Origin of the sequence: Streptomyces bikiniensis, assembly GCF_000716625.1 — a bacterium.
GTDB lineage: Bacteria > Actinomycetota > Actinomycetes > Streptomycetales > Streptomycetaceae > Streptomyces > Streptomyces bikiniensis.
The window spans coordinates 110,171-161,237 of sequence record NZ_JNXJ01000010.1 but is presented as its reverse complement, the minus strand read 5'-3'; the positions used below and the strand labels follow the sequence as shown (position 1 = coordinate 161,237).

General features: G+C 73.8%; 47 protein-coding genes (1 of these 47 only partly in view). 21 read left to right on the top strand and 26 right to left on the bottom strand.

Annotated elements, in window-relative coordinates:
* Positions 1–79 precede the first annotated feature (79 nt).
* Entirely contained in the window at positions 80–568 is a 489-nt protein-coding gene (locus tag OO47_RS10695; protein ID WP_078489571.1) for an NUDIX domain-containing protein, read from the bottom strand.
* 358 nt (positions 569–926) lie between these two features.
* On the opposite strand from OO47_RS10695, the gene OO47_RS10690 reads away from it, so the two are divergent.
* Positions 927–1,379 (top strand): GNAT family N-acetyltransferase, encoded by a 453-nt coding sequence (locus OO47_RS10690; RefSeq protein ID WP_030210888.1) that lies wholly within the window; start codon positions 927–929, stop codon positions 1,377–1,379.
* Positions 1,376–2,650: an MFS transporter gene (locus OO47_RS10685; protein WP_030210886.1), complete on the top strand. Its 1,275-nt coding sequence runs from the start codon at positions 1,376–1,378 to the stop codon at positions 2,648–2,650. Before OO47_RS10690 ends, OO47_RS10685 begins: the two co-directional genes overlap by 4 nt.
* A 750-nt stretch (positions 2,651–3,400) precedes the next feature.
* On the opposite strand, the gene OO47_RS33920 is transcribed toward OO47_RS10685, so the two are convergent.
* The 4 genes from OO47_RS33920 to mreB form a co-directional block, all read right to left on the bottom strand.
* The gene (locus OO47_RS33920) at positions 3,401–4,873 is read right to left on the bottom strand and encodes an acyl-CoA synthetase (protein WP_030210884.1); all 1,473 of its coding nucleotides are present in this window, start codon (positions 4,871–4,873) and stop codon (positions 3,401–3,403) included.
* Positions 4,874–5,147: 274 nt separating this feature from the next.
* Positions 5,148–6,332, bottom strand: a complete 1,185-nt coding sequence (locus OO47_RS10675; RefSeq protein ID WP_106969375.1) for a nitrate/nitrite transporter — start codon at positions 6,330–6,332, stop codon at positions 5,148–5,150.
* 111 nt (positions 6,333–6,443) lie between these two features.
* Positions 6,444–8,096 (bottom strand): GAF domain-containing sensor histidine kinase, encoded by a 1,653-nt coding sequence (locus tag OO47_RS10670; protein WP_234323124.1) that lies wholly within the window; start codon positions 8,094–8,096, stop codon positions 6,444–6,446.
* Positions 8,097–8,150: 54 nt separating this feature from the next.
* Positions 8,151–9,227, bottom strand: coding sequence for a rod shape-determining protein (gene mreB, locus OO47_RS10665; protein WP_030210876.1), 1,077 nt, complete (start codon positions 9,225–9,227; stop codon positions 8,151–8,153).
* A 408-nt stretch (positions 9,228–9,635) separates the two neighbouring features.
* Here mreB and OO47_RS10660 point away from each other — a divergent pair, with 408 nt between their 5' ends.
* The gene (locus OO47_RS10660) at positions 9,636–10,553 is read left to right on the top strand and encodes an SCO2400 family protein (protein WP_030210875.1); all 918 of its coding nucleotides are present in this window, start codon (positions 9,636–9,638) and stop codon (positions 10,551–10,553) included.
* Positions 10,554–10,577: 24 nt separating this feature from the next.
* Here OO47_RS10660 and OO47_RS10655 read toward each other — a convergent pair whose 3' ends face one another.
* A complete protein-coding gene (locus OO47_RS10655) occupies positions 10,578–11,012 on the bottom strand; it encodes a MarR family winged helix-turn-helix transcriptional regulator (RefSeq protein WP_030210873.1) in 435 nt (144 codons plus the stop codon).
* A gap of 105 nt (positions 11,013–11,117) precedes the next feature.
* Between OO47_RS10655 and OO47_RS10650 the strand changes: the two genes are divergently transcribed.
* From OO47_RS10650 to OO47_RS10635, 4 genes are all read left to right on the top strand, one after another.
* Positions 11,118–12,131 (top strand): NADP-dependent oxidoreductase, encoded by a 1,014-nt coding sequence (locus OO47_RS10650; protein ID WP_030210870.1) that lies wholly within the window; start codon positions 11,118–11,120, stop codon positions 12,129–12,131.
* Between the two features lie 72 nt (positions 12,132–12,203).
* Positions 12,204–12,626, top strand: a complete 423-nt coding sequence (locus OO47_RS10645) for an organic hydroperoxide resistance protein (protein WP_030210868.1) — start codon at positions 12,204–12,206, stop codon at positions 12,624–12,626.
* A gap of 212 nt (positions 12,627–12,838) precedes the next feature.
* Positions 12,839–13,726, top strand: coding sequence for an EI24 domain-containing protein (locus OO47_RS10640; RefSeq protein WP_030210865.1), 888 nt, complete (start codon positions 12,839–12,841; stop codon positions 13,724–13,726).
* 12 nt (positions 13,727–13,738) lie between these two features.
* Entirely contained in the window at positions 13,739–14,551 is an 813-nt protein-coding gene (locus OO47_RS10635; protein WP_030210864.1) for a pectate lyase, read from the top strand.
* A gap of 78 nt (positions 14,552–14,629) precedes the next feature.
* Here OO47_RS10635 and OO47_RS10630 read toward each other — a convergent pair whose 3' ends face one another.
* Entirely contained in the window at positions 14,630–15,613 is a 984-nt protein-coding gene (locus OO47_RS10630) for a LysR family transcriptional regulator (protein WP_033208701.1), read from the bottom strand.
* A 241-nt stretch (positions 15,614–15,854) separates the two neighbouring features.
* On the opposite strand from OO47_RS10630, the gene OO47_RS10625 reads away from it, so the two are divergent.
* Positions 15,855–18,056: a M4 family metallopeptidase gene (locus tag OO47_RS10625; protein WP_234323123.1), complete on the top strand. Its 2,202-nt coding sequence runs from the start codon at positions 15,855–15,857 to the stop codon at positions 18,054–18,056.
* 80 nt (positions 18,057–18,136) lie between these two features.
* Here OO47_RS10625 and OO47_RS10620 read toward each other — a convergent pair whose 3' ends face one another.
* Positions 18,137–18,856, bottom strand: a complete 720-nt coding sequence (locus OO47_RS10620) for a carbon-nitrogen hydrolase family protein (RefSeq protein ID WP_030210853.1) — start codon at positions 18,854–18,856, stop codon at positions 18,137–18,139.
* A gap of 33 nt (positions 18,857–18,889) precedes the next feature.
* Entirely contained in the window at positions 18,890–19,465 is a 576-nt protein-coding gene (locus tag OO47_RS10615) for a TetR/AcrR family transcriptional regulator (protein WP_030210851.1), read from the bottom strand.
* A 157-nt stretch (positions 19,466–19,622) separates the two neighbouring features.
* Between OO47_RS10615 and OO47_RS10610 the strand changes: the two genes are divergently transcribed.
* The gene (locus OO47_RS10610; protein WP_030210847.1) at positions 19,623–22,220 is read left to right on the top strand and encodes a beta-glucosidase; all 2,598 of its coding nucleotides are present in this window, start codon (positions 19,623–19,625) and stop codon (positions 22,218–22,220) included.
* A gap of 65 nt (positions 22,221–22,285) precedes the next feature.
* Here the strand turns inward: OO47_RS10610 and OO47_RS10605 are convergent, their stop codons facing one another.
* A complete protein-coding gene (locus OO47_RS10605; RefSeq protein ID WP_030210844.1) occupies positions 22,286–23,179 on the bottom strand; it encodes an SGNH/GDSL hydrolase family protein in 894 nt (297 codons plus the stop codon).
* Between the two features lie 259 nt (positions 23,180–23,438).
* Between OO47_RS10605 and OO47_RS10600 the strand changes: the two genes are divergently transcribed.
* Positions 23,439–23,933 carry a DUF3145 domain-containing protein gene (locus tag OO47_RS10600; RefSeq protein WP_030210841.1) on the top strand — a complete coding sequence of 165 codons (495 nt, stop codon included), beginning with the start codon at positions 23,439–23,441 and terminating at the stop codon, positions 23,931–23,933.
* A gap of 73 nt (positions 23,934–24,006) precedes the next feature.
* Here the strand turns inward: OO47_RS10600 and fabF are convergent, their stop codons facing one another.
* The 5 genes from fabF to fasR all read right to left on the bottom strand — a co-directional run bounded on the left by fabF (position 24,007) and on the right by fasR (position 28,930).
* Positions 24,007–25,269 carry a beta-ketoacyl-ACP synthase II gene (gene fabF, locus OO47_RS10595; protein WP_030210839.1) on the bottom strand — a complete coding sequence of 421 codons (1,263 nt, stop codon included), beginning with the start codon at positions 25,267–25,269 and terminating at the stop codon, positions 24,007–24,009.
* A gap of 79 nt (positions 25,270–25,348) precedes the next feature.
* Positions 25,349–25,597, bottom strand: coding sequence for an acyl carrier protein (locus OO47_RS10590; RefSeq protein WP_030210835.1), 249 nt, complete (start codon positions 25,595–25,597; stop codon positions 25,349–25,351).
* Between the two features lie 55 nt (positions 25,598–25,652).
* A complete protein-coding gene (locus tag OO47_RS10585) occupies positions 25,653–26,720 on the bottom strand; it encodes a ketoacyl-ACP synthase III (protein WP_030210833.1) in 1,068 nt (355 codons plus the stop codon).
* Between the two features lie 18 nt (positions 26,721–26,738).
* On the bottom strand, positions 26,739–27,659 hold the full coding sequence (locus tag OO47_RS10580) for an ACP S-malonyltransferase (RefSeq protein WP_030210831.1): 921 nt from the start codon (positions 27,657–27,659) through the stop codon (positions 26,739–26,741).
* An 89-nt stretch (positions 27,660–27,748) separates the two neighbouring features.
* A complete protein-coding gene (gene fasR, locus OO47_RS10575; protein ID WP_030210828.1) occupies positions 27,749–28,930 on the bottom strand; it encodes a fatty acid biosynthesis transcriptional regulator FasR in 1,182 nt (393 codons plus the stop codon).
* Between the two features lie 91 nt (positions 28,931–29,021).
* On the opposite strand from fasR, the gene OO47_RS10570 reads away from it, so the two are divergent.
* Both OO47_RS10570 and OO47_RS10565 read left to right on the top strand, forming a co-directional pair.
* Positions 29,022–29,678: a pirin family protein gene (locus OO47_RS10570; RefSeq protein ID WP_033208698.1), complete on the top strand. Its 657-nt coding sequence runs from the start codon at positions 29,022–29,024 to the stop codon at positions 29,676–29,678.
* Positions 29,679–29,820: 142 nt separating this feature from the next.
* Positions 29,821–30,471: a flavin reductase family protein gene (locus OO47_RS10565; protein ID WP_033208696.1), complete on the top strand. Its 651-nt coding sequence runs from the start codon at positions 29,821–29,823 to the stop codon at positions 30,469–30,471.
* 37 nt (positions 30,472–30,508) lie between these two features.
* Here the strand turns inward: OO47_RS10565 and OO47_RS10560 are convergent, their stop codons facing one another.
* From OO47_RS10560 to OO47_RS10550, 3 genes are all read right to left on the bottom strand, one after another.
* Positions 30,509–30,703 carry a DUF397 domain-containing protein gene (locus tag OO47_RS10560; protein WP_030210823.1) on the bottom strand — a complete coding sequence of 65 codons (195 nt, stop codon included), beginning with the start codon at positions 30,701–30,703 and terminating at the stop codon, positions 30,509–30,511.
* Positions 30,687–31,511 carry a DUF5753 domain-containing protein gene (locus OO47_RS10555; RefSeq protein WP_030210821.1) on the bottom strand — a complete coding sequence of 275 codons (825 nt, stop codon included), beginning with the start codon at positions 31,509–31,511 and terminating at the stop codon, positions 30,687–30,689. Before OO47_RS10555 ends, OO47_RS10560 begins: the two co-directional genes overlap by 17 nt.
* Positions 31,512–31,633: 122 nt before the next feature.
* Positions 31,634–32,794: a L,D-transpeptidase gene (locus OO47_RS10550; RefSeq protein ID WP_030210819.1), complete on the bottom strand. Its 1,161-nt coding sequence runs from the start codon at positions 32,792–32,794 to the stop codon at positions 31,634–31,636.
* Between the two features lie 204 nt (positions 32,795–32,998).
* On the opposite strand from OO47_RS10550, the gene OO47_RS10545 reads away from it, so the two are divergent.
* Genes OO47_RS10545 through OO47_RS10525 form a run of 5 tightly spaced genes read left to right on the top strand, consistent with a single transcriptional unit; the run spans position 32,999 to position 38,796 of the window.
* A complete protein-coding gene (locus OO47_RS10545) occupies positions 32,999–34,177 on the top strand; it encodes a lipid II:glycine glycyltransferase FemX (protein ID WP_030210818.1) in 1,179 nt (392 codons plus the stop codon).
* Positions 34,174–35,931, top strand: coding sequence for a murein biosynthesis integral membrane protein MurJ (gene murJ, locus OO47_RS10540; RefSeq protein ID WP_078489569.1), 1,758 nt, complete (start codon positions 34,174–34,176; stop codon positions 35,929–35,931). The genes OO47_RS10545 and murJ overlap by 4 nt, the downstream gene beginning before the upstream one ends.
* Positions 35,932–35,963: 32 nt before the next feature.
* Positions 35,964–36,647: a response regulator transcription factor gene (locus tag OO47_RS10535; RefSeq protein ID WP_030210812.1), complete on the top strand. Its 684-nt coding sequence runs from the start codon at positions 35,964–35,966 to the stop codon at positions 36,645–36,647.
* Positions 36,644–38,137 carry an ATP-binding protein gene (locus tag OO47_RS10530; protein ID WP_030210809.1) on the top strand — a complete coding sequence of 498 codons (1,494 nt, stop codon included), beginning with the start codon at positions 36,644–36,646 and terminating at the stop codon, positions 38,135–38,137. The genes OO47_RS10535 and OO47_RS10530 overlap by 4 nt, the downstream gene beginning before the upstream one ends.
* Positions 38,134–38,796, top strand: coding sequence for a hypothetical protein (locus OO47_RS10525; protein WP_030210807.1), 663 nt, complete (start codon positions 38,134–38,136; stop codon positions 38,794–38,796). Before OO47_RS10530 ends, OO47_RS10525 begins: the two co-directional genes overlap by 4 nt.
* A 64-nt stretch (positions 38,797–38,860) precedes the next feature.
* Here OO47_RS10525 and OO47_RS10520 read toward each other — a convergent pair whose 3' ends face one another.
* A complete protein-coding gene (locus OO47_RS10520; protein ID WP_106969374.1) occupies positions 38,861–39,679 on the bottom strand; it encodes a serine hydrolase domain-containing protein in 819 nt (272 codons plus the stop codon).
* Positions 39,680–39,785: 106 nt separating this feature from the next.
* Between OO47_RS10520 and OO47_RS10515 the strand changes: the two genes are divergently transcribed.
* Positions 39,786–40,283, top strand: a complete 498-nt coding sequence (locus OO47_RS10515; protein WP_078489568.1) for a MerR family transcriptional regulator — start codon at positions 39,786–39,788, stop codon at positions 40,281–40,283.
* Complete coding sequence (locus OO47_RS10510) at positions 40,280–41,305, top strand: aldo/keto reductase (RefSeq protein ID WP_030210799.1); 1,026 nt, start codon at positions 40,280–40,282, stop codon at positions 41,303–41,305. The genes OO47_RS10515 and OO47_RS10510 overlap by 4 nt, the downstream gene beginning before the upstream one ends.
* A gap of 17 nt (positions 41,306–41,322) precedes the next feature.
* Here OO47_RS10510 and OO47_RS10505 read toward each other — a convergent pair whose 3' ends face one another.
* The 7 genes from OO47_RS10505 to OO47_RS10475 all read right to left on the bottom strand — a co-directional run bounded on the left by OO47_RS10505 (position 41,323) and on the right by OO47_RS10475 (position 49,078).
* The gene (locus tag OO47_RS10505; protein ID WP_030210797.1) at positions 41,323–42,528 is read right to left on the bottom strand and encodes an acyltransferase family protein; all 1,206 of its coding nucleotides are present in this window, start codon (positions 42,526–42,528) and stop codon (positions 41,323–41,325) included.
* Positions 42,525–43,505 (bottom strand): alpha/beta hydrolase, encoded by a 981-nt coding sequence (locus tag OO47_RS10500; RefSeq protein ID WP_030210795.1) that lies wholly within the window; start codon positions 43,503–43,505, stop codon positions 42,525–42,527. The genes OO47_RS10505 and OO47_RS10500 overlap by 4 nt, the downstream gene beginning before the upstream one ends.
* A gap of 200 nt (positions 43,506–43,705) precedes the next feature.
* Complete coding sequence (locus OO47_RS10495) at positions 43,706–44,386, bottom strand: response regulator (protein WP_030210793.1); 681 nt, start codon at positions 44,384–44,386, stop codon at positions 43,706–43,708.
* Complete coding sequence (locus tag OO47_RS10490; RefSeq protein ID WP_051715721.1) at positions 44,383–45,747, bottom strand: sensor histidine kinase; 1,365 nt, start codon at positions 45,745–45,747, stop codon at positions 44,383–44,385. Before OO47_RS10490 ends, OO47_RS10495 begins: the two co-directional genes overlap by 4 nt.
* A 224-nt stretch (positions 45,748–45,971) precedes the next feature.
* Complete coding sequence (locus tag OO47_RS10485; protein WP_063831890.1) at positions 45,972–46,949, bottom strand: DUF4429 domain-containing protein; 978 nt, start codon at positions 46,947–46,949, stop codon at positions 45,972–45,974.
* A gap of 56 nt (positions 46,950–47,005) precedes the next feature.
* Entirely contained in the window at positions 47,006–48,226 is a 1,221-nt protein-coding gene (locus OO47_RS10480; RefSeq protein ID WP_030210785.1) for an alpha/beta hydrolase, read from the bottom strand.
* Positions 48,227–48,424: 198 nt separating this feature from the next.
* On the bottom strand, positions 48,425–49,078 hold the full coding sequence (locus tag OO47_RS10475; RefSeq protein ID WP_030210783.1) for a TetR/AcrR family transcriptional regulator: 654 nt from the start codon (positions 49,076–49,078) through the stop codon (positions 48,425–48,427).
* Positions 49,079–49,343: 265 nt separating this feature from the next.
* On the opposite strand from OO47_RS10475, the gene OO47_RS10470 reads away from it, so the two are divergent.
* Together OO47_RS10470 and OO47_RS10465 are read left to right on the top strand one after the other, a co-directional pair.
* Complete coding sequence (locus OO47_RS10470; RefSeq protein ID WP_407696294.1) at positions 49,344–50,837, top strand: MFS transporter; 1,494 nt, start codon at positions 49,344–49,346, stop codon at positions 50,835–50,837.
* A 157-nt stretch (positions 50,838–50,994) separates the two neighbouring features.
* Positions 50,995–51,067: the beginning of a peptidase inhibitor family I36 protein gene (locus OO47_RS10465; protein WP_030210778.1), read on the top strand. 314 nt of this gene lie beyond the right edge of the window; 73 of the gene's 387 nt are visible here — the first part of the coding sequence; its start codon is at positions 50,995–50,997; its stop codon lies beyond the right edge, outside the window.

The following is a 51,067-nucleotide window of genomic DNA, read 5'->3' as shown; positions in this document are numbered from 1 at the left end:
GAAGGAGGGCGGGGCCGTCAGGGGGAGAAGGGAAGCGGGAGTCGTCGGGGAGACCGGGGGAGAGGGGAGGGCGGGGCCGTCAGAGGGGAAAGAGGCGTCGCACGGCCTCCGCGCCGGCCGGGACCGGCGGCGCGCAGCCGCCCGTCACGACCGTCGGCGGTGCGACGAAGCCGCACCGGGCGATCTCGCGCGGACCGGGCCGGAGCGGCGGGTCCGCCGTCCAGCGGTGGACCGCCGGGAACGAGGCGCCGTGCGGACCGTCCACGCGGACCCGGTACGCCTCGGTGAGGCCGGCCGCCTCCGTCCCGCCCGGCTCCTCGCGGAGCTCTCGGAGCGCGGCCGCCCGGTACTCCTCACCGGTCCGGACCGCGCCGCCGATCAGGACGTCGTGGCGGTCCGGGCGGACCGCAGGTGAGGAGGCGCGCCGGTGGAGCAGGACCCGTTCGGGGCGGGAGGCGGAGGGACGTGTGAGGGAGGGTGCGGAGGGGCGGGCGGAGAGGGGCGCGGAGGGGCGTGAGGGGGAGGAACGCGCGCTGGGGGCGTACGGCTCGGGGGTCTGTGCGCTCATGCGCGCCCTTGACGGCGCGCGACCCTCGGCCCGGCGGACGGCGTTCCGTCATCGGGCAGGGGTGCCGCCCGGAAGGAGGGGCCGAGGAGGGGTGCTCCGGAGGCCTGCGCGGCGCCCTCGCGAGAGGCGACCGGGGGCACACCAAGGGTTACACGTCGTGCTTGCATGATGACGCATCGTAAACCCGATGGCGATCTTCACCCTCCCCGCGCACCCCCGCGGGGTCACCTCTCGAACTCCCTGCCGACCTGGCCGTTCGACCACTCCGGGCCCGGCCTTCCCACCCCCTGGACCCCTCCGTCTCCCCGTTCATCGGACTGTAAGGAGCCCATTCCATATCCGCCCCTATACTCGCCCCATGTCCGACATCACCATCCGGCGCGCCACCGCCGACGACTCCCGGCGGCTCACGCGGCTCGTGCGGGGTTCCCGGGCCTATCGGGGGGACTACGCCGGCATGGTCGAGGGGTACCAGGTCGGTGGTGCGTACATCGAGCACCACCCCGTCTTCGTCGCCGCCGAAGGGGGCGGGGACGGCAGGGTGCTCGGCTTCTACGCGCTGCTCGTCGACGAGGCCGAGCTCGACCTCGCGTTCGTCGCCGACGGGGCCCAGGGGCTCGGCATCGGGCGGCTGCTCATGGAGCACATGACCGGACAGGCCAGGGCCGCCGGACTCGGCTCCGTGAAGGTCGTCGCGCACCCGCCCGCCGAGGAGTTCTACCTGCGTACCGGCGCCGTCCGCACCGGGACCGTCCCGCCCTCCGGCCGCGTCCACTGGGAGCGCCCCGAGCTGCGGTACGACGTCGCGTGACCGCCACCGACGCACGCGAGCAGGAGCGCGGGCGGGGGAGGGAGCGCCGACGGCTCCTCGCCGACCTCACCCCGCTGCGCACCTCCGCGGACTACCGCCGCCTCTGGTTCGGGAACACCGTCTCCTGGGTCGGGCAGGGCATGACCGCCCTCGCGATCTCCCTCCAGGTGTACGACATCACCGGCTCGCCCTTCTCCGTCGGGCTCGTCGGCCTCTTCTCCCTCGTCCCGCTCGTCGCCTTCGGCCTGTACGGCGGCGCCGTCGCCGACACCGTCGACCGCCGCAAGCTCGGCCTCGCCAGCGCCGCCGGTTCCGCCGCGCTCTCCGTGGCCCTGGCGGGCGCCGCGTTCGCCGGCTTCCACCGCGTCTGGTTCCTGTACGCGATCGTCGCCCTCCAGGCCGTCTGCGCCGCGCTCAACGCGCCCGCCCGCAGCGCGATGATCCCCCGCCTCGTGCCGCCCGAGCAGCTGCGCGCCGCCAACGCGCTCAACTCGATGGTCATGACCTTCGGCACCCTCGTCGGACCCAGCCTCGGCGGTCTGATCGTCGGGCTCGCGGGCTACCAGGCCGCCTACCTCGTCGACGCCGTCGCCTTCACCGCGAGCCTGTACGCGATGTGGCGGCTGCCCTCGATGCTCCCCGACCGCAAGGGCGGCAAGCGGGCCTCGGTCCTCGACGGGCTGCGCTTCCTCGCCACCCGCCCCAACCTGCGCATGACGTTCTTCTCCGACTTCTGCGCCATGATCCTCGCCCACCCCCGCGCCCTGTTCCCGGCCGTCGCCGTGGTCTGGTACGGCGGGGACGCGAAGACCGCCGGACTCCTCGTCGCCGCGCCCGCGTTCGGGGCGCTCCTCGGCGGCGTCCTGTCCGGCTGGCAGGGCCGCATCCGCCACCACGGGCAGGCGATCCTGATCGCCGTCGCCTGCTGGGGCGCCGCCATCGCCGTCTTCGGACTGACCCGGAACCTCTGGCTCGGACTGCTGTTCCTCGCCGTCGCCGGCTACTCCGACACCGTCTCCATGATCTTCCGGAACACGATGATGCAGGTCGCGGCCCCGGACGAGATGCGCGGCCGGCTCCAGGGCGTCTTCATCGTGGTCGTCGCGGGCGGGCCCCGGCTCGGGGACTTCCTCGCGGGCTCCGTCGCCGACCTGACCTCCCCGGCCGTCGCGATCACCGGCGGCGGGATCGCCTGCGTCGTCGCCGTCGGACTGCTCGCCGTGTACGGGCGAGGGTTCCGCCGCTACGACGCCGCGGACCCGAAACCCTGAACCGAGGCGGCGTACCCGGGAGGCGGCGGGGGAGTGCCGCGTTCCCGCAGGTCATCGAGGGCGCGGCCGTCCGCCGCCCGTAGCCCCCGCCGCCTCCGGGCCCGGCCGCCGGATGCCCGTGGGGCGGGAAGGCCTCGCCGTCCGGACCGGCGACGAGCGAGTCTCACCGTCTGCCGCAGGGCACGAAACGGGCCAGTCCGCGCCGTATCCCGCACCCGGAAGGCATCTTCGTGCCCATCGATCGTAAGTATGCTCGATTTTAGCCACCCTCGCCGTGCGCGCTGTTCGCGGCCCGAGAGCGGGTTCTACGCTGCGCCGGCCCGGTCGGACGCGGCCGGTCGCGAGGAGTCCCGTTCCACCCGCACGCGCGCCTGCGCCGCCCCCGTCACCGCCGTGGCCGGCGTGCCCCAGGCCACCGGCGCCGCGCAGGAGGGCACCGCCCGCCGGATCACCGCCGAGCCCGCCACCGGCACCATCCGCACCGGCGCCCGGAAGGTCTCCTACGACGAGGGCAGGACCTGGCAGGGGGTCGCCCTCGAGAAGGAGCGTCACGGCGCCTCCTGGGCCGGTGAGCTGCGCGTCCCGCGCGGCGCGGACTCCGTCTCGCTGTGGGCCGGGGCGGGCGACGACCGGGGCGGCTCGGTCACGCGGGAGCCGATCCGCGCGGTGGGCGTCGGGCAACCGCCCGCACGGAACACGGGGCCGGGTTCCCTCCGGGGCCCGGCCTCCTCACGTGCCGGTCCGGCCTCCTCATGTCCGCCCCGCCGCCGGCAGCGCCTTCTTCAGGACCTTCCCCATGTCGTTGCGGGGGAGCGCGTCCAGGTAGCGCACCGCCCGGGGCCGCTTGTGCGGGGCGAGGAGCCCGGCCACGTGGTCCGCCAGCTCCGTCCCCGCCGGGGGTGCCGAGGCGTCCGCCGGCACCACCCAGGCCACGATCCGCTCGCCCAGGTCCGGATCGGGCTCGCCGGTGACGGCCGCCTCCCGCACCCCCGGGTGGTCCAGGAGCGCGTTCTCGATCTCGCCCGCCCCGATCTTGTAGCCACCGCTCTTGATCAGGTCGGTCGCCCGGCGGCCCACCAGCCGCACCGTCCCGTCCGCCTCCCGCACCGCCATGTCCCCGGTGCGGAACCAGTCCCCGTCGAAGGCCTCCGCCGTCGCCTCCGGACGGTTCAGATAGCCGGAGAACAGGTTCGGGCCGCGCACCTGCACCTCCCCGACCGTCTCCCCGTCGTACGCGCCGAGCACCGAGCCGTCCTCGTCCACGAGCCGCAGGTCCACGCCCGGCAGCGGGGTCCCGACCGTCCCCGGCCGGGGCTCCCCGCCCGGCCGCACGCTGGTGTTCATCAGGGTCTCGCTCATCCCGTACCGCTCCACGACCGTCCGGCCCGTCGCCGCCGCGATCCGCTCGTGGTCGCGGACCGGCAGCGCCGCCGAACCGGAGACGAGCAGCCGCGCCCCGGCCAGCGCCCGGACCAGCCCCTCGTCGTGGGAGAGGGCGTCCGCGAGCCGGTGGTACATGGTCGGCACCCCGAACAGCACCGTGCCGCCCCCGGCGCCCAGTTCCCGCGCCACGCCCTCCACCGAGAACGCGCCCAGGTGCCGGACCTCGCCGCCGCGCCGCAGCGGGCCCAGGATCCCGAGGACGAGCCCGTGCACGTGGAACAGCGGCAGCGCGTGCACGAGGACGTCGTCGGAGGTCCACGCCCAGGCCTCGGCGAGCGCGTCGAGCGAGGCGGCGACCGCCCGGCGGGAGAGCAGGACGCCCTTCGGCGGGCCCGTGGTGCCGGAGGTGTAGACGATCAGGGCGGGGGACTCGGGGTCGATGTCCTTCTCCCGGGTCCCGCCCCCGGTCCCGGGGGCGGGACCCGTCGCGTCGGGCTCCACGTCGATCCGGGGGAGCTTCGCGAGCCCCTCCGGCAGTGTGTCCTCCGCGCCCGCGAGCACCGCGCCGGGCGCGCTGTCCCCGAGGACGTGCGCCAGCTCCCGCCCGCCCGTGCGCGGATTGAGCGGCACGGCGGGGACGCCCGCGAGCAGGGCGGCGACCACCGCGACCGCCGTGCGCGCGGTCGGCGTCGCCCAGACGGCGACCCGCTCCACGCCGTCGAGCCGGGCGGCCAGGGCGCCGGCGGCCCGCGCCAGCTCCCCGTACGTCAGCGAGTCCGCGCCGCAGCGCAGCGCGGGCCGGTCGGAACGGGCAGCGACGGCGGGAAAGAGCACACTCACCGGTCGTCCTCCTCGGGTCGGGGCGAGTGGTCTCGCCGAGGTCACCGGGAGGATTCTGCCCGCACGGCGGAGGCACTCCTCGAACACGTCCCCGAGGTTCCCCCGAGGTCGGCCCCGAGGCCCTTTCAGGGCCCCGCGACGCCTCCTCGGACCGCCCGACGCCTTTTCAGGTGCGGCCTCCTCAAGGAACAAGGCCCTCAGGAACAAGGCCCTCAGGAACAAGGCCCTCAAGAACAGGGCGCCTCAGGAACAGGACCCTCAGGAGCAGGGCGTCTCAAGAACGGCCCGCCGCCGTCCGCGCCGGCTCGGGAGCCGGCTCCTCGCCGCCCGGCCGGAGCCCGCGCATCCGCCCGTACGCGTACACGCAGCCCGCGAGCGCCAGGTCGGAGAGGAGCATGAAGCCGATCGAGTACGAGTCCTTGGCGCTGTAGATCGCGCCCATCACCAGCGGCGGCAGGAAGCCGCCCAGGCCGCCCATCGCGCCGACGATGCCGGTCACGCTGCCGACCTTGGCCTGCGGGGTCACCTGGGAGACCAGGGCGAAGACCGAACCGCTCGACGTGCCGAGCCCGGCCGCCATCACCAGGAGGGCGATGGTGCCGCCCGGGTTCAGCGGCGGGTCGAAGGCCTGGACGATCGCGAACGCGGCGGCCGTGCCGAGCGCGGCGGCCGTCACGAGCGCCGGATGGAACCGGTCCGAGAGCCAGCCGCCGATCGGCCGGAAAACGACGGTGACCAGGGCGAACCCGGCGGCCTTGGTACCCGCGTCCGTCGCGTCCAGCTCGTACCAGGTCTTCAGGTACGTCGGCAGGTAGACGCCGAACGCGACGATGCCGCCGAAGCCGATCGCGTACAGCGCCGACAGCTCCCACGTCACCCGCAGCCGCGCCGCCGAGCCCAGCCGGGTCGCCAGCGACGCGGTGGGCACGGGCCGGTCGGGCCGGTCGGTGATGAGGAAGAAGGCGAGCACGGCGTACACGGCGAGCGCGATCGCCACCACGAGGAACGGCAGGTTCTCGCCGTGCTTCGCGATCCGGGGCGTGAAGTAGCCGGAGAGCGCCACGCCGCCCATGCCCATGCCGAACACGCCGAGCGCCAGACCGCGCTTGGCGGGCGGGAACCAGGAGTTGACCAGCGGGATGCCGATCGCGAACGTGGTGCCGCCCAGGCCCAGGAGGAAGCCGACGACCAGCATCAGGCCGTAGCTGTCCTTGACCACGGTCAGGAGCAGCACGGGGACGATCGTGAGCGCCGCGAACAGCGGGAACATCGTCTTCGCCCCGTACCGGTCCGTCAGCGCGCCGGCAGGGACGCGGCCGATCGAGCCGACCAGGACGGGCACCGCGACGAGCAGCGACTGCTGGAAGGAGCTGAGGCCGAGCCGGTCGCCGTACCAGCTCGCGAGCGGTGCGATCAGGTTCCACGCCCAGAAGGTGAGAGTGAAGCCGATGGTGGCCATCACCAGATTGCGGTAGGCCACCGCGGTCGGGGGCTTGGTGTCGGTGTCCACCACCTCAGTCAAGATCCGGCGCGGGGGCGCGGCGCGCCGGACTGCTCCGTACGGGGTCCTTCACGGCTCCTCGGGCCAGGTCACCACGGTCGGCGGGGTTCCGTCGTCCTCGATCCGCAGCCGGACGCCCCCGTCCCCGGCCGTCACCCCGACGGTGATCGCGCCGATTCCCGGCCGTCGGTGCGCCGACGCCAGCGCCCCGCGCAGCACGCCGAGGAGCCGCTCCCCGGTCTCCTCGTCGACGAGGGCGTCGACCGCGCCGGAGAAGTGCACGGACGGCTGGAAGCCGAGCAGGGCCGCAGCCCCGCCGGTCTCGCGCAGCACCCGGCCCCGGAAGGTCGTCGGCGCGTCCGCCGGCGGCTGCTGGAGCGCGAAGATGGCCGTGCGCACCTCCTGGATCGTGGAGTCCAGCTCGTCCACCGCCCGGCCGAGCAGCGCGTTCTCCTCGGAGGGCCCGGCCGACCGCCGCCGGGTCGACTCCAGCATCATCTCCGTGGCGAACAGGCGCTGGACGACCAGGTCGTGCAGGTCCCGGGCGATCCGGTCCCGGTCCTCGTACACCGCGAGCCGTTCCCGGTCGTGGCGGGCGTCCGCGAGGACGAGCGCGAGCGCCGCCTGCGAGGCGAACTGCGAGGCGAGCAGCCGGTCCACCGCCGAGTACGGCGGGCCGCCGCGCCGCCGGGGGAGGGCGAGGGTGCCGATGAGCTTCCCGCCGCTCCGCAGCGGAAGCATCATCGACGGGCCGAAGCGGGACCGGACGTGGGTGGTCATCCGCGGATCGGTCGCCGAGTCCTCCACGAAGACGGGCTCCCCGCCGAGGAGCTGGACGAGCACGGGGGAGCCGGGCGCGATCGCCGTGCCGACCAGGTCGCCCGGGTCGTCCGGGGTCGAGGCGGCGACGATCTCCATCCCGCCCTCCGGGGTGGGCTGGAGGACCACCCCGGCCGAGGCGCCGGCCAGGACGCGGGCCCGCTCGGCGACGGTCGTCAGGGCGTTCTCGGCGGACGCGCCGGTGAGCAGGGCCGTGGTCACCGCGGCCGCGCCCTCGATCCAGCGCTCCCGCTGCCGGGCCGTCTCGTACAGGCGGGCGTTGCCGATGGCGATCCCGGCCTGCGAGGCGAGGACCCGCAGCAGGGCCAGGTCCTCCTCGGTGAAGCGGCCCGCGCGCTTTTCGGTGAGGTAGAGGTTGCCGAAGATCTCGGTGTGGACCCGGATGGGGACGCCCAGGAAGGTGCGCATCTCCGGGTGGTGCTCGGGCACGCCGCAGGAGCGCGGATCGGCCGTCAGGTCGTCGAGCCGCAGCGGCCGGGGGTCCCGGACCAGGGCGCCGGTCAGACCGGCGCGGCCGTCGGGGAGGCGGCCGCACCGGCGCCGCTCCTCCTCCGTCATGCCGGAGGTGAAGAGCTCGGTCAGCCGGTGGCGCTCGGGGTCGACGACCCCGAGCGCGCCGTAGCGGGCGCCGATCAGCTCGGTGGCGGAGTCCACGATGTGCTGCAGCGTGGCGCGCAGTTCGAGGTCCGTACCGACGCCGAGGACCGCGTCGAGCAGCAGGGGGAGCCGGGACGGGGCCCCGCCCGGCTCCTCGCCCGGCTCCCCGGAGGTTCCTCCGTCGTGCTCCCCGGAGGTTCCTCCGTCGTGCTCCCGCTCCCCGGAGGTTCCTCCGTCGTGCTCCCCGGAGGTCCCCTCGTCCCTCTCCTCGTCCATGAGCGTCATGGTCTCATTGTCGTACGAAAAGGGTTTTTGGGGCGCTTCACGTGCGGCCGCGGGTCACGCCTCCTCCTTCTCCTCCTCGTCGGCGAAGGGGTCCCGCACCGACAGCGGGTCCAGGATCATGGGCTCGACCTTGCCCTCCAGCATCGCGCCGAGGCCCAGGACCGCGCACACGTCCGGCCGTTCGGCGATCTGCACCGGCATCCCGGTCGCCTCGCGCAGCATCTGGTCGAGGCCCGGCAGCAGGGCGGAGCCGCCGACCATCATGATCCCCCGGTCCGCGAGGTCGGCCACCAGGTCCGGCGGGCAGTCCCGCAGCACCTTCCCGATGCCGTCGAGGACCGCCGTCAGCGGGGTGTGGATGGCGTCCCGCACGGCGGCGGTGTCGACGGTCACCGAACGGGCCAGGCCCGTGGCGACGTCCCGGCCGTGGATCTCGGTCCAGGCCGGGCCCTCGGGCGTCAGGCCGTTGCCCCTGAGGGCCAGTTGCAGCGGACGCACCGACTGGCTCGGCAGCATCAGCTCGTGGTGGTGGCGCAGGTGCTGGACGATCGCGTGGTCGATGGCGTCACCGCCGATCGGCATCCGTTCCGCCGTGACGATCGCGCCCAGCGAGAGCACCGCCACCTGCGTGGTCGCCGCCCCACAGACCATGATCATGGTCGCGGTCGGCTGCTCGACGGGAAGCCCGCAGCCCACGGCCGCCGCGATGAGGGTGTCGACCAGCTCGACCCGGCGCGCCCCGAGCCCCACCAGGGTCTCCACGGTGGCGCGCTGCGCCAGCGGGTCGCTGCCGTGCGGGGTGCACGCGGCCGCGCGCAGCCGGGGCTTGCGGCGCAGCTGCCTGCGCAGCTTCTCGCCCAGGAGGTGACGGAGCATCCGCTGCGCCATCTCGATGTCGACGACCGTGCCGCCCGAGACCGGGCGCACGACCCGGATGTAGTCGGGCGTGCGGCCGGTCATCTTCTCGGCGAGCTCGCCCACGGCGATCAGCGCGCCGGTACGGACGTTGACGGCTGCGACGCTCGGCTCGTCGACGACGAGTCCGGCGCCCTTGACGAAGACCCGGGTGCGGGAGGCACCCAGGTCGACGGCGACATGGCAGCGGCGCAGCTGCTCAAGGCTGACGGTCATGGCGGATCCTCCGGTGTGCGGTGCCGGCACGTGCGAGGTGGTGCGCGGTCCTCTTCGCATCGTCCGGCCGTCCGGCCCCGGGCGCGCGCTGGGCTGAGCCGGCCGGGGCCCGGGGAGGCTTCCGGGGGCTTTGGCGACGGGGTTCGGGGACTCGGCGGCGGGGTTCGGGACTCGGAGGGGCCCGGTGGCGGGGTTCGGGGGGATTCCGGCAGCGGGGAAGGCGCCCCCCCGCAGGAGCGGGGAACGGTCCGGAGCCGGTCGGTTCCGGAGGGTCGGGAGAGATCCGGAGGCGATCCTTCCCGAAGCGGGAGAATCGCGACGCACCGCCGTCGACCTGCGGTTTCCTCACAGGATCCTCACGTCCGCGCCTATCTGACGGTGCGCCGGGCCGCATAGCCTGCGGGCCCCATGGACTACTGCCACGCGTGCCGGCGGCATCTCAACGGGGCCCTCGCCTGCGCCGGGTGCGGGACCCCCGTGGAGGAACTGCGGTACGAGACCCCCCGCACCACCGCCCCCGGGCCGACCCCGACCCCGACTCCGGCGGCGACCCCGGGCCCGGCCCCTACCCCCACCCCGGCCCCGGCGCCCGAGCACGTCTACGAACTGGACGTCGTCGAAGCGCCCCGCCCGTCCGCCGGCGGCCGCCGTGCCGCCCGCACCGCCGCGCGGAGCCGTTCCGCGCGCCGGGAGGGACGGTCGCGGGCGCGCCGGGGCCGCACGGTCCTGCTGGGGACGGTGGGCCTGGTGCTCGCGGCCGGCACGCTGAGCATGGCGAAACTGGCCCTGGAGGAGCCGCGGGGCGGCGCCGCCACGGCCGTGCGGGAACTGGAGGCCGAAGAACTCCCGCTGCCCCCCGACCCCGTCGAGACCACCGGGGCGCCGGACGGCTCCGGCCCGGCCCCGGTGACGGACGCGCCGGAGTCCTCCACCACCCGCCCCCGCCAGGTGAGCGCGGACTCCACGACCGGAACCGGAGCCGGAACCGGTACGGACACCGGCACGGGTCCGGCAACGGGCGAGGGGCCGGGGAACGGCACTGGCACCGGCACCGGCTCCGATCCCGCGCCCGGCCCCGCGACCGACGCCTCCGACCCCGGGCCGGCCACCGGCCAGGGCGGCGGCGACACCCCGGCGCAGCCGCCGGACGCCACCTCCCCGGCCCCGCCCTCCGGCTCGCCCGGCCCGACCCCGCCCGCCGGCGACCCGGCGCCCTCCGGCTCCGGGCAGCCCGGCCGGCCCGCGCCCCCGGCCCCCGGTCCTGTGCCGAGCGCGACGCCGACCCCGACGCCCACCTGCACCCGTTTCCTCTGGTGGTGCGTGTAGCGGGGAGCGGCCCTCGCGTACGCGTTACGCCAGGGCCTCGCCCAGCATCCGCTTCAGGAGGTCCCGCAGCAGGGCCCGCTCGACCCCGGTCAGCTCGCCGAGCGGCTCGCGCGCGAAGTCGAGCGACTCGCGCAGCCGGTGGGCGACGGCCCGGCCCTCGTCCGTGGGGGCGGCCACCTTGACCCGCCGGTCGTCCGGGGCGGGCCGGCGCCCCACGAGGCCGCGCGCCTCCAGGCGGTCGACTATCCCGGTGATGTTGGACGGCTCGCACTTCAGCTTCTGGGCGATGCGGCGCATCGGCAGCGGTTCGAGCGAGAGCAGACCGAGGACCCGGGCCTGGGCGCCGGTCAGCGCGTGCTGCGCGGCAGCCTGCTCGTACTCCTCGTAGTAGCGCGCCACGACCGCGCCGATCAGCTCGACGACTTCGAGGGTGACGGGGTCCGTGCGTGAGGTGGCCATGGGGTCCATCCTACCTGGATGCTTGACAACATGAAATATCAAGGTGCATGGTTGTTTCAGGCAGTGAACCTTTTTTGATCTGAAGCTTTTCTGGAGGCCGTGCCCATGTCCGCTCTTCCCGCGTCCAGCCGTGAGTGGCACCTCGTCGCCCGTCCGCACGGCTGGCCCGTCCCCGCGGACTTCGCCCTGCGCGAGACTCCGGTCACCGAGCCCGCCGAGGGCCGGATCCTCGTGCGCAACAAGCACTTCTCCGTCGACCCGTACATGCGCGGCCGGATGAACGACGTGAAGTCGTACGTCCCGCCGTTCAAGCTCGACCACCCCATGGACGGCGGCGCGGTCGGCGAGGTCGTCGCCTCGAACGCCGAGGGGTTCGCCGTCGGCGACCACGTCCTGCACGGCCTCGGCTGGCGCGAGTACGCCGACGTGCCCGCCAGGCACGCGACCAAGGTCGACCCGGACCTCGCCCCCCTCTCCGCCTACCTCGGCGTGCTCGGCATGACCGGCCTCACGGCCTACGCCGGCCTCTTCGAAGTCGCCTCCTTCAAGGAGGGCGATGCCGTCTTCGTCTCCGGCGCGGCCGGCGCCGTCGGCAGCCAGGTCGGCCAGATGGCCCGCATCAAGGGCGCCTCCCGGGTCATCGGCTCGGCCGGCTCCGACGAGAAGGTCAAGTGGCTGGTCGAGGAGCTCGGCTTCGACGCCGCCTTCAACTACAAGAACGGCCCGGTCCGCGACCAGCTCCGCGAGGCCGCCCCGGACGGCATCGACGTCTACTTCGACAACGTCGGCGGGGACCACCTCGAAGCCGCGATCTCCTCGCTCAACGTGCACGGCCGCGCCACCATCTGCGGCATGATCGCCCAGTACAACGACACCGAGCCGACCCCCGGCCCGCGCAACATGGCGCTGATCATCGGCAAGCGACTGCGCCTTCAGGGCGTCCTCGTCGGCGACCACTACGACCTCCAGGAGCAGTTCGTCCAGGAGGTCGGCGGCTGGCTCGCCGCCGGAGAGCTCAAGCACCGCGAGACCTTCGCCGAGGGCATCGAGAACGGCGTGGACGCCTTCCTCGGCCTGCTGCGCGGGGACAACACCGGGAAGATGATCGTCACGGTGTGACCCGCTAGGCTTCCCCCAGCCGTCGCGATCGTGGGCGCGAGTCGCGGCGAACCGCAGAAGGAAGTACCCAGCATGTCCATCCAGCACTCCGACGTCCTCTACACCGCGGTCGCCACCGCCGAGAACGGGCGCGACGGACGCGTCGCCACCGACGACGGCAGGCTCGACGTCGTCGTCAACCCGCCCAAGGCCATGGGTGGGTCCGGCGAGGGCACCAACCCCGAGCAGCTCTTCGCGGCCGGTTACAGCGCCTGCTTCCAGGGCGCCCTCGGGGTCGTCGCCCGCAACGAGAACGCCGACGTGTCCGGCTCGACGGTCACTGCCGAGGTCGGCATCGGCAAGAACGACGAGGGCTTCGGCATCATCGTGAAGATCTCGGCGACGATCCCGAACGTGGACGCCGAGACCGCCAAGGACCTGATCGAGAAGGCCCACCAGGTCTGCCCGTACTCCAAGGCGACCCGCGGCAACATCACGGTGGAACTCGCGGTCTGATCCCGGACGCGCGCCGTCGGGACTTCGGCGCGCACCGTCGTACGAGGCCCGCCGTGCGAGAGTCGTTGTACGAGTTTCGTCGTACTAGGGCCATCGTGCGAGGGCCGTCGTACGAGGCCGTCGTACGAGGGCCGCACCCCGGCCGGACCGGGGTGCGGCCCTCGCCGCGACCGGAGACCGGGGGTCCCACCGGCCCCGATAGGGTGACCCCCATGCGTGATCTCGGGGTGGGTTTCGGTTACCTGGTCAAGGGCCAGAAGTGGGTGGCCCGGCACGGACGGTGGTTCGGATTCGGGCTGTTGCCCGGGCTCGTGACCCTCGTCCTGTACGCGGGCGCCCTCGTCGGACTCGGCTACGGCGCCGACGACCTGGCCGCCTGGGCGACCCCGTTCGCCGACGACTGGACCTCGCCCTGGCTCGACGTCCTGCGCGGCACCCTCACGGCGCTCGTCTTCGTCTTCGGCCTCTTCCTCGCCGTCATCACCTTCACCGCCGTCACCCTCCTCGTCGGCCAGCCCTTCTACGAGTCGCTCTCCGAGGCGGTCGACCGCGGCGAGGGCGGCGAGGTGCCCGAATCCGGGCTCCCGCTCTGGCGCGAGCTGTGGATCTCGGCCCGGGACAGCCTGCGCGTCCTGCTGCGGGTCGCGTTCTACGGCATCCTGCTCTTCGCCTGCGGCTTCATCCCGGTGGTCGGCCAGACCGTCGTCCCCGCCATCGGCTTCTGCGTCTCCGGCTTCTTCCTCACCGAGGAACTGACCGCCGTCGCGCTCCAGCGCCGGGGCGTCGAGCTCAAGGAGCGGCTGCGGCTCCTCCGCGGACGCCGGACCGCCGTCCTGGGCTTCGGAGTTCCGCTGACCCTCGCCTTCCTCGTTCCCTTCGTCGCCGTCTTCCTGATGCCGGGCGCGGTCGCCGGCGCCACCCTGATGGCCCGCGACCTGCGCGGCGAGACCGCCGACGACGACCGGGACGACGACCGGGACGAGAACCGGGACGGCGATCGGCCCGAGGGCCGGAACGGTGATTTCCCGAAGAACGGGCGGAACGACGGCAACCTTCCTCCGGCCGGCGGCGACCAGGGGGTGCACCACCTCCCCCACTGACGAAGGAGCACGATGACCTCCCACCAGCGGAAGACCGGCCGCCGCCGCGCCCTCATCGGCGGACTGAGCGCCCTCGGCGTCACCGGCGCCGCCGTCGTCGCCGGCACCCTGCTCGCCCCGGCGGGCGCGGCGACGACCGCCTGGCCCGAGGCCAGGGGCAGCGCACCGGTCGCCACCACCATCGAGGTCTCGGGCACGTACGACGGCGGACTCAAGCGCTTCCACGGCACCGGCGGCCTCGGCTCGGACGGCCAGGACGAGGGCCAGAAGCCGGTCTTCGTCCTCAAGGACGGCGCGGTCCTCAAGAACGTGATCATCGGAACCCCCGCCGCCGACGGCGTCCACTGCCTGGGCAGCTGCACCCTCCAGAACGTCTGGTGGGAGAACGTCGGCGAGGACGCCGCCACCTTCAAGAGCACCTCCGCGAAGTCCGTGTACACGGTCTACGGCGGCGGTGCCAAGGGCGCCTCCGACAAGGTCTTCCAGTTCAACGGCGCGGGCAAGCTGGTCGTGACCAAGTTCCAGGTCTCCGACTTCGGCAAGCTCGTCCGCTCCTGCGGCAACTGCACGAAGCAGTACGCCCGCACGGTCATCCTCAACGACATCGACGTCACCGCCCCCGGCACGTCGATCGTCGGCGTCAACGCCAACTACGGCGACACCGCCGCCCTGCGGAACATACGGATCCACGGCGACGCCAAGAAGAAGATCGAACCCTGCACCCGCTTCACCGGCAACAACGCCGGCAAGGAGCCCAAGGCGATCGGCACCGGACCCGACGGCACCACCTGCCGCTACTCGGCCGGGGACCTCTCCTACGAGTGACCCCGGGGGCCGCCGCGTACGGCCCCGACCCCCATGCGTGGACCCGGGCCACGCCACGAGCGACCCCGAGGGCCGCCGTCATGCGCGGCCCTCCCCGGGGAGGTCCCCCAGGGCCGGGTGCAGTTCCGGCCGGGCCTCCCACCACTCCCGGTGGAAGGCGTTCGTGTCCACGTTCGCCACATAGGCCCCGGCCGCCGCCCGGTACAGCAGCTCCGCGTGCCGGGCGGGCACCGCCGCCCTGTTCCAGGCCAGCCGGATCCGCCCGGTCACCGGATCGCCCTCCAGCGGCCGCAGCACCGTCCCGGCGGCCGGCGGCGCCGTCGGCTGGCTCAGCGAGACCGCCCGGCCGGCCGCGATCAGGTCGTAGTGCATCTTGCGGTCGGCCACCCGGTGCCGGAGCAGGGGAGCGAACCCGGCCCGCGCACAGGCCGCGACCAGCGCCTCCGGACCGCCGTCGTCGTCCTCCACCAGCGTCATCCAGGACTCGCCCGCCAGCTCGGCGAGCGCGATCCGCTCCTTCGCGGCCAGCGGGTGCCCCGCCGAAAGGCGCACGCAGAACGGCTCCTTGGGGACCAGCGTCCGGGCCGTCACGCCCTCCGGCAGCGGCACCTCGTGGTCGTTGACCTCGCCGTACAGGACGGCGTCGTACCGGCCCGCGCCCAGCTGCCGGGTCAGCGTGGTCACCGAGTGCTCCACGGTCACCGCGATCTCCCGCCCCGCCAGGACCTCTTCGAGCCGCTCCATCAGCCGGTCCACCAGGACGAGCAGGATGCAGCCGAGCCGCAGCGGGGCGTCCGGCGCGACGGCCCGCGCCCCGGCCGCCAGCGCGTCCATCTCGCCCAGTACCAGACGTGCCTTGGCGAGCACGAAATCACCGAGCGGCGTGGGCTCCACACCGCTGCGGCCGCGCAGGAAGAGCTCCCCGCCCGCGACCCGCTCGATCCGCCGCAACTGCGCCGAGAGAGCCGGCTGCGAGACCCCGAGACGCGCCGCCGCGCGCCCCAGACTGCCCGCTTCCGCTATCCGGCAGACGGCCTCCAGATGCCTCAACTCCAGCTGCATTTCAGCAGCGTACGCAGCGCCGCGCGGGCGCACCATAACCCGCGTCTTATGCCGCATGGGATGTGCCGGACCGGCCATGTCCACGCCCATACTCGGCGCGACGATCCGACTTCCCCACTCCGGATCACCACCCCGATCCCACACCCCGGATCACCGTCCCGATTCCCCACCCCGGACCACCGGCCCGGAGTCCCCACCCCGGACCACCACCCCGGAATCCCCCACCCCGAACGGAGCCCACGTGCACCCCTCCAGACTCACGGCGGCCGTGGCCGCCCTGGCGCTCTCGGCGAGCCTCGCGACCGCCCTCGCCGGCCCCGCCACCGCCGCCCCGCCCGGCCCGCAGGCCCAGCCCGTACCGCCCGGGCACGGTCGGGCCCTCGCCCTGGCCGCCGCCGACACCGCCGCCGAGAGCGGCCTCGACGAACTGCGGCACGGCACCGACGAGGAGCTGGTCCGCACCTCCGTCACCCCCTGGGCGAACGGCCTGTACTACGCCGCCTACGAGCGCACCTACAAGGGCCTCCCGGTCGCCGGCGGCGGCGACGCGGTCGTCCTCACCGACTCCACGGGCGCGGTCCGCGAGGTCACCGGCGCCAAGGCCCCCGCGATCCGCCTCGCCACCACCACCGCCAAGGTCCCCGCCGGCACGGCGCTCGCCACCGCCCGCAAGCAGCTCGCCTCCGTCGAGTCCGCGAGCACCCCCGAACTGACCGTGCTCCTCAAGGCCGGCAAGCCCGTCCTGACCTGGCACACCCTGGTCGTCGGCCGGACCGCGAAGGGCGCTCCCAGCTCCCTCGACACCCACGTCGACGCCCGCACCGGGGCCGTCGCGCAGTCCACCGAGAAGATCCTGCACGCCGACGGCCGCGGCTACCACAACGGCAACGTCACCATCGACACCGCCGCGAACTCCATGACCGACACCACCCGCGGCTCCTTCAAGTGCGGCGGCCAGAACGGCAGCGCCTACACCGGCACCCCGCCCTGGGGCAACAACGGCGCCAACGACCTGGTCACCGCCTGCGTCGACATCATGTACGCGGCGCAGAAGGAACACTCCATGCTCAAGGAGTGGTTCGGCTACAACGGCCAGAACGGGCAGGGCGGCATGGTCCCGGCCCGCGCCGGACTCAGCGAGGTCAACGCGTACTACGACGGTACGAAGACGACCTACGGCCGCAACCGCAACGGCACCAACCAGCTCACCGGCATCGACGTCGTGGCCCACGAGTACGGCCACGAGATCTTCGACCGGACCCCGGGCAGCGCCGGCTCCTCGAACGAGAACGGCGGCCTCAACGAGTCCACGGGCGACATCTTCGGCGCGCTCACCGAGCACTATGCCGACAACCCCAACGACACCCCGGACTACACGGTCGGCGAGGAGCTGAACTTCACCGGCAACAACCAGCCGATCCGCAACATGTACAACCCGTCGCTGATCAACAACGACCCCAACTGCTACACCCAGCTGACCTCGGGCACCGAGGTGCACGCGGCGGCCGGCCCGCAGAACCACTGGTTCTACCTGCTCGCCGAGGGCTCCAACCCGGGCGGGGGCAAGCCCAACAGCCCCATATGTTCCGGCGGCCCCTCCTCCGTGACCGGCATCGGCATCCAGAAGGCCGGAAAGATCTTCATGGGCGCCCTGCTCATGAAGACCTCCTCCTGGAACCACCCGGCCGCCCGCAGGGCGACCCTGACCAGCGCCAAGAACACCTACGGCAGCACCGAGTGCAACGCGGTGAAGGCGGCCTGGAACGCGGTCGGCGTCCCCGCCCAGTCCGGTGAGACCGACTGCGGCGGCTCCACCAGCCCGGACTTCTCGCTCGCCCTGAACCCGTCCTCGGGCTCGGTCCAGCCGGGCGCCTCCGCCACCTCCACGGTGAACACCACCACCGTCGGCGGCAACGCGCAGACCGTCCAGCTCTCCGCCAGCGGCGCCCCGAGCGGCGTCACCGTCTCCTTCAGCCCCTCCTCGGTGACCTCGGGCAACTCCTCCACGATGACCGTCCAGGTCGCGGCGGGCACCGTCAACGGCACGTACCCGATCACCGTCACCGGTACGGGCTCCGCCACCCACACCGTCACCTACCAGCTGACGGTCGGCACGACGACCCCGCCCACCGGCTGCGCCAACTCCCAGCGCACCTACCAGGGCAGCCTGACGTCCGGCCAGACCGCGGTCCAGCCCGACGGCTCGTACTACTACGCGGCGACGTCCGGCACCCACACGGGCTGCCTGCGCGGCCCGGCCGGCCAGGACTACGACCTGTACCTCCAGAAGTGGAACGGGTACGGCTGGACCGACGTGGCCGTGGGCGGCACGGCGACCGCCGACGAGAACACCAGCTACAACGGCACCGCCGGCTACTACCGGTACGTGGTCCACGCGTACAGCGGCTCCGGTGCGTACACGCTGGGTCTGAGCGCCCCGTAGCGGGCCGGGGGTCCCGTCACGGGGTCCCGCGCCGGGCGGCCGACCCGACGGCCGCCCGGCGTCCGCGCGCCCGGGACCTTTCAGCCCGCTCCGACCTCGGCGAGGACGAACCCGGGCCGGTCCGGGCCCGCGTCCGCCAGCCGCTCGCCGTCCGGCCCCCAGGCCCCGGCGCCGCCCTGCCCGATCCCGTCCTCGTTGGCCCCGAGGACGTTGCCGAGCACCACGTACAGGCCGAAGTCCCGGGCCCGTACCGGATAGACCTCCGTGAACGAGTCGTTGCCCGCGGTCAGCACCGAACTCGCCAGGTACACCGCGCAGCCGTCGGCCGCCGCCCGCTCGGCCACCTCCGGGAAGCGGTTGTCGTAGCAGGTGGCCGTCGCGAACCGGACCCCGTCGAGCGCGAACCGCCCGTCCTCCGCGCCCGGCGCGAACACCTCCCGCTCGACGCCGTACAGGTGCCGCTTGTCGTAGCGGGCGAGGAGCCCGCCGTCCGGGCCGACCACCAGCGTGGTGACGCCGGGCCGCCCGTCGGCCGTCCGCACCGGCCCGTTGACCACGGCCGCCGCCGACACCGCGCGGCACGCCTCCCGCACGGGTGCGAGCCGGGGGTCGTCCTCGGCGAGGACCAGGCCGGGGGAGTCCCGTATCAGCGCGGGCTCGTACCCGCTGAGGCACAGCTCGGCGAAGACGACCACGCGGGCCCCCGCCTCCCCGGCCTCCCGGACCAGGCCGGCGACGGTCCGGGCGTTGGCGTCGATGTCCCCGGCGACCGGGGCGAACTGGGCGGCTGCGACGATCATGACCCCATCATCCCGCCCGCCGGGTGGCGCGGTTCAGGAAGGGTCCTCGCCGCCGTGCAGCAGCCGTACGAAGTCCCGGAAGGCGCCCGGCATGTCGACCGCCGACGGGTCCAGGAGCCACTGGTACTGGAGGCCGTCCGTCACCGCCGTGAGCAGCGGCGCCGCGCGCTCCGGGGTGAGGCCGCCGGGCAGCCGCTCGCCGAACTCCAGGCGCAGCACCTCCGCCATGTGCGCCCGCACCTGGGCGTACCGCTCGGTGAAGAACTCCCGCGCCGGATGCCCCTCCGTGACGCTCTCGCCGAGCAGCGCGGAGAAGGTCTGCACGATCCCGGGGCGCATCGCGTTGTACTCCACGAGCGATTCGACCAGGTCGAGGCGCCAGCCCTCACGACCCCCGCCGCCGCTGGTGTCCCAGTGGTCCCGCTCCTCCAGGACCGCGACGAGCAGGGCCTCCTTGGTCGGGAAGTAGTGCAGCAGCCCCTGCTGGGTCAGCCCGACGCGCTCGGCGACGGCGGCGAGCGTCGCGCCCCGGTAGCCGCGCTCGGCGATCACCTCGAGGGCGGCGCGCACGATGACCGCGCGCCGCTCCTCGCTCCTGGCCCGCACCATCCCCGGGGCCCCCTTCCACAGGTCCGTCGGACAGGACCGTACCTCTTCGCCCCTTCACACTTCTGTGAAAGTAACAGAATAATCACATCGCCTACCTCTCTACAGGGTGAGCGGTGCACGATGGGCTCCATCGGTACGTCGTCGAGGAGGTACGGCCATGGCGGAGACGGGCACGGGCACGGACGCGGGGGCCACGGGGGAGGCCGCCCGGGAGGCGGCCGTCGAGGCGGCCCTCGGCAAGCTCGACCTGGACGCCAAGGCCCGGCTGCTCGGCGGCCGGGACATGTGGAGCCTGCACCCCCTGCCCGAGATCGGCCTCGCCCCCCTCGTCACGTCCGACGGCCCGGTCGGCGTCCGGGGCGTCCGCTGGACCGCCGACGACCCCTCCGTCGCCCTGCCCTCCCCGACCGCGCTCGCCGCCGCCTGGGACCCCGCCCTCGCCCGCCGGGCCGGCCGGCTCCTCGCCCAGGAGGCGCGCCGCAAGGGCGTCCACGTCCTCCTCGCCCCCACCGTCAACCTGCACCGCAGCCCCCTCGGCGGCCGGCACTTCGAGGCGTACTCCGAGGACCCCCTCCTCACCGGCACGATCGGCACCGGCTACGTCCTGGGCGTCCAGGACGGCGGGGTCGGCACCACCGTCAAGCACTTCGTCGCCAACGACGCCGAGACCGACCGCTTCACCGTCGACAACCGCGTCGCGCCCCGCGCGCTCCGCGAGCTCTACCTCGCCCCCTTCGAGGCCATCGTCAAGAACGCGCGGCCCTGGGGGATCATGACCGCGTACAACCAGGTCAACGGCGTGACCATGACCGAACACCACGAGCTGGTGAACGAGGTCCTGCGCGGCGAGTGGGGCTTCGACGGAATCAACGTCTCCGACTGGACGGCCGCCCGCTCCACCGCCGGCGCCCTCCGGGGCGGCCTCGACGTCGCCATGCCCGGACCGGCCACCGTCTACGGCGAGGCGCTGGTCGCCGCCGTCCGCGCCGGGGAGGTGGCGGAGTCCGCCGTCGACGCGGCCGTACGCCGCGTCCTGCGGCTCGCCGCCCGCGTCGGCGCCCTCGAAGGCGCCCCGCCGGCCGTCACCGCGCCCCCCGCCCCGATCGACGGCGACGCCCTGGCCCGCGAACTCGCCCACCGCGGCTTCGTCCTGCTCCGGAACGAGCCCGCCGTCGTACGGGACGAACCTGCCGTCGTACGGGACGAGCCCGCCGTCGTACCGGACGAGACCGCTGCCGTACGAGACGGAGCCGCTGCCGTACGAGACGGAGCCGCTGCCGTACGGACCGGGAACCCCGTCCTCCCCCTCGCCCCCGGCACCACCGTCGCCCTCTCCGGCGCCGCCGCCCGTGACGCCCGCGTCCTCGGCGGCGGCTCAGCCCAGGTCTTCCCCGACCACGTCGTCTCCCCGCTCGACGGTCTCGCCGCCGCCCTGCCCGAGGGGGCCCTGACGTACGCGGTCGGCGCCGACCCCAGCGACGAACCCGCCCCCGCCGACAAGGGCTTCACCCTCCGCGCCCGCTGCCGCGACGCCGCCGGGAACCTGCTCGGCGAGGGCTCCCTGCCGACCGGCCAGGTCCAGTGGATCGGCGGCGACCTGCCCGACGGCGTCACCCACGAGGCCCTCGCCTCCGTCGAGGTCGTCGGCACCTTCACCCCGCGCGAGACCGGCGCGCACTCCTTCGGCACCCGCGGCCTCGGCGCCTTCGTCCTCACCGTCGCCGGCGAGACCGTCTTCGACGGCGTCCAGGCCATGGGCTCCGAGACCGACCCCTTCGAAGCCTTCTTCGGCTCCCCGGTCGTCCGCGCCGAGGTCCCGCTCACCGCCGGAGAGACCGTCGAGGTCTCCCTGCTCCACACTCCGGACAAGCGGTTCGCGGCCCCGCTGCCGGCCGTCGCCTTCTCCCTCGTCCACCTCGGTCCCCGCCGTGACCCCGACGAACTGATCGCCGAAGCCGTCGAGGCGGCCCGCGCCGCCGACACCGCCGTCGTGGTCGTCGCCACCACCGAACGCGTCGAGTCCGAGGGCTTCGACCGCACGGACCTCGCGCTCCCCGGCCGCCAGGACGACCTCGTACGGGCCGTCGCCGCCGCCAACCCGAACACCGTGGTCGTGGTCAACGCCGGCTCCCCGGTCGAGATGCCCTGGCGCGAGGACGTGGCCGCGATCCTGCTCACCTGGTTCCCCGGCCAGGAGGGCGGCGCCGCCCTCGCCGACGTCCTCACCGGCGCCGAGGAGCCCGGCGGCCGCCTCCCCACCACCTGGCCCGCCGCCCTCGCCGACGCCCCCGTCACCGCCGTCGTCCCCGTCGAAGGGGAACTCGACTACGCCGAGGGCCCCTTCATCGGCCACCGCGCCTGGGACCGGAGCGGACGGGCCCCCGCGTACACCTTCGGTCACGGCCTCGGCTACACGACCTGGTCGTACGACTCCCTGGTCACGGGCCCCGAGACGGCCACCGTCCGGATCACCAACACCGGCGGTCGGCCGGGCCGCGAGACCGTCCAGGTCTATCTGGCGCCCGCCCCCTCCTCCGGCGCCCCCGAGCGCCCGGCCCGCGTCCTCGCCGGGTTCGCGAGCGTCGGGGCGGGCCCCGGCGAGACCGTCGAGACGCCGATCGCGCTCTCCCGCCGCGCCTTCGAGATCTGGGACGAGGAGAAGGGCGACTGGACCTTCGTGCCCGGGGCATACGAGGTCAGGGCGGCCCACTCCCTCGACGACGTGCGCCTGACGGCCGTGCTGGAGATCGACTGACCCTCCGGCGCGGGCCGCCTTCCCCGACGGCCCCGGGGCGGCACCTGACACCCGCCCCGGGGTCCTCACCCCGCCGTGATCCGCCGGTACGCCAGCTCCGCGAGCCGCGCCTGGCCGTCCCGGCTCGGATGGAACCAGTCCCAGGGGCTCAACTGGGCGCCGTCGAAGCGGAACCCGTGGACCGCGCCGCCGTCGTACCGGCAGCGCTCGTCCTTCGCGCAGACCTCCGCCAGGACCTCGTTGTACGCGTCCACCCGCGCCGACACCGTCGCGCGCCGCCGCTCGGCCTCGGGCCCCAGGTTCGTCGCGTCCGCCAGCATCGCGCCGCAGATCCCCAGGTCCCACACGCCCGCCGCGCCGCCGATCCGGCCCGTCGACCACAGGTGCTTCAGGTCCGGCACGCTCGCCACGTACACCTGCGCCTCCGGCGCCGCCGCCCGCAGCCGGGCGAGGGCCGTCTCGAAGGAGGCGCGGAACTCCGCGACCGGGGTCATCAGGGCCGGGGTCGGCCGGCAGGCGTCGTTGGCGCCCATCATCACCGTCACCAGTTCCGGCTTCCGGGCCGCCGCGGCGGTCATCTGCTCCGGCAGCTCCGCCATCCGCGCGCCCGTCCGCGCCAGGTTCCAGCTGCGGCCGGCCGCCTTCTCCGGGCCCAGGAGCCGCAGCGCCAGGCTGTTGACGGCCGCGTCCGTCCCGGTCGCCCAGGAGGCCTCCGGGCAGTCGGAGAGGAGCGAGCAGGCGTCGAAGGCGCGGGTGACGGAGTCGCCGACGGCGGCGAGGGAGGAGGGGGAGGCGTTCCAGGAGGAGGTGGGCGTGGGCGTCGGCGTCGGGGCCGGCGTGCTCCTGGCGGGAGCCGCCTTCTCCGGGTTCCCGGACGAGCATCCGGCCAGCGCTCCCGCGCACAGCAGCGCCGCCGTCGCGGTGGCGGCGGCGGTACGGAATCGGCGTCGGCCGCGCATCCCGGTCCCCTCCTTCGGCGTCCTCGCGGGTGAAAGCTTCGTGTGCACCGTCATCGGTCCGACCGTACGTCACCCCGATGACGGCGCGGCACGGTAGCTTTTCCCCCGTCGAACCAGAGGCGCCCTCGCCGACCGGCTCCGGTAAATTACATCACGTCACAACCTGTCCCCTTTTTGAGGGTTTGTGAAGATCCACTCCCGATGATGTTTACTGAGGCCGCTGGGAAAAGGCGAACCTCGTCCCACACTGGAGGTCCCGGTGACGACACGTGGAGTCCTGTACGTACACTCCGCACCGCGCGCGCTCTGCCCGCACGTCGAATGGGCGGTGGCGGGCGTCCTCGGTGCGAGGGTCCAGCTCGACTGGGTCCGCCAGCCGGCGTCCCCCGGCACCTGGAGAGCGGAACTCTCCTGGAAGGGCGAGACCGGCACCGCCTCCCGGATCGCCTCCGCCCTGCGCGGCTGGCAGATGCTCCGCTTCGAGGTCACCGCGGAGCCCTGCCCCACCGCCGAGGGCGAGCGCTACAGCGCCACCCCCGACCTGGGCATCTTCCACGCCGTCACCGGCATGCACGGCGACATCCTCGTCCCCGAGGACCGGCTCCGGGCCGCCCTGGCGCGCTCCGCGCAGGGCGGTACCCGGCTGGAGGCCGAGATCGCCGAACTCCTCGGCAAGCCCTGGGACGACGAACTGGAACCCTTCCGCTACGCGGGTGAGGGCGCCCCGGTCCGCTGGCTCCACCAGGTCGTCTGACGCCCCGGAACGCCCCGGAACACGCCGGAGGCCCGCCCCCCTTGCCGGGGAGCGGGCCTCTCACGCGCAGGGATCAGACCGTACGGAACGCCAGCACGACGTTGTGGCCGCCGAAGCCGAACGAGTTGTTGATCGCGGCGACCGTGCCCTCCGGGAGGGGACGGGCCTCGCCGCGGACGACGTCCGCGTCGATCTCCGGGTCCAGCTCGTCGACGTTGATCGTCGGCGGGGCGAGGCGGTGGTACAGCGCCAGGACCGTCGCGACGGTCTCGATGCCGCCCGCGCCGCCGAGGAGGTGACCCGTCATCGACTTCGTCGCGGAGATCGCGACGTGGTCCAGGTCGTCGCCCAGGACGTTCCGCAGCGCCTTGACCTCGGCGGTGTCGCCCTGCGGCGTCGACGTGGCGTGCGCGTTCAGGTGGACGACCTCGGACGGCTTCAGGTCCGTCGATTCCAGCAGGTTCCGCATCGCGGCCGCGATGCCCCGGCCGGTCGGCTCGGGCTGCGCGATGTGGTGGCTGTCGGCCGACAGGCCCTGGCCCAGGACCTCGCAGTAGACGCGCGCGCCGCGCGCCTTCGCGTGCTCCTCGGACTCCAGGACCACGACGCCCGCGCCCTCGCCGAGCACGAAGCCGTCACGGCCGGTGTCGTACGGGCGCGAGGCCTTCTCCGGCTCGTCGTTGTTCTTGGACATCGCCATCATGTTGGCGAAGGCGGCGATCGGCAGCGGGTGGATCGCCGCCTCGGTGCCGCCGGCGACGACCACGTCGGCACGGCCGGTGCGGATCATCTCGACGGCGTAACCGATCGCCTCGGCGCCCGACGCGCACGCGGAGACCGGGGTGTGGACGCCCGCCCGGGCGTTCACCTCCAGACCCACGTTCGCCGAGGGGCTGTTGGGCATGAGCATGGGGACGGTGTGCGGGGAGACGCGGCGGACGCCCTTCTCCTTCAGCACGTCGTACTGGTCGAGCAGCGTGGTGACACCGCCGATGCCGGAGGCGATGACGGAGCCGAGCCGCTCGGGCGCGATCTTCTGGTCCTCACCGGCCGGGGCGGTGTAGCCCGCGTCGGCCCACGCCTCGCGGGCCGCGATCACGGCGAACTGCGCCGAGCGGTCCAGCTTGCGGGCGAGCGGCCGGGGAAGGACGTCGCCGGGCTCGACGGCGGCCGTCGCGGCGATCCTGACGGGCAGTTCGGCGAAACGTTCGCCCTCAAGCGTACGGACGCCGGAGCGTCCCGCGATCAGACCTTCCCAGGTCGATGCGGAGTCGCCACCCAGCGGTGTGGTTGCGCCGATACCGGTGACGACCACGGTGCGATTGGTCGAGCTCACAGGAATTCTTTCTCCATGTGTGTGATGGTCGGAATGCGGCGCCACCGCCGGGTGGCTGACCGGGACAGCGAGGGCCGGATCAGCCCTGGTGCTTCAGGATGTAGTCGACGGCATCGCCCACGGTCTTGAGGTTCTTGACGTCCTCGTCCGGGATCTTGACCTCGAAACGCTCTTCGGCGGCGACGACGACCTCGACCATGGACAGCGAGTCGACGTCCAGGTCGTCGGTGAAGGACTTGTCCAGCTGGACGTCCTCGGTCGGGATGCCGGCGATCTCGTTGACGATCTCGGCGAGACCTTCGACGATCTGCTCCTGGGTGAAGGCCATGGTGGCGCTCCTTCTGTGATTGCTTCGGTAAGGGGCTTCCGGGAGATCCGGGTGCCTAGGGGAGGGTAACGACCGTCGCGGCGTAGACGAGACCCGCCCCGAAGCCGATGACGAGCGCGGTGTCGCCGCTCTTCGCCTTCCCGGTCGCCAGGAGCCGCTCCATCGCGAGCGGGATCGAGGCGGCCGAGGTGTTGCCGGTGGTCTCCACGTCGCGGGCGACCGTGACGTGCTCCGGCAGCTTCAGTGTCTTCACCATCGAGTCGATGATCCGCATGTTCGCCTGGTGCGGGATGAAGACGTCCAGGTCGTCCGCCGTGATGCCGGCGGCGTCCAGGGCCTGCTGGGCGACCTTCGCCATCTCGAAGACGGCCCAGCGGAAGACCGCCTGACCCTCCTGCGTGATGGCGGGGAACTTGACGGCGCCCTGCGAGTCGAGCGGCAGGTTCGAGATGTCACCGGTAGGGGTCCCCCCGCTCGAGCGAAGCCGAGAGTGGGGGAGGAATTCGTCCCACGGGACGGTCTGCTTGATGGTCGACGCCTTGTCGCCCTCGGAACCCCAGACCGTGGGGCCGATGTGCGGCTCGTCCGACGGGCCGACGACCACGGCGCCGGCGCCGTCGCCGAACAGGAAGGCCGTCGCGCGGTCCTCCAGATCCGTCAGGTCGCTCAGCCGCTCGACGCCGATGACGAGCACGTACTCCGCGGAACCCTCGACGATCATGCCCTTGGCGAGGGTCAGGCCGTAGCCGAAGCCCGCGCAGCCGGCCGAGATGTCGAACGCGGCGGGCTTGCCCGCCCCGATCCGGTCCGCGATCTCCGTCGCGATCGCCGGGGTCTGGTGGAAGTGCGACACCGTGGAGACGACCACGGCGCCGATCTGCTCCGGGCCGATCCCGGCGTCCGCGATGGCCTTCCCGGAGGCCTCCACCGACATCGCGGCGACGGTCTCCTCCGGAGAGGCCCAGTGGCGGGTGGCGATGCCGGAGCGCGAGCGGATCCACTCGTCGGACGAGTCGATCTTCTCGAGGATCACCTCGTTCGGCACGACCCGGGTGGGACGGTAGCCGCCCACGCCGAGGATCCGCGCGTACGGGGCGCCCTTGCTGGGCTTGATCTTCGACATGCTTCTCGACACTCCTAGTCAGACGGCCGCGTGCTCGGCGACGAGCGTACGGGCCGCGTCGAGGTCGTCGGGAGTCTTCAGGGCGACCGTGGCCACATCCGGCAGGGCCCGCTTGGCGATGCCGGTCAGGGTGCCGCCGGGGCACACCTCGATCAGCGCCGTCGCGCCCAGGTCGTGGAAGGTCTCCATGCACAGGTCCCAGCGGACCGGGTTGGCGACCTGGCCGACCAGCCGGGACACGACCTCGGCGCCGTCCATGACGACCTGGCCGTCCTTGTTGGACACGTAGCGGGTGGTCGGGGCGGCCGGCGACAGCTTCGCCGCGGCCTCCTCCAGCTTCGCCACGGCCGGGGCCATGTGGTGGGTGTGGAAGGCGCCGGCGACCTTGAGCGCCACGACCCGGCGGACGCCCTCGGGCTTGTCCGCCTCCAGGGCGGCCAGCTGCTCCAGGGTGCCGGCGGCCACGATCTGGCCCGCGCCGTTCACGTTGGCGGCCGTCAGGCCGAGCTTCTCCAGGTGCGGGACGGTGACCTCGGGGTCGCCGCCGAGCAGCGCCGACATGCCGGTCGCCGTGATCGCGGCGGCCTCGGCCATCGCGAGCCCGCGGGTCCGGACGAGCCGCAGCGCGGCGGTGTCGTCGAGGACGCCGGCGAACGCGGCGGCGGTGAACTCGCCGACGCTGTGGCCGGCGACGACGCCGGGCGCGAGGTCGTCGCCGAGCGCGGCCGCGGAGAGCAGGCCGGCGGCGACGAGGAGGGGCTGGGCCACGGCGGTGTCACGGATCTCGTCCGCGTCCGCCTTCGTGCCGTAGTGGGCGAGGTCGAGCCCGATGGCGTCGGACCAGGCCGCCACGCGGTCGGCGGCGCCGGGGAGTTCGAGCCAGGGGGTCAGGAAGCCGGGCGTCTGGGCGCCTTGGCCGGGAGCGACGAGTACGAGCACCCTCACACTCTCTCTTGGGGACGGCTCCGAGCGCCCGTGGGGACAGGGACGAAGAACCGTCGGGGGAATTGTCGGTGTTCGACAAAAGTCTAGGACTGCGTCTCGCCGTCGGCCAAGCGTCCCAGGATGAGCGCGATCCGCAGGGTGAAGGCGGAGCGGACGTCGGAGGGTGACCAACCGGTGACGTCGGTCACACGTCGAAGCCGGTAGCGCACGGTATTCGGGTGGACGAAGAGCATCCGCGCCGCGCCTTCCAGGCTGCTCGCCTGCTCCAGGTAGACACTGAGAGTTTCCAGGAGCGCCGACCCGGCTTCCTCCAGCGGTCTGTAGATCTCCTCCACCAACTGCTCGCGCGCCGAAGGGTCCGAGGCGATGGCCCGCTCCGGAAGGAGATCGTCCGCGAGGACCGGGCGCGGGGCGTCCTGCCAGGCCGAGCAGGCCTTCAGACCGGCCGCCGCCGCCTGCGCGGAACGCGTCGCCGCGAGCAGGTCGGGGACCACCGGACCGGCCACCACCGGACCCGGCGCGTACGGCCCGATCAGGGCCTTCGCCACCGCGAGGGGGTTGTCGTTGCCGCCCGCGATGACGACGAGCCGGTTTCCGAGGACCCCGGTGAGGACCTGGAGCTTGGCGTGCCGGGCGGCCCGGCGGATCGCCTCCACCGTCAGCTCGCTGTCCCCGTCCGGGGCCGTGCCGAGCAGCACGCACACGTGCTCCGGGGAGTTCCAGCCGAGCGCGGCGGCCCGCGACACGGCGCCCTCGTCCGCCTCGCCGGACAGCACGGCGTTCACCACGAGTGACTCCAGGCGCGCGTCCCACGCGCCCCGGGCCTCGGCGGCCTGCGCGTACACCTGGGCGGTGGCGAAGGCGATCTCCCGGGCGTAGACGAGGAGCGCCTCGCGCAGCACCGACTCGTCGCCGGGGGCGGCGACCTCCTCGATCGCCGACTCCATGACCTCGATGGTGGTCCGGACCATCTCCACGGTCTGGCGCAGGGTGATCGCCCGGGTCAGCTCGCGGGGCGCGGTGCCGAAGACGTCCGTCGAGATCGCCTGCGGGGTCTCCGGGTGCCGGAACCACTCCGTGAACGCGGCGATGCCGGCCTGGGCGACGAGGCCGATCCACGACCGGTTCTCGGGCGGCATCGCGCGGTACCACGGCAGCGTCTCGTCCATGCGGGCGATGGCACCGGCGGCCAGCCGCCCGGAGGACTGCTCCAGGCGCTTCAGGGTCGCGGCGTGCGGATGGGAGGCGTTCACGGGTTCAGGCACGGGGACAAGACTGCCTTATCCGGACGCCGACGTGCGGGGTCGGGGCGGGTTCGCCCCCGGCGGGGGGCGGGCGGACGGCTACGGTGGGCCCGTGATACGCATCCAGCGCGCGGACGAGCGGTACCCCGGCGGCGACCCGGCGGCGGGCGTCGACACCCGGCACGCCTTCTCCTTCGGCCCGCACTACGACCCCGACAACCTCCGCTTCGGTTCGCTGGTCGCCTGCAACGAGGAGCGCCTCGCCCCGGGGGCCGGGTTCGACGAGCACCCGCACAGCCACACCGAGATCGTCACCTGGGTCGTGTCGGGCGAACTCACCCACCGCGACTCGACGGGCCGCGCGACGGTCGTCCGCGCGGGCGACCTCCAGCACCTGAGCGCGGCTTCCGGCGTCCGCCACGTCGAACGCAACGACGCCGGCACCCCCCTGGTCTTCGTCCAGATGTGGCTCGCCCCGCCGTCGTTCGACGGAAAGCCGACGTACGAGGTGGTACGGGGCCACGACGGGGACCTCGCGTACGAGGTCCCGGGCGCGACCCTCCGCGTCCACCGCCTGAAGAACGCCGAACGGACACCGCTCCCGGACGGCGACTTCGTCTACGCCCACGTGACACGCGGCACGGTCCGCGTCGGCACGGAGGAACTCGCCACGGGCGACGCGGCCCGCGCCACCGACGAGAAGGACCTGAGCCTGCTCGCGACCGGTGACGCGGAGGTACTGGTGTGGGAGATGCGGCGCCTGGGTTAGGCGTGTGCTCCCGACCGTCTCGCGGGTCGGCCGACGCGCCGGGCCCTCCGGGTGCGCGTCATGCGTCGCGCATGGCCGTCCCCCGTCCACCGGGCGATTCTTCGGTGATCACCGAAGAGTCCCCGCCCTAGGGTCGATTCCCATGAACACCGCGACACCCGGCACCGTGCCCGACGCATCGGCCGCCCATCTGACCATCGAGCCGAGCGTTCTGTACTTCGGAACGCCGGTCGTACTGATCTCGACGGAGAACGAGGACGGCTCCTTCAACCTGGCGCCGATGTCCTCGGCCTGGGCGCTCGGCCATGTCCTCGTCCTCGGTCTGGGCCCCGAGGGACAGACCGCGCACAATCTCCTCAGCCGCCCCGATCTCGTGGTCAACCTCCCCGCGCCGGCCCAGTGGCCGGCGGTGGAGCGGCTGGCACCGCTGACCGGACGCACCCCGATACCCGCGAGCAAGCGCGGCACCTACCGCTTCGAGCCGGACAAGTTCGCCGCCGCCGGCCTGCGACCTGAACCCTCCGAGCTGGTCCGGCCGCCCAGGGCCGCCGAATGCCCCATCCAGTTGGAGGCACGTGCCGCCCGGGTCCAACCCGACGCCTCCGGGGCGTTCCTCATCGTCGAAGCCCACGTGCTCAGGGTCCACGCCCATCCGCATGTCGTCGTCCCCGGATCTCAGCACATCGATCCGTCCGCGTGGAGCCCGCTGATCTACAACTTCCGCCACTACTACGGACTGGGCACCGAACTCGGCCACAGCTTTCGCTCCCAGACACCCCGGCAAGACCACTGACCGGCTCGAAACCGGTATGACGTGACGGGGAGGGCTCCTAGCGGAGCCCCTCCACGAACGCCTGCCACGCCTCGGCGCCCATGACCAGGGCCGGGCCCGCCGGGTTCTTGCTGTCGCGGACCGGGACGGCGCCGGGGAAGCCGTCGGCGACCTCGACGCACTCGCCGCCGTTGGTGCCGCTGTACGAGGACTTCCGCCACCGCGCTCCGGTCAGGTCAGGACGGGTCTCCATAGCATTCCTCCATCACGCGGGTGATCAGTGCCGCCGAGTCCTCGACAGAGAGGGCCGTGGCTTGCAGCCGAGCGTAGCCGACGGAACGTTCCTTGATCACGGGCGGATTGGCGGTCATGTGACCCTGGTCGTAACCGTCGGTGTAGAAGATGTCGGGGTCGTCGTCGAACCTGAAGAGGGTGAACGACCCCATCAGTCCCGTGTGCTCACCGGCGGAGAACGGCAGCACCTGGATCTGCACCCACGGGTTGTCGCGGAACGCCAGCAGGTGCGCCAACTGCCCGCGCATGACCTCGCGGTCGCCGACCTCCTGCCGCAGTACGGCCTCGCTCAGGACGACCCACAGGGCCGGCGGCTCGGTGCGCTCCAGGGCGCGCTGGCGTTCCAGCCGGGCCGCCACCATCTCCTCGGCCTTGTCCGGATAGTCGACGGCGAGCAGCGCCCGCGCGTACTCCGGCGTCTGCAACAGGCCGTACACGACCTGCGTCTGGAACGTGGAGATGTACGTGGCGCGGACCTCCAACTCCGCGACCGGTTGGAACCAGGAGGGCAACCGGCTGCGCAGCACCAGGCCGATCAGCCGGGAGAAGGTCCCGCCCGTACCGAGGGCCGCGTCCACCCGTTCCGAGAACTCGCGGGTGGGGAGCTTCCTCGCTGTCTCGATCTGGCCGACGAGGGAGCCCGTGCAGAAGATGGCGTCCCCGAGCTGCTGCTGCGTGAGTCGGTGTTCCTCCCTGCGGCGGCGGAGTTCCCAGCCGTAGTAGTCCAGAGGGGAAGCGTTGGGGTCGAGCTCCTGGATGTTGACCACGGTCAGTACCTCCGGCCTACGGCGTTCCTTTCGCTGCGTCGCCGAGCGTAGTCAGGGAGTCGCGGGCCGGAGGTGCGAATCGCGTAAACCACCCTTGTGGGTGGGCCTGTTGGGGAGCGGGCTCAGCTCAGCGCGCTCTTCGCCTTCCAGTCCGCCCAGCTCACGTTCCACGCGCCGTAGCCGTTGCCCTCGGCGACCGTGCCCTTCGTGTCGGCGCCCTCGATCTCGAACGGGTCGCCCGGCTTCACCAGGGCGTAGAGGGCGGCCGCGTCGGCGTCGCTCATGCCGATGCAGCCCGAGCTCTTGTTGGCGTTGCCGAAGTGGCGCGCGTTCCACGGGGCCGCGTGGGCGTACATGCCCGACCAGGTCAGGCGCATCGAGTAGTCGACCATCTTGTCGTAGGCGTCGCCCAGGCCGACCGTCTCCGAGTTCATGTTGATGGTGCCCTCCTTCGCCATCAGGACGGCCGTGCCCCGCCAGGAGCGCTTGTCGCCGCCGGGCGTGCCGCCGGAGACCGGGATCGTGCGGACGGTGCTGCCGTTCTTCCGCACCGTCAGCTTGTGGCTGTCCAGGTCCACCTTCACCACCTGGGCGTCGCCCACCGTGAAGCCCGTGGCGTAGTCCCGTACGAACCAGCCGCCGCCCGAGTCCGTGCCGTTGAGGTCCGCCTCGAGGGTGACCTTCGTGCCGGGCTTCCAGTACTCCTTCGGCCGCCAGTCCGCCCTGTCCCGGCCCGACCAGTCCTTGACCCAGCCCCAGGAGCCCTCGGTGTTGTTCGAGGTCGTCACCTTGAGCTGCTTCTCGACGTCCGCCTTCTTCGTCACCGGGTGGTCGAAGACGATCGAGAGGGGGTGGGCGATGCCCACGGTGGTGTTCTTGCCCGGGGCGAGGGTCAGCTTGTTGACCTTCTCGGGGTCCGGGGTGGAGAAGGAGGAGCGGGTCGTCGTCTCCTTGCCGTCGGTGCCGCCGGCCGTGACCTCCACCGTGTACGAGGTGCCCGGGGCCGCCTTGCGGTCCGACGTCCAGCGCGTGCCGCTCGCGTCCGTACGGCCGGTGAGGGTCCCGCCCTCCGCGTCGGTGACCTTCACCGCGGCCAGCTTGCCGTCCGCCGCCGTCACCGTCACCGGCTTGCCCGCCGTCTTGTCCACGACCGTCACCTTCGCCGGTGGCGCCGCGGGCCGCGCCTCCGGGGACGTGTCCGCCGCCCGGGCGGAGCAGGCCGTGAGCGAGACCGCCAGGGCGACGGCCGCGAGGGTGGTACGGGATGTGCGTATCGGCAGCACGGAAGGCCTCCGCGGGTGGGAAAGAGTGGGATGTTCCGGACTGTAGGACGGTCGGAACGGGTCGGAGGTTTCCGAACGCCCGTGTGACGTGGGCTGCGACGGAACGGTCATCGTCCGGTCACACGCGCCGCGCGGCTCCGTCGCATTCGGCTGTGAGCCTGCTGTGCGCCCCACCACCGAGGGGCGGAACCAGGAGGCCCCGCTGTGTCGGCTCTGCTCGTGACGGCCGCGTCCGTCGGACGCCCCGCCCCTCTCCGGCTCGGTCCCGTGACCCCCGAGGCGTACCGCGCCTTCCTCGCGACCCGGGGCGGCGCGGACGGCCCCAGCTTCCTCCAAGTGCCCGCGTGGGCAAGGGTGAAGGAGGGATGGTGCCACCAACTGGTGGGCTGGGGGCCCGAGGGCGGTGAACTGGCCGGTGTCGCGCTGGTGCTCCTGCGGCCCTTCCCCGGGACCCGTAGATACTTCGCCTATCTACCCGAAGGGCCCGTCGCCGACTGGGCCGACCCCGACCTGGACGGCTGGCTCGGGCCGCTCCTCGACCACTTGAGGGCCTCCGGGGCCTTCGCCGTCCGCATCGGCCCCGGGCCCGCCCACCGCCGGTGGGACGCCGCCACCGTCAAGGCCGCCACCGGGCCCGGGCGCCGGCTCTCCGACGTCCTCGCCGACGAGGTCGACCCGCTCGGGACCGCCGTCGCCGAACGCCTCCGGGCGCGGGGCTGGCGGCGCTGCGGCGGCGACTCCGAGGACGGCGCCGACGCCCAGCCCCGGCACGTCTTCCAGGTCCCGCTGGCCGGCCGCAGCGCCGACGACCTGTGGACCGGGCTCAACCAGGAGTGGCGCAGGAACGTGCGCAAGGCCCGCAAGGCCGGTGTCGAGGTCATCGTCGGCTCCGCCGCCGACCTGCCCGAGTTCTACCGGCTGCTGCGGATCACCGAGGAGCGGGACGGGTTCCGGCTCGGGCGCTCGCTCGCGTACTACGAGCGCCAGTACGCCGTCCTCAACGCCGAGGAGCCGGGCCGGATGAAGCTCTACCTGGCCCGGCACGGCGGCGAGGTCCTGGCCGCGCACACCATGGTCACCGTGGGCGGGCGCGTCTGGTACCAGACCGGCGCCTCCGCCGACCACCGGCGCGAGGTCCGGCCCTCCAACGCCCTCCAGTGGCGCATGCTGCTCGACGCCCACGCCCTCGGCGCCGCCGTCTACGACCTGCGCGGAGTACCCTCCACCCTTGATCCGGGCGACCGCGCCCACGGGCTCCTCCGCTGGAAGCTCGGCACGGGCGGCCGGGTCGTCGAGACGCTGGGGGAGTGGGAGACACCGATGCGGGGCACGACCAACCAGGCGCTGTACCGTGCCTTCCAGGCCTATCTGGCGCGCCGATGACGGCGCCCGTACCCGCGCCTGCGCCCGTACCCGCGCCTGCGCCCGTACCCGTACCCGCGCCTGCACCCGTACCCGTACCCGCGCCTGCACCCGTACCCGCGCCCGTGGCGGGCACCCCGGACGTCCCCGTCCCCGCCCCCGCTCCCAAGGCGAAGGCCCCCTCCGTCCTCCGCAGCGGCGCCCTCATGGCCGCCGGGTCGCTCGTCTCCCGCGCCACCGGCTTCGTCCGCGCCTCCGTCGTGGCCGCCGCGCTCGGCGCGGCCGTCGTCGCCGACGGCTACGCGGTCGGCAACTCCGTCCCCACGATCGTCTACACCCTCCTCCTCGGCGGCGCCCTCAACGCCGTCTTCGTCCCCGAACTGGTCAAGGCCGCCAAGGAGCACGAGGACGGCGGCGTCGCCTACACCGACCGGCTCCTCACGCTCTGCGCCCTCGCCCTCGTCGTACTCACCGCCGTCGCCGTGCTCGCCGCGCCGCTCATCGTGGACACGTACACCGACTACACGGGTGCGCAACGGGAGACGACCGTCGCCTTCGCCCGCACCTGCCTCCCGCAGATCCTCTTCCTCGGGCTCTTCACGCTCCTCGGGCAGGTCCTCAACGCCCGGGGCCGGTTCGGCGCCATGACGTGGACGCCCGTCCTCAACAACGTCGTCGTGGTCGCGGTCTTCGGCCTCTTCCTGGCGGTGAGCGACGGTGGCGCGCTCAGCGAGGGCGAGGTCGCGCTGCTCGGCTGGGGCACCACCGCCGGAATCGCGCTCCAGGCCCTCGCCCTCGTGCCCTCGCTGCGCGCCGCCGGGTTCCGCTGGCGGCCCCGGTTCGACTGGCGCGGCAGCGGCCTCGCGGCCCCGCTGCGGTCGGCCGGCTGGCTGGTGCTGCTCGTCCTCACCAACCAGGGCGCGTACTGGGTGACCACCTGGATCGCGACCTCGGCGGGCGGCACGGCGGCCGACGGCGGCTCGGGCCTCGCCGCGTACAACAACGCCTACCTCCTGTGGGCCGTCCCGCACGGCATCGTCACCGTCTCCCTGGTGACCGCCCTGCTGCCCCGGATGAGCGGGGCCGCGGCCGACGGCGACCTCGCCGGGGTCCGGCGGGACGTCTCGTACGCGCTGCGGACCAGCTCCGCCGCCGTCGTCCCCGCCGCCTGCGCGCTCCTCGCGCTCGCCGTGCCCCTGATGACGGTCGTCTTCCGGTACGGGGCGACGGACGGCGACGACATCCGCGCGATGGCCTGGATCCTGATGGCCCTCGCGCCCGGCCTGATCGCCCTCTCCGGCCAGTACGTGTGCACCCGCGCGTTCTACGCCCTGCGCGACACCCGCACCCCCTTCCTGCTCAACCTGGTGATCGCCGGCCTGAACGCGGGCCTCTCGTTCACCTCGTACCTCCTGCTGCCCGCGCGCTGGACCGTCGCCGGGATGGCAGGGGCGTACTCGCTGGCGCTGTGGGCGGGGTGGGGGGTGACGGCGTACGTGCTGCGGAGGCGGCTCGGGGGCCGGGGGACCCATGGGCCCGGCGGCTCCGTCGCCGGGCTCGCGCGGCTGCTCGTCGCCGCCGTGCCCGCCACCGGCTACGGCATCCTCGTCACCGACCTGACCGGCCCGGCCGGGGCCGTCCCCGCCGGGATCGCCGGAGCCCTCGCGATCCTCGCCGTCTTCGCCCTCCTGGCCCGGCCCCTGCGCCTCACCGGGGTGAGCGACCTGCTCGGCAGGCTCCCGGGGCGGCTCCGCCTCCCCGCCCCCCGCGCCTGACCCCGCCCCGACGACCTTGGGATACTCCCTCCATGCCCCGCGTGCTCCTGATAGAAGACGACCCCTCCGTCCGCGAGGGGGTCGAGCTGGGGCTGCGGCGGCGCGGGCACGAGGTGCGGACCGCGCCCACCGGCGAGGCGGGGCTCGCCGCGCTCGGCGAGTTCCGGCCGGACCTGCTCCTGCTCGACCTGATGCTGCCCGGCATGAACGGCGTCCAGGTCTGCCGCCGGGTCCGGGAGGACAGCCAGCTGCCGATCATCATGCTGACCGCCCGGGGCGACGACTTCGACGTCGTCGTCGGCCTGGAGGCCGGGGCCGACGACTACATCGTCAAGCCCGCCCGCACCGAGGTCATCGAGGCGCGGATACGGGCCGTGCTCCGGCGCATCGAGGACCCCGGCGCCGGGCGGTCCGCCGTCGAGGTCCACGGGGAGCTGGCCATCGACCGGGCCGGGCTCACCGTCGCCAGGGCGGGCGAGCGGATCGCCCTCGCCCCCTCCGAGATGAAGCTGCTGCTCCACCTCTCCGCCGCCCCCGAGCAGGTCTTCAGCCGGCAGCAGCTCCTCGAACACGTCTGGGAGCACAGCTACCACGGGGACGCCCGGCTGGTCGACGCCTGCGTCCGCCGCCTCCGGAACAAGATCGAGGACGTCCCCGGCGAGCCCCGCTACATCCAGACCCTCCGCGGCTTCGGCTACCGCTTCGGGCCGCTGTGAGGACCCGTACGGGCGAGGGCGCAGGCGCGGGGCGCCGCCGGGGGCGCGCCCCGCGCCTGCGTCCGCACCCCTTCGGGCTGCGGACCCGCCTCGTCCTCGCCTTCCTGCTCGTCGCCGCCGTCGGCTGCGGCACCACCGCCGCCCTCACCTACCGGGCCGCCCGCAACGCCATCCTGGAACAGGCCCAGAACACCGCCGTCTCCGCCTTCCGCGAGCAGGTCGACGAGCTGTACGTCAGCCTGCCCGTCAGCCCCGAGAGCCTGCGGACCGACCTCCTCCGGATCGCCCGCCAGGGCAAGCCCCGCCCCTGGCGCGTCTACGCCGAGTACGGCACCGTCCGCGTCTCCTCCACCGACCGGCCCGCCTCCTCCGTCATCACCCCCGAACTGCGGGCCCGCGCCCAGGCCCGGGGCGCCTCCCCGCACGCCGGCTTCCAGCGGGTCGTGAAGAACGGCACCCCCTACCTGACCATCGCCGTCCCGGCCGTCTTCCGGACCCATGCCACCGAGGGAACCGCCCGGCCGACCGGCCTCGTCGTCTACGCCGTCATGGAGCTGAACGAGGAGGAGGCCGACGTCGAGGCCATGGTCACCGCCGCCCGCGACGGCGCCCTGCCGGCCCTCGCCGTCGCCCTGGTCCCCGCGCTCCTCGCCGCCCGCGGCGTCCTGCGGCCCGTGCGGGAGCTGCGGCACGCCGCCCACAGCATGGGGCGGGGCCGCCTCGACACCCGCATCCACGCCAAGGGCAGCGACGAACTCTCCGACCTCGCCCGTACGTTCAACGAGTCCGCCGCCGCGCTCGAACGCTCCGTGGCCGAACTCCGCAGCGCCGAGGCCCGCGCCCGCCGCTTCGCCTCCGACGTCTCGCACGAACTGCGCACCCCGCTCGCCGGGATGCTCGCCGTCACCGAGGTCCTGGACGAGGACGCCGGGAGCCTCGACAGCGACACCGCCCGCGCGGTCCGCCTGATCAGCGCCGAAACCGGCAAACTCGCCGTCCTCGTGGAGGACCTGATGGAGATCTCCCGCTTCGACGCGCGCGCCGCCGAGCTGCACACGGACGAGGTCGACGCCGCCGACTGCGTCCGCAAGACCCTCCAGCACCGCCACTGGACCGATCCGGCGCGGGTCGTCCCGCACCTCGCGGAGGGGATCAGGGCCCGGCTCGACCCGCGCCGCTTCGACGTCGTCGTGGCCAACCTCGTCGGCAACGCGCTGCGGCACGGCGAGGCGCCGGTCACGGTCCGGCTGTACGCGGAGGGGGACGTGCTGGTGACGGAGGTGTCCGACCGGGGCCCGGGCATCGACCCGGAGGTCCTGCCGCACGTCTTCGACCGCTTCTACAAGGCGGACCGGGCCAGGACCCGCTCGGAGGGCAGCGGCCTCGGCCTCGCGATCACCCTGGAGAACGTACGGCTCCACGGCGGCACCGTCACGGCGGCCAACCGGCCGGAGGGCGGGGCCGTGTTCACCGTACGGACGCCGCTGTGAGGCGCCGGACCGGCGCCGCCCCGCTCTCCCTGCTCTCCCTGCTCTCCCTGCTCGCCCTGGCCGGCTGTGGCATACAGGAGACCGATGTCGTGGAGGCGGGCGGGGCCGCGACCGTCGTCGTCCAGCCGGTCCCCGAGGAGCGGATGACGCTCTACTTCCTCGGCCCCGGCGGGGGGACGATGCCGATGGCCCGCGACGTCGGGCCCCACGCCCCGTCCCCGTTCCCGTCCCGCACCCGCCCGGCGGACGGCGCGGGGGACGACCGGATGCCGTACGAGGGCTTCGGTCCGGGGTACGAGGTCTCCACCGGCACCCCGGTCCACGGGCGGGTCCCCACCGACAAGGTCCTCGCCGCGCTCCTGGCCGGCCCGACCGACGAGGAGCGGGCGACGGGCGCCACCACGGCCCTGCCGGGGGCCGGCGGCTGGACGCCGCGCGTGGAGCCGGACCCGGCGGGGACCGGCCGGGCGGGGACCGACCCGGCGGGATCCGTCCCGGCGCTCAGGCTCCGGACCCCCTTCCCCGTGAGGGACCTCCCGGAGGCGGCCGTCCGCCAGCTGGTCTGCACGGCCGCTCACGCGGAGCACCCGGCGGGCCGGTCCGAGGTGACCCTCACCGGCCCGGACGGCTCCCTGCCGGCCGCCCGCTGCGACGACTAGGGCCCGTCCGGCGGATCATGGCCGGGGCCTGCGACGACTGGGCCCCGAGACGCCGGACACACCCCTAAACCGCCCGCAGGTCCGCCAGGACCGCGTCCGTGAAAGGCGGCCAGGCCTCGACCGCCCACGGTCCGAAGGGCCGGTCGGTGAGCGCCACGCACGCGGCCCGCGCGTCCGGGTCGATCCACAGGAAGGTGCCGGACTGCCCGAAGTGCCCGAAGGTGCGCGGCGAGGACGTGGCACCCGTCCAGTGCGGGGACTTCCCGTCGCGGATCTCGAAGCCGAGCCCCCAGTCGTTCGGCCGCTGGTGCCCGTAGCCGGGCAGGATGCCGGTCAGACCGGGATGCGTCACGGTCATCGCGTCCAGGACGGTGCGGGCGTCGAGCAACCGGGGCGCCTGCACCTCGGCGGCGAACCGGACCAGGTCGTCCACGGTCGAGACGCCGTCCTTGGCGGGCGAGCCCTCCAGGGTCGTGGACGCCATGCCGAGCGGCTCCAGGACGGCCTGGCGCAGGTAGTCGGCGAAGGGGATGTCGGTGGCCTTGGCGACGTGGTCGCCGAGGGCCTCGAAGCCGGTGTTGGAGTAGATCCGGCGGGTGCCCGGCGCGGCCTGGACCCGGTCCTCGTCGAAGGCGAGGCCCGAGGTGTGGGCGAGGAGGTGGCGGACGGTCGAGCCCTCGGGCCCGGCCGGCTCGTCCAGGTCGATCGCCCCCTCCTCGTACGCGACGAGCACCGCGTACGCCGCGAGCGGCTTGGTCACCGAGGCGAGCGGGAAGCGCCGCCCGGTGGGGCCGTGGGCCCCGGCCAGGGTGCCGTCCGCGCGGACCACGGCGGCGGCCGCGGTGGGGACGGGCCAGTTCTCGATCGACGCCAGGCCCGGCAGGCCGTTCTCCACGCTGTTCTCCACGGGGCTCTCCATGACACCGAGCCTACTTGCCCCTCCGGAACGGGCTTGCTTCGAGTGCACTCCAACCCCATAGCGTGGAGGCATGAGCGTGATCGCGAGCACGAGCACGAGCACGAGCACGAGTACGAGCGGTACGAGCACGGGCGGTACGAGCACGGGCGGTACGAGCACGAGCACGACCGGTACGAGCACGACCGGCGCCCGGGCGCCGCACCACACCATCAGCGAGGTCGCCGCCCTGACCGGCCTCACGGCGCACACCCTGCGCTGGTACGAGCGGATCGGCCTCATGCCGCACGTCGACCGCTCGCACACGGGACAGCGCCGCTTCACCGCCCGCGACCTGGACTGGCTGGCCTTCGTCGGCAAGCTGCGGCTGACCGGGATGCCGGTCGCCGACATGGTCCGGTACGCCGAACTGGTGCGCGCCGGGGACCACACCCGTGAGGAACGCCGCGAGCTCCTGGAGGCCACCCGGCGGGACGTCCTCGCCCGGGTCACCGAACTCCAGGAGACGCTCGCCGTGCTCGACGTCAAGATCGCCCACTACGGGACCGCATGCGGAGGAACACCTTCATGACCAGCGTGACCAGGATCGACACCGTACGCCTCGGGGGCCAGGACGGACCGGAGGTCGGGGTCCAGGGCTTCGGGGCCATGGGCATCAGCGAGTTCTACGGCGCCACCGACGAGGCCGCCGCCCGCGACACCCTCGACGCGGCCCTGGAGGCCGGCGTCACCCTGATCGACACCGCCGACACCTACGGCCTCGGCGCCAACGAGGAGTTCCTCGCCCCCTTCCTCGCCGCCCACCGCGACGAGGTCGTCCTCGCCACCAAGTTCGCCATCGAGCGGCGCGCCGACGACCCCTCCCACCGGGGCGTCCGCAACGACCCCGCGTACGTCAGGAGCGCCGTCGAGAACAGTCTGCGCCGCCTCGGCGTCGAGACCATCGACCTCTACTACATGCACCGCCGCGACCCGGAGGTCCCGTTCGCCGAGTCCGTCGGCGCGATGGCCGAACTGGTCCGGGAGGGCAAGGTCCGCTTCCTGGGTCTGAGCGAGGTCACCGGGCCCGAACTGCGCGAGGCCCACGCCGTGCACCCGATCGCCGCCCTCCAGTCGGAGTGGTCGCTCTTCTCCCGGGACGTGGAGCGCAGCGCCGTCGGCGCCGCCGCCGACCTGGGCGTGACCGTCGTGCCGTACTCGCCGCTCGGCCGGGGCTTCCTGACCGGGGCGTTCGCGGACGCCGCCAAGGACCTCCGGGGCGGCGACTTCCGGGCCCACCAGCCCCGGTTCACCGGCGAGAACGCGGAGCGGAACGCCGCCCTCCTCGACCCGGTCCGCAAGATCGCCGCCGCCCACGGGGCGACCCCGGCGCAGATCGCCCTCGCCTGGGTCCAGCAGCGGGCCTCCGTGCACGGCCTTACGGTCGTCCCGATCCCGGGCACCCGCAAGCGCTCCCGCCTCCTGGAGAACGCGGCCGCCACCCGGATCACCCTCACCGACGCCGAACTGGCCGAACTGGAGCCGATCGCCGGCCTGGTGGCGGGCGACCGCTACCCGGACATGAGCTTCACGGCGGCGAGCCGGGAGGCCTGAGCGCCCGGCGGAGGGGTTCACCCCAGCCCCAGCGCGAAGACCCCGAAGCCCGCCGCGAGCACTCCCGCCAGCGCGCGGCGGGCGGGCCCGGCCCCCGTCCACGGGGACTCGAAGCCCCGCGCGTACCGCCCGATCACGACGAGGAGCCCGGCGAAGACCGGCATCCAGGCGAGCCGGGCCAGGATCCAGCCGGCCGAGTCGGGCGCGCCGACCAGGCCCGGGACCTCCCCGGCGTACGCGGCGGGGACCGCGGCGGCCAGCATCGCCGTCTGGTGCCAGCACAGGACCGTCATGGCCGACAGGTTGACGACCACGACCGGCGCCCAGAGCACGGGCCGCCGCAGGAGCGCGCCGATCCGGTCGCGGAGCAGGACCGCGGCGCCGCTCTGCGCGGCGGCGAGCGCCAGGACGAGCAGCGACGGCGGGTGCGAGTTGGTGCGGGCCTCGCCGGGCACGCCGACCATCGACGCCGGATAGCCGAAGAGGAGCAGCAGCACGGCGAAGAGGGCGGCCCCGCCGGCGAGCAGGGTCCACGCGTGGCGCCGGGTCACCCGGCCCTCGCCCCACGAGACGCCGAGCTGATAGGCGAAGAGCCAGCCGGGCAGGACGTTCAGGAGGCCCAGCCAGGACGGCACGGCGTCGGCGTACGGCCCGTACCGCAGGAGGTCGACGACGGCGACCGAGCCGAGCAGCGGGGCCGCCGCCCACGCCCCGAGGCGCCGGGCGGCGCGCACGCAGTACGGGGTGAGGGCGGTGACCACCGCGTAGACCCCGACGAACCACAGCGGCTGGACCACCAGCGTGGACGCCGTCCGCAGGGTGTCCACGGGCACCCCGAGCCCGAAGCGGAGCAGGGGCAGGAGCAGCGCCCACACGGCGGTGACCCCGAGGACCGGCCGCCCGAGCCGGGCGAGCCGCCCCCCGAGCCACGCGCGCGTGGAACCCTTCCGGCGCCGGTACGAGAGGACGGACGCGTACCCACCGACCAGGAAGAAGATCCCCAGCATCTGGAGGACCCAGCTCACCGGCGCGAACCCGGGGAAGGCGCCGAGCGGGCTGGCGTTGTGGAGCGCGCCGTCGGGGGAGCGGGTGAAGCCGCCGAGCAGCCAGTGCCCGGTGGGCACGGCGAGCAGGGCGAGGGCCCGCAGCCCGTCGACGGCCCGGTCGCGACGGGCGGGGGTGGCGGCCTCGATCCGCCGGGCGACGACCGCAAGGTGACTCATCGGACGTCCCCCTCGGCGATCGCGGCGAACGCGCGCAGGGACGAGGTCCCGGCCGCGAAGTACCCCCCGTGCCCGGCGGCGTCCCCGGCCGGGATCCGGCGCGCCCCGAAGGACGGCTCGGTGGGATCGGTGCCGTGCCCGAGGCCCGCGAAGGAGACGTTGGGGACGCGGTCGATCCAGTCGGTGGGGTCCTTCGCCGCCCAGACCCGCGCGGAGGTGCGGAGGCCGGCGACGTTCTCGGAGCGCATCCCGGGCGAGCCGAAGACCACCAGGTCCTTCGCCTTCAGCTCGTGGGCGGCGAGCCCGCAGACCACCGAGCCGTAGCTGTGGCAGAACACCGAGGGCTCGGCCGCCCCGACGGCCGCCAGGCCGTCCGCGAACCGGACGAGCCGTTCCGCCCCGGCCTCGGCGAGCCGGCCGGTGGCCGCGTCCAGGCCGACGCCGACGGGGGTGGTGTACCCGGCCCAGGCGACGACCGCCGTCCGGCCGCCGGTCGCCCGGTGCAGCGCGGACGCCATGTCCGCGAGCGGCCGGACGCGCCCGGCGTCGACGTCGGAGCCGGGCACGACCACCGCCACGTACGCGGCCCGCGCCAGGTCCCCGTAGACCAGGGCCACCTGCCCCCGGCCGCGCGGATCGTACGCGAGCACCCGGGCCCCGCCGAACCTCCCTCCCGTCACCAGGGCGTTGGCCTCGTACCTCAGCTCCGGAGGAGCCCCGTCGAGGTTCCCGACGACGCCCGGGTGCTCCCGCACCAGCTTCCTCTTCCTTACGGGATCGAGTCCCGCGAAGAACCGCGCGATCCCGGCCGGCCCCACCCGCCCCGGGTCCGGCAGCCCCGCACCCACCCACGCCCCCGTCCCGACCGGCACCCCGGTCACGGCCTCCTGCGCGTTCCCGGACGCCCAACCGGCCGTCCCGGCGACCGCGACGACCGCCAGGGCCACGCTGATCAGGGTCCTCGACATGCGGCGCATGGGCCCGCCCTCCCTCTCCGGATTCCGGTTCGTGCGCCGGTCGTCCGGCGACGGGAGGAAGGTAGGAAGGGAGCGGGTGACGGCACGTCACACCGGGGGGCCAACTGCCCTCTGATACCGGAGTAGGGGGTGGAGGAGCGGACGCCCCCAGGGAAGGGGTGGGGTTTCCCCCCGGGGGTTCCCCCCGCCGTATCCGGGGATCAGGCCGAACCCGGCGTCACGAGCCCCGACTCGTAGGCGAAGACCACCGCCTGGGCCCGGTCGCGCAGGTCCAGCTTGGCCAGGACCCGGCCGATGTGGGTCTTCACCGTCTGTTCGGCGAGGACCAGGCTCTCCGCGATCTCCTGGTTGGACAGGCCCCGGGCGATCAGCTCCAGGACCTCCGTCTCGCGCGGGGTGAGACCGTTCAGGCGCAGCGCCGCGGTGTCCCGGCGCGGGGCCGGGCGGGACGCGGCGAAGTCCGCGATCAGACGCCGGGTCACGGAAGGGGCGAGCAGCGCCTCGCCCGCCGCCACCACCCGTACCGCCGCGATCAGGTCGGCCGGCGGCGCGTCCTTGAGGAGGAAGCCGGACGCGCCCGCGCGCAGCGCCTCGTACACGTAGTCGTCCACGTCGAAGGTGGTCAGCATGAGCACCTTCGGCCGGTGCGTGACCCCGGCCGGCGGACGCAGGATCTCGCGAGCCGCCGCGAGCCCGTCCAGCTCCGGCATCCGCACGTCCATGAGGACCACGTCCGGGTGCGCCGACCGGGCCACCTCCACGCCCCGCCGCCCGTCCGGGGCCTCGCCGACGACGTCGATGTCGGGCTGCGCGGCGAGCAGCGCGGCGAAACCGGCCCGCACCATGGCCTGGTCGTCGACGATGATCACGCGGATGGTCACTCGGGGTCCTCCGTGCCCAGGGGAAGCCGGGCGGCGACCCGGAAGCCGCCGTCGGGCAGCGGCCCGGTGTCCAGCGAGCCGCCGGTCAACCGTACGCGCTCCCGCATGCCGACGAGCCCGTGCCCCGTGCCGGGGGCGCCCCGCTCGACGGACGAACCCTCCTCCAGGGAGGGCCCGTTGACGACGAGAACCGTCAGCCACCCCTCGTCCGTCCGGACCGAGACGCGGGTCGCGGCGCCGGGCGCGTGCCGGACGACGTTCGCCAGGGCCTCCTGCACGATCCGGTACGCGGACAGGTCCACCGCCTGCGGGACGTCCCCGAGGTTGGCGGCGAGCCGCAGCTCGGCCGGCACCCCGGCCCGCACGGTCGCCTCCACCAGCTGCTGGAGCCGGTCCAGCCCGGGCTGCGGGGCCAGTTCGGCCCCACCGCCCTCGCCGCCGCCGTCGCTGCGCAGGACGGAGAGCAGCCGGCGCATCTCGGTCAGGGACTCGCGCGCGCTCGCCGCGATGGAGCCGAACTCCTCGCGGGCCGCCTCGGGAAGCTCCGGGATGCGGTACGGCGCCGAGTCGGCCTGCACGGTGATCACGGACATGTGGTGGGCCACGACGTCGTGCAGCTCGCGCGCGATCCTGGCCCGCTCCTCCAGGAGCGTGCGGCGGGACCGCTCGGCCTCGCTGATGGTCTCCTGCTCCACGAGCCGCCGCTGGGCGTCCCCACGCGCGCGTACCGCCGAGGTGAGCAGGAGCAGCACCCCGCTCAGGACGAACAGCAGGGTGTGGACGCCGGTGTACCCGGCGGGCCGGAACACCTCCAGGAGGTATCCGGCCGCTCCCGTCGCCAGCCAGACGCCGAACAGCGCCCGGCGGGACTCGCGCAGGCCGAGCGCGACCATCAGGGCGCAGTAGCCGACGACGAGCGGCGGGGGCCAGGGCCACAGGCGGGCGTGCGGGCCGTCGGCGCCGAGCAGGACGAGCGCGCCGAGCACGTCGGCGGCGAAGACGATCCACCAGGCCTGGAGGGGGCGGGTGACGGCGAGCAGCAGCGGCGCGGTCTGCGCGGTGCCGAACGCCCCGGCGAGGGCGCTGTCGAGACCGTAGTCGTCGGTGAGGACGAGGACGGTGGTGGGGAGCAGCGAGGTGACGAAGGCGAGGGCGACGACGTACGGGAGGAGCCGCACCCAGCGCGAGGACGCGTCGGCGAGGAGGGGCGCCCCCGGGGAGGTCGGGGTGGTGAGCGCGGCCCCGAGCCCCCGGAACGCCTCGCGTGCCCGGACGGCGGAACGGTGGCCCGGGGGCCGGGACGCGGTGGGCGGTTCGGGCCGGGGCGGGAGGGGCGGTTCGGGCCGCGGTTCGGTGCTCATGGCCCGCCCAGCGTAGGCAGCGGCCCCCGTCTCCGGCGTCATACCGGGGAGCGGGGTGCGGCCTGATACCGGGGTATGACCCGGGACGTCCCGGAGCCGGCCCCGGGGTTCGGGTCGGGGCCGGGGGCCGGGTCCGGGTCCGGGGAGGGCCCCGGGGTTCGGGTCGGGCCAGGGGTTCGGGTCCGGGGACGGCCCCGGAGCGGCCCCGGCTCCGCCCGCGTGGCTCAGAGCTCCGCGAGCAGCTCCGCCTTCTTCGTGGAGAACTCCTCGTCGGTCACGAGCCCCGCCCGGTGCAGCTCGCCCAGGTGCCGAATCCTTTCGGCCACCACCCCCGGGGTCCGGGACCCCACGGGCACGGGCGCGCGGTCCGAGCTCCGGATCGCCGCGAGGACCGCCGCCGCGAAGGGCAGGGACTCGTGGACGAGCCCGTAGCCGAGACCGAAGACGACGGACGCCGGGTCGTGGTCGGGCTGGGTGGGCCGGGGCCCGCCGTCCCGGGCCAGCAGCCGCAGGTGCCCGTCGAAGACGTCGGGCGAGCGCCACTCGATCCCGCACAGGTCCTGTACCGAGAAGGTCTGGTCGCCCGCCTTCCACTTCTCCGAGGAGGCACCCGTCCAGAACCAGCGGAACGACACCTCCGAACGCCCGTCGAAGCTCGCCTTCCCGTCGTACGCCTTGAAGGACAGCGGCCCCGGCGGCGGCGCCACGAGGAACCGCTCGGCGGGCGCCACGGTCCCGTCCGCCCCGTACGGGGCGGATCCGTCGGGACCCCCGGGTCCGTCGAGCGCTTCGAGTCCGTCGGGCCCGTCGTACGGGGCGCCCGCGCCGTGTCCGGCGGCCCCCGCGGCCCCCGGCTCCGGCGGCAGGAGCGCCCGCAGCTCGTCCCGGTAGTACTCGGCCAGCGTCTCCCGGTCCGCCGGGAGCACGAGCCGGTACGGGTCGCAGCTCTCCTTGAGCTGCCCCGCGGCCGCTTCCATCAGCGGATCGGCGCCCGGTCTCGGCACGGCGTGCAGCACGACGGTGCCCCGTTTCCCGGGCGTCAGCGTCACGGACGCCAGCGCCTCGTACGGCACGCGCCGCTCGCGCAGCACCTGATACAGCTTCGGCGTGCGGATCCCCCGTTCGAAACGGATGACGAGGGCGTCGCTCTCGAACTCCCAGGCGGCATGAATTCCGGCCAGCACATCACCCATACGCCTCATCGTAAGCGGCGCCCGCCCCGGCGTCGCCCCTGTGAAAGGTCCCGAAATCGCGGGATCTACGCGCGTCGGGACCCTTCCGCGCCGGATATTCCGTCGCGGCAAGCGCTGTCGGCACGTGCGCAGACCAGTCGCGGATAGGCGCCGACGCCTATCGCGGCCAGGTTCCCGAGACTCACCGTCCCCGGCGTGAAATAGCCGCTGTGGCCGGCGGCCCCGCCCGCCGAGAGCAGCCGCGCGCCGAACTCGGGCGCCACCGGGTCCGCCCCGTGCCCGATCCCGCCCACCTCCAGGTGCGGCACGTCGGCGATCCAGTCGTCGGCGTCCCGCATCGCCCAGATCCGGGCCGGGGTGGCGAGGTCGGCGGCCCGCTCCACCCGCATGCCGGGGCTCCCGGAGACGGCCACGTCCGTCACCCGGGCGGGCAGCCGGGGCGCGGCGACCCCGCAGAGCACGGAGCCGTAGCTGTGGCAGAAGAGCGCCACCCGGGCGTTCCCGGGCATCGCCTCGGTCAGCCGGACGAGTCGTGCGGCGCCCGATTCGGCGAGCCGGCCGGTCAGCGCGTCGACGCCGATCCCGGCGGGCGCGGTGTAGTCGGCCCAGGCGATCACCGCGACCCCGGCCCCGGGCGCGGCCCGCCGCTCGGCGTCGTAGAGGGCCCGCGCCATGCCGGCGGGGGCCCCGTACCGGCCGTGGGTCCGCTGGAAGGTGAGGAGGTCGGTGTCGACGCCGGGCACGACCACCGAGACGCGCCGGGCCCGCTCCAGGTCCCCGAGGACCTCGGCGACCCGCCCCGTACCCGTCGGGTCGAACGCGAGGATCCGGCGGTCCGGCCGCAGCAGCGAGGCGAAGCGGTCGATCCGGCGCTGTGCCTCGTGGCGGCCCTCGGGGGAGAGCCGGGGGTCGCCGGTCCTGCCGCGCTCGGCGTCGTACGCGCGGGCGAGCGTGATCCGGTTGGCGCGGTAGCGGAGGGCGACCGGGGCGCCGTCGAGGTTGCCGACGACGAACGGGTGCCGTGCGGCGAGCCGCGCCCCGCCCGCCGGGCCGAGCCCGGCGAAGAACGCCGCGACGGTGCGGGGCGGGGCCGCCGGGTCGGGCAGCGGGCGGTGGCCGACCCGGTCGCGCGCCCAGGCGGCGAGCGCGGCCTCGCGGGAGGGGCCGGGCGGGGGCTGGTGCCGGACCGTGGTCCACCCGGTGGTCGCGAGGAGCACGAGCACGACGACGAGCGCGAGCAGGGCGCGCGCGGCGACGGGGGCGGGCGCGGTGTCGACAGGGGTCACGGGCCGCCACCCTACGGGGCGGTGGGAACGGTTCCGCACCAGGTGGGACGGAGGTCACGCTTCCGCGGAACGGGGAACCGGAAGGAACCGGGAGACGTCCCGTACGGGGCCGGGAGCATTCCCGTACGGGCCCCTGTGGGGTTCCGCACGGGCCCTGTGGGGTTCCCGCACGGGCCCTGGGAGTCGTCCGTACCGGCCCTAGGGAGCGTCCGGAAGGGCCCGCCGGTCCCGCCAGTGCGGGGCCAGCGCCGGGGCGAGGTGGTCGAGGTACTCCTCGGTGAGCGCGCGGATGGCCTCCAGGCTCTGGTCCTCCCCCCGCCCCCACATCTGTCCGGTCACCCGCATCACCCCGCTGAACGCGGCCACCGCGATCCGGGGCCGCGGGTCCGCGTCCACGTCGACGCCCTCGCGCTCGGCGATGATCCGGGCGATCGTCTCCTCCATCTCGGTGGAGCGGCGCAGGTGGACGGCGAGCAGCGCGGGCGTCGACTCGATCAGCTGGAAGGTGCGCAGGTACAGCCCGACCGGGACGACCGCGGTGATGGCCTCGCCGATGGTGTCCCAGGAGGAGAGGACGGCGTTGCGCATCGCGTCGAGGGGGCCCTCGGCGGGGGGCCGCTGCCCGAGGGAACGGACGAAGCGCTCCTCCACCATCTGCTGGACGGCGAAGGCGACCTCCTCCTTGGAGGAGAAGTAGCGGAAGAAGGTGCGCTGGGAGACCTCGACGGCCTCGACGATCTCGTCGACCGTGGTCCCCTCGTACCCGCGGGCGGTGAAGAGTTCCAGGGCCACCCGGATCAGCGCGTTGCGCGTTCGCTGCTTCTTCCGCTCGCGCAGACCGGGCAAGGTCACCTCGGGGTCCTCTTCTCCGGCGCCACAGGCGCTTTGCGGGGTTTTCTTCCAGCTCAGGGTACCTGTGAGCTACGTGACAGTTACCGACGCATGAATCGCTTTGTCAATTGTCAGCGACTGTCACTAGCCTCGCCGTATGACTAGTCAGACCACCGTGGAAAAGGCCCCGCAGGGCCAGGGGGGCACCCCGGGACCCGTACCGGGTCCGGCGAAGGGACTGCGCGGCCATCCCTGGCTGACCCTTTTCGCCGTTGCCGTCGGCGTGATGATGGTCGCGCTCGACGGCACGATCGTCGCGATCGCCAACCCCGCCATCAAGGCCGACCTCGACGCCTCGCTCGCCCAGGTGCAGTGGATCACCAACGGCTACCTGCTCGCGCTCGCCGTCGCCCTGATCACCGCCGGCAAGCTCGGTGACCGCTTCGGCCACCGCCAGACCTTCCTCATCGGCATCGCCGGCTTCGCCGCCGCCTCCGGCGCGATCGGCCTCTCCGACTCCATCGCGGCCGTGATCGCCTTCCGCATCCTCCAGGGCCTCTTCGGCGCCCTGCTGATGCCGGCCGCGCTCGGCCTGCTGCGCGCCACCTTCCCCGCCGAGAAGCTGAACATGGCCATCGGCATCTGGGGCATGGTCATCGGCGCCTCGACGGCCGGCGGCCCGATCGTCGGCGGCCTGCTCGTCGAGCACGTCAGCTGGCAGTCCGTCTTCTTCATCAACGTGCCGGTCGGCGTCCTCGCGCTCGTCCTCGGCCTGGTGATCCTGAAGGACCACCGTGCGGAGAACGCGCCGCGCTCCTTCGACATCCCCGGCATCCTGCTGCTCTCCGGCGCCATGGGCACCCTGGTCTGGGGCCTCATCAAGGCCGGCGAGTCCTGGGGCTGGGGCGGCGGCAAGACGTGGGGCTGCCTGCTCGGCGCGGTGCTCCTCTTCGTGCTCTTCGCCGTCTGGGAGACCAAGGTCGAGGAGCCGCTCGTCCCGCTGGGCATGTTCCGCTCCGTGCCTCTCTCGGCCGGTGTGGTCCTGATGGTCCTGATGGCCTTCGCCTTCATGGGCGGCCTGTTCTTCGTGACCTTCTACCTCCAGGGCGTGAAGGGGCTCAGCCCGGTCGACAGCGGTCTGCACCTGCTGCCGCTGACCGCCATGATGATCGTCTCCTCGCCGCTGGCCGGCGCGCTGATCACCAAGTTCGGCCCGCGCGTGCCGCTGGTCGGCGGCATGGTCTGCACGGCCGCCGCGATGTTCGGCATGATCACGCTCTCCGCCGGCACCGGCACCCTCACCATGTCCCTCTGGTTCGCCCTCCTCGGCCTGGGCCTCGCCCCGGTCATGGTCGGCGCCACCGAGGTCATCGTCGGCAACGCGCCGCTCGAACTCTCCGGCGTGGCCGGCGGTCTGCAGCAGGCCGCCATGCAGGTCGGCGGCGCGCTCGGCACGGCGGTCCTCGGCGCCGTCATGTCCTCCAAGGTCTCCGGCGTCTTCGAGGACAACTGGAAGGCGGCCGGCATCCCGGCCCCGCCCAACCCGCAGCTGGAGCAGGCCGCCGAGTTCGGCATGGTCCCGCCGGAGCTGGCCAAGGCGCCGGGGATGACCCCCGACCTCGCCCAGGTCATCGGCGGCGTCATCCACGACACCTTCCTCCAGGGCATGGGCCTGGCCTTCACCGTCGCCGGTGTCGTCGCGGTCGTCGCGGCGGGCGTCGCGCTGCTGACCAAGCGCGGCGAGAACGCGGAGGCGGGCATGGGCGGCGCCCACATCTGACCTGCGCGTCCGCCTTCTCCCGACGGCCCCTTCCGGATCCGGTCCGGAAGGGGCCGTCGCCCGTTCGGGTGAAGAAGCTTTGGCCCTCTTCTCAACGGGGGGTGACCTCCGGCAGAGTTCTGATCACAGAGAGTGACGAAACCGGGGGTTCAGTGCCATGCGCGACCTGTATACGAAGCGACTTCTGACGACCGCCGTCCTGGCGGTCCTGCTCCTCACCGCCCTGCCGG

Bases quoted from the DNA above. Each gene is read 5' to 3' on its own strand.
- OO47_RS10505 (WP_030210797.1), bottom strand. From the start codon at position 42,528: ATGAGTCACCTTGCGGTCGTCGCCCGGCGGATCGAGGCCGCCACCCCC.
- OO47_RS10470 (WP_407696294.1), top strand. From the start codon at position 49,344: ATGATGGTCGCGCTCGACGGCACGATCGTCGCGATCGCCAACCCCGCC.
- OO47_RS10590 (WP_030210835.1), bottom strand. From the start codon at position 25,597: ATGGCCTTCACCCAGGAGCAGATCGTCGAAGGTCTCGCCGAGATCGTC.
- OO47_RS10585 (WP_030210833.1), bottom strand. From the start codon at position 26,720: ATGTCGAAGATCAAGCCCAGCAAGGGCGCCCCGTACGCGCGGATCCTC.
- OO47_RS10485 (WP_063831890.1), bottom strand. From the start codon at position 46,949: ATGAGGCGTATGGGTGATGTGCTGGCCGGAATTCATGCCGCCTGGGAG.
- OO47_RS10605 (WP_030210844.1), bottom strand. From the start codon at position 23,179: ATGCGCGGCCGACGCCGATTCCGTACCGCCGCCGCCACCGCGACGGCG.
- OO47_RS10510 (WP_030210799.1), top strand. From the start codon at position 40,280: ATGACCAGCGTGACCAGGATCGACACCGTACGCCTCGGGGGCCAGGAC.
- OO47_RS10620 (WP_030210853.1), bottom strand. From the start codon at position 18,856: ATGATCGTCGCAGCCGCCCAGTTCGCCCCGGTCGCCGGGGACATCGAC.
- OO47_RS10655 (WP_030210873.1), bottom strand. From the start codon at position 11,012: ATGGCCACCTCACGCACGGACCCCGTCACCCTCGAAGTCGTCGAGCTG.
- OO47_RS10630 (WP_033208701.1), bottom strand. From the start codon at position 15,613: ATGCAGCTGGAGTTGAGGCATCTGGAGGCCGTCTGCCGGATAGCGGAA.
- OO47_RS10690 (WP_030210888.1), top strand. From the start codon at position 927: ATGTCCGACATCACCATCCGGCGCGCCACCGCCGACGACTCCCGGCGG.
- mreB (WP_030210876.1), bottom strand. From the start codon at position 9,227: ATGACCGTCAGCCTTGAGCAGCTGCGCCGCTGCCATGTCGCCGTCGAC.
- OO47_RS10670 (WP_234323124.1), bottom strand. From the start codon at position 8,096: ATGACGCTCATGGACGAGGAGAGGGACGAGGGGACCTCCGGGGAGCAC.
- murJ (WP_078489569.1), top strand. From the start codon at position 34,174: ATGACGGCGCCCGTACCCGCGCCTGCGCCCGTACCCGCGCCTGCGCCC.
- OO47_RS10635 (WP_030210864.1), top strand. From the start codon at position 13,739: ATGACCTCCCACCAGCGGAAGACCGGCCGCCGCCGCGCCCTCATCGGC.
- OO47_RS10500 (WP_030210795.1), bottom strand. From the start codon at position 43,505: ATGCGCCGCATGTCGAGGACCCTGATCAGCGTGGCCCTGGCGGTCGTC.
- OO47_RS10565 (WP_033208696.1), top strand. From the start codon at position 29,821: ATGAACACCGCGACACCCGGCACCGTGCCCGACGCATCGGCCGCCCAT.
- OO47_RS10490 (WP_051715721.1), bottom strand. From the start codon at position 45,747: ATGAGCACCGAACCGCGGCCCGAACCGCCCCTCCCGCCCCGGCCCGAA.
- OO47_RS10640 (WP_030210865.1), top strand. From the start codon at position 12,839: ATGCGTGATCTCGGGGTGGGTTTCGGTTACCTGGTCAAGGGCCAGAAG.
- OO47_RS10660 (WP_030210875.1), top strand. From the start codon at position 9,636: ATGGACTACTGCCACGCGTGCCGGCGGCATCTCAACGGGGCCCTCGCC.
- OO47_RS10615 (WP_030210851.1), bottom strand. From the start codon at position 19,465: ATGGTGCGGGCCAGGAGCGAGGAGCGGCGCGCGGTCATCGTGCGCGCC.
- OO47_RS10645 (WP_030210868.1), top strand. From the start codon at position 12,204: ATGTCCATCCAGCACTCCGACGTCCTCTACACCGCGGTCGCCACCGCC.
- OO47_RS10560 (WP_030210823.1), bottom strand. From the start codon at position 30,703: ATGGAGACCCGTCCTGACCTGACCGGAGCGCGGTGGCGGAAGTCCTCG.
- OO47_RS10515 (WP_078489568.1), top strand. From the start codon at position 39,786: ATGAGCGTGATCGCGAGCACGAGCACGAGCACGAGCACGAGTACGAGC.
- OO47_RS10695 (WP_078489571.1), bottom strand. From the start codon at position 568: ATGAGCGCACAGACCCCCGAGCCGTACGCCCCCAGCGCGCGTTCCTCC.
- OO47_RS10610 (WP_030210847.1), top strand. From the start codon at position 19,623: ATGGCGGAGACGGGCACGGGCACGGACGCGGGGGCCACGGGGGAGGCC.
- OO47_RS10535 (WP_030210812.1), top strand. From the start codon at position 35,964: ATGCCCCGCGTGCTCCTGATAGAAGACGACCCCTCCGTCCGCGAGGGG.
- OO47_RS10675 (WP_106969375.1), bottom strand. From the start codon at position 6,332: ATGGCCACCATCGGCTTCACTCTCACCTTCTGGGCGTGGAACCTGATC.
- OO47_RS10650 (WP_030210870.1), top strand. From the start codon at position 11,118: ATGTCCGCTCTTCCCGCGTCCAGCCGTGAGTGGCACCTCGTCGCCCGT.